Here is a 56,919-nt window from a genome sequence, read left to right as displayed (position 1 = left end):
TCGTACAACCTTGATCCTCGGAATCGTCGGTGCCGGCGGACTAGGTCAGATGCTGTATAATGACTTCAAGCAGTTTATGTATCAAAAGGTGACATTTGATGTACTGCTTATTATGGTTCTAGTCACGGCTGTGGATTACCTCGGCGCTTGGATCCGAAAGCGGGTGAAGTAAGATGCTGGAGCTCAAAGGGATTTGCAAAAAATATCCGGGGGAGAAATCACCGGCCTTGGATAGGGTGGATTTAAGCATTCGGCCTGGGGAATTCGTAGCTGTACTTGGCAGGAGCGGGGCAGGGAAATCGACATTGATCCGCTGTATCAATCGGCTTGTAGAGCCAGACTCCGGCGAGATTGTTTGGAACAACCGCCTGGTTACTCGAATGAATCCGCAACAGCTGCGCAGCATGCGCAGTGAAATGGGAATGGTTTTTCAACAATTTAATTTACTGCCAAGAATGACGGTGCTCACGAACGTTATCGCTGGACATTTTGCGGACATGCCGCTCTGGCGCAGTCTCATTGGCGCGTTTAGAAGGGAAGATCAAGCCCGGGCGCTCGCTGCGCTTCGAGAGGTAGGCATTGCGCATTTGGCGAAGCGGCGTGTGGAGGGTTTGAGCGGCGGGCAAAAGCAGCGTGTGGCCATCGCGCGCGTGCTGATGCAGCAGCCATCGCTTCTGTTGGGAGATGAGCCAATATCTAATCTGGACGCGGTGACTGCGGAACGGGTTATGATGTTTATCAGGAGCATGCATGTTGAAAGAGGGATAACCATCGTGCTAAATCTACATGATGTAGCTATAGCACGAGCGTATGCCACACGAATAATAGGTATAACGGATGGTCGCATTTCATTTGACGGAACTCCTGATCAGCTGGGAGATAAAGAACTGCGTACCATTTATCCGCTTGATGAAGAAAAGGACGGCGCTCACATTTTAACTTAGAGAGGAATGGTGTTCATGTCAGAATTAAATTCGATTAAATTAACAAGTCTTTCAAGCAAAGGGGGCTGCGGCTGCAAAATCGGCCCTGCCGATCTCTCAGAAGTGCTTCGGAACCTTCCGGTCGCGGAACCGAATCCTAATTTGCTGGTCGGGCTCGATACAAGCGATGACGCTGGTGTTTACAAGCTAAATGATGAGCTTGCGCTTGTACAGACCGTTGACTTTTTTACGCCTATTGTGGATGACCCGTACTCCTTCGGACAGGTGGCTGCGGCAAATGCGATTAGCGATATTTATGCGATGGGGGGCAAACCGCTTACTGTATTGAATATCGTTGCCTTTCCGATTAGTACGCTTCCGAAGCAGGTTCTCACCGATATTTTGCGAGGCGCTGCGGACAAGGTCAAGGAAGCGGGGGCAACGCTGGTTGGCGGGCATTCCATTGATGACAAAGAGCCCAAATTCGGGCTGGCGGTTACGGGGCTTATACATCCAGGCAAAGTACGGACAAACGCAGGAGCGAAGCCCGGCGATAAGCTGATTCTGACCAAGCCGATTGGTGTAGGCATTCTTACGACCTCTATCAAGAAAGATCAGTTAGCAGATGACGAGATTACACGGGTTATTCAGGTGATGGCGACGTTGAACAAAGCAGCGGCTGAGACGATGGAGCCTTATGACGTTCATTCTTGCACCGACGTTACCGGCTTTGGCCTTTTGGGCCACGCTTCGGAAATGGCTAAGGGCAGCGGCGTTGGTATCCGCATATTCAAAGCTGATGTGCCAGTCTTACCGCGAGTACGCGAATTGGCGGAAGCGGGCTTCGTACCCGGAGGCACAAAAAATAATTACGCACACCTTGAGGGCTCGGTTACGTTTTCCGAGGAGCTGGACCAAATTGACCAATGGATTCTTTGCGACGCGGTTACATCGGGAGGCTTGCTGATATCGATTGATTCGGAGCAGGCCGATGCGCTGCTGGGCAAGCTGCAAACCGCAGGTGTGGACGCGCATATGATCGGTGAGGTTACCGCCGAACAGCCCGGACATATTTTTGTAACTGCTTAGTGTCATATTAAAGGAGCTGTAAAACGATATGTTTCAGGATATCACGGTAGAGGAACTTCTCGAGCTGCACCGCCAAGGGAAAACGCAGTTGATTGACGTCCGCTCGCAATCTGAATTTGCAGAGTCTACGATCCCTGGCAGCGTGAACATACCGATCTTTGACGATACGGAGAGAGCGGAAATAGGTACGCTGTACAAGCAAGAAAGCGTGGAGGCGGCCAAAGATAGAGGACTGGAAATTGTATCAGGCAAGCTGCCGGGCTTTATTCGGGCAATCGGGGAAAGCGGTCCTCCGCACAAAATCGTGTTTTGCTGGCGGGGCGGCATGCGGAGCAGGACATCGGCCACATTAGCCTCGCTCATGGGTTTAAAGATGTTTCGCCTGAATGGAGGTTTTCGTGCTTACCGTAAATGGGTCGTAGAAACATTAGAAGGTTTTACTGAACTGCCCCCATGTTACGTCATTAACGGGAATACCGGGACAGGTAAAACAGAGCTGTTAAGCCGGTTACAGGAAATGGGTTACCCTGTTATCAATCTGGAATTAATGGCACAGCACCGAGGTTCGATTTTTGGCCATATCGGGAAAATGCCGAGCAATCAAAAGTCGTTTGATTCGCAGTTAGTCCATGAGCTTATTCGTTTGAGAAATGCGCCATATCTAATCATTGAGGCGGAAAGTAAACGAGTCGGCAAAGTAGTATTGCCTGAATTTCTTATTAAAGCCAAAGAAAAAGGTACAACGCTACACATTGAAATTCCGCTCGAAGAAAGAGTGGCTAACATCTTAAACGACTATAAGCCTGAGGAAAATAAAGAAGATTTTATACGCTCATTCGAAAAAATTGAGAAGCGGATTCATACGCCTATCGCCGCTGCAATACGTCAGTCGTTAAAGGATGACCAGTTTAACGAAGCGGCTAAGCTGCTGCTGCTGCACTATTATGACCCCCGCTATCAATATGCTGCAGAGCAATATGAGCAGCAAAAAATAGACATTGGCGCCTCCAATCTGGATCAAGCTTTGGAAGAAATCGTTCTTACGTTGCCGAAGCTGCCAGACCAGGAGGCAGGATAATTTTATATAAAGTAAGGAAAATAGAAATCGCATTGCCATCGTGAAGCTGTTGGACTTACAGCGGCTCAGGGCGGTCGTGCGGTTTTTTTGAGCTTTACCGCTAAAGACGGCGCGGGACTCAGGCAACAATCTCAGTAAATTGGACAAACGGCTTTTCTCATGATATACGTAAAGGAAACGAACAAATCGAGAGGTAGTGTAGAATGCGATTACAGCAAACGGGGACCGGAGCAACCGAAGAGCATGCAAGACTGCTGCTGTACAGCTACCGCAGATGGACGGGGAAAGAGTTGATTGAGCTTCAGGAAGACCAGAGTGCATGGGAGCAGCTGTTTCAAGCGTCTAAGGTCGTTCTGTCGCACGGAACGGAAGCTGATCCCGTGCTCCAGTTTGGGAACAGCCTCGGGCTTAAGCTATGGGAAATGGATTGGGAGAAGTTCACAAGCACCCCTTCGAGACTGACCGCTGAGCCGATGGAGCGCGCGGAGCGGGCACGCTTCTTCGAGGCGGTCACGGCAAATGGCTATGTCGATAACTACACGGGTATCCGTATTTCAAGCACTGGCATCCGTTTCTATATCGTGAATGCGACGGTATGGAATGTAGTAGACGAAGAAGGCGTGTATAGAGGGCAAGCTGCAGCCTTCACGGAGTATCGTTATTTGTAAGCCTATAAGGAGGGGTTAGCATGCCGATCCATATCGGGCTGGCCGGCTGGGGGGATTATGATCAGCTGTATACCCTGGGCTCGAAAGCAGGCAGCAAGCTGAGCCAATATGCGAAGCACTTCCCGCTGGTGGAGGTGGATAGTACTTTTTATGCGATACAATCCAAGGCCCGGTTTGCCAAATGGGTCGATGAAACGCCAAGCTCGCTTCATTTTGTAGTGAAGGCGTACCAAGGGATGACCGGGCATCAGCGGGGCGCGCCTGCGCAGCCAACCGAACTGGACGATATGTTCGCGGCGTTCCGTGAGATGCTTACGCCAGCAATTGAAGCTGGCAGGCTGAGGGCGGCGCTGTTCCAATATCCGCCGTGGTTCGATTGCACGCGTGAGAACGTACGGGTAATTCGGGAAGCGAAGGCAAGAATGGGTGGAATTCCTTGCGCATTGGAGTTCCGTCATCAGAGCTGGTTTACGCCCGAATTCCGCGTCAAGACGCTGTCATTTATGAAGCAGGAGCAGTGGATTCATAGCGTCTGCGATGAGCCGCAAGCGGGACTCGGATCGATTCCGACCGTGCTTGAGGCGACGGACAGCGAGATCACGATCGTCCGGTTCCATGGACGTAACGTCACGGGCTGGAATCAGGGCGGAGCGGCGAACTGGCGGGAGGTGCGGTATTTATACCGCTACAGCGAGGAAGAGCTGGGCGAGTGGGTAGACAGGCTGGAGAAGCTGCAGCAGGAGTGCGAGCATATTTGCGTCATCTTCAACAATAACTCCGGCGGCGATGCTGCGGATAATGCGAAGCAGATGATGGAGATGCTTGGCCTGCGAAGACCGGACGGCGGCAGACCTATTGAACCGCCGCCTCCTGTGATTGAGCAGCTGGATTTGTTTTAGGGAAACCTGGATTAGTCGGAATGCCGCATCGGTATAAAACAAAAGGTGCAGTCTCATTAGCAGATCACTCCGCATAGGGGCAGCACCTTTATTTGTGCCTGTTAAAGTCGTCTAGTACTTCAGCTTTACAAATTTCGCTCGCTAATAAACGTATTCATATTAAACAGCAGCTTCTCGGCTGCTTCCTTCACTGTATTGCCATCCTTGATAAAGCATCAACCATCTTTTTCGTCGAAAGTCCGCAGTCTAGCTGTTCGCTTTCGCGCTTGCATAAACCCGGTCCTCCGCACCGCCCGTCACGAGCTTGCAGTTGCCGGCTGTCGTAAGCCTGTCCAGGTATGCGGCAACGGCAATGTAGATTTCAGGCTTTCCTGTCGACATTCTTGCATCCTGCACGAGCTTCTGCTCGATCAGGAAGTCGGAGACGGCTCTTGTGCTGATACGTCCATTTTTCAAAGCGTCATCTACGATCCGCTGAGCGGAAGCAGGCAGGTAGAACGGTTTTGTGATTGTCGGCACGTAAAGGCTGCTTGTTAGACGATCAATGCCGCTGCGTCCGTCGGAAACTAGGCCGGCTTCTTCGAAGGAGAGGCCCGTAACATTTCTCAGCTCATTAGGAGGGAGCCTATCGTCCGCAGCATCTCTAAAGCCCAAGGCCGAAGTATGCTGACTCTCTTCCGCTTCATCAAATACGAAAGCGCCTTGGCCGCTTACTTTATCGCCGAAGTCGAAAGCCGCTTGTCCGTTATCGGCTTCGCCGAAGTCGAAGGCGCCTTGCCCGCTTGCCGAATCAACGAAATCAAAAGCCGCTTGCCCGCTCGCCGATTGGCTATTAGCAGGAAAGGCTTGTCCGCTAACTTCACCGCTGGGAAAGTAAGCCTCATGGCTTTTGTCTGCCCCAGTCAAGCTAAAACCGCCATTACCTTCGACATCCTCCGTTTGTAATTCATCCTCGGCATCATTGAAATAGGTTAGAGCGGAGGCAATACGCTTTTGTCTGCTGGCATGATCAAGCTCCCGCAGCAGGCTGCGCAGTCTTGCAACCTGTCTATCGAGCAGCGGCAGTTTGGCGTCTAGATGCGCACTAATATCATGTGGTACTTCAAGCTCACCGGGTAGTGGAAGAAATACATGATCTGCCAGCTGCCAGCCTTCACGATACTTGTAAAGCATCTCGTTCATCTCGCCATCGAGCACGTCAAAGCCTTTCAAAATCGCGGAAACCGCCTTAGCATCTATACCGGTATGCAGCTGCAAATGCTCGATACCGAAGTAGCGCATCGTATTCGTGGGAAGATGCAACACCTGGTGCTGGTAGCGCAACGACCGGCCGCATTCACATTTCGTATGTGGAGATACCTCGCCGCTGTCAGTGAATCCGATATAATCCCATTCCTCGATAAAAGCTTCGATATCCTCGAATGCAGCATCTTCCGGAATGAACTGGCATTTCTTGCGGGCAAGCTGACGCGCGAACAATGTTCGTCTGCCTCGGACGAGCTCATGATGCATGAAGTGCCGCTGCTCCGCGCTAAGCTGTCCCATTATGGCATCGCGCTGTTCCATTGTCGGCTCATACTTCATTGTGTACCTCCGTTCCTGCAAAAAAGGAGATTATCCTGTTCTACATACTTTTTCCATGTCTTCCGTCCTTATATGTGCTTCTATAATTTGTGATTACAAGGCTAGAAGGGTGATAACGTTATTTATCCTGAAAATGAGCCGCTATTTATCACATTATAGATGGTAATGAGCAAGAAGTCATTATCGGCATCGGGCAATACCCTTCATTGCCGATGATCTCACCGGACGCTGCCAGGCTTGCTTACGGTACTATTTCGTCCAATCGTGACTTACACGTGTATGATATAATAGAAAAGCTGCTTCAGCGTATTGTTCAAGCTCAGAATAATCAAAATATAAAAGAATCCACGTGTACGAATGCTGTGGTTGTACTGGAAATTGCGACATACGGCGATAATCAATTTGAAAATTATACAATGGAAAATGTTCCTTATGATAATAGAAGATTTCAATGAAAAGTAGTGGCAACTTCTTCACAAAGGCGGATGTTAAAGCATGACCAATAAAAAGGAAAAGCTAGAGGCTCCCAAAATCCCTTCCGATCTCAGGTCACTTTCTGTGTCTGATCATGAATGGACGGATGAACAGGAGATCAGTGACAGCATTATGCAAGATTGCGGCATTCATAATCAATCGGCCTATAAGCTCTATTTGGACCGCGTCGTTTTTAGGAATGTGGCATTTCGTGGAACGAGCCTGCGAAAAGCGGAAATGACTGATGTCCGTTTTGAAAATTGTGATTTATCCAATATGGATCTGAGCGAAGCGATTCTGCATAGAGTCTCTTTTCATAATTGCAAGCTGCTGGGCATGGATCTTACCGGCTCTACCTTGCGGAACGTGCTGCTAGAGCATTGCGTCGCGGATTATGCGGTCCTGCGTTTCGTGAATGCCAAGGGTTTCAAGCTTGAGAAAAGCTCGCTCGCCAAAGCGGATATGTCCAATATGACGCTGTCTCACGTTTACTTTTACGAAACGAATATCGATCAAGCGCAGCTATCGCAAACAAAGCTTGGCGGCATCGATATTAGCAGCTGTCAATTCAACAGCCTGAGCGCTTCTCTTGAGGATCTCAGACGCTGTATCATATCTCCTGAACAGTCGATGACGTTCGCGAGGATTTTCGGATTAGTCGTTAAAGGCGATGAGTGAATAAAAAATGGTATACGGTTAGGAAAAGATTCGATTATTATGGCAAACGATGATATGATTTAGTTAACCAATATGATGAATGTGTGCAGGTAGGAGGCTATTTACAGATGGAATACATCAGTACAAGAGGGAATGTAGGAAAAATAGGATTTATCGATGCATTTATGATGGGTCTTGGAGACGACGGAGGTTTGCTGGTTCCTAACGAAATTCCAGTTGTTTCCGCAGCAACGTTGAAGCAGTGGCAGGAGTTTAGCTATCAGGAGCTGGTGCTTGCTATTTTCTCGTTATATACGAATGGAGAAATTCCGGAGCAGGATTTGAAGGATCTCGTATACGCGAGCTATTCGACCTTCCGTGATCCGGAGGTAACGCCTGTCCGGAAGCTGAAGGACGATCTCTTTTTGCTTGAGCTGTTCCACGGTCCGACCTTTGCCTTCAAGGATATCGCGCTGCAATTTATGGGTCAGCTGTATACGTACGTTGCGACTAAACAGAATAAGAAGATTCATATTCTTGGCGCAACCTCAGGAGACACTGGCGCTTCGGCCATCGAAGGCGTTAAGGGCAAAGATGGCATTAAAATCTGCATTCTGCATCCGCATGGCAAAGTAAGCAAGGTGCAGGAGCTGCAAATGACGACGGTGCAGGACGATAACGTGCTGAACCTGTCGGTTGATGGCAACTTCGATGACTGCCAGCGTATGATTAAAGATTTGTTCGCGGATCTGGATTTCAAGGCGACGAATCATCTTGCGGCGATTAACTCGATCAACTTCGTACGCATTATGGCACAGACGGTGTATTACTTTTATGCTTACTTACAGATCACGAAGCAAACTGGCGCGAAGCAGGTGAATTTTAGCGTACCTACAGGGAATTTTGGCGATATATTTGCAGGTTATTTAGCGAAGCGGATGGGGCTTCCTGTCGGCAAGCTCATTCTAGCTACGAATGAAAATAATATTTTGGAGCGTTTTATCCTTGAGGGCGTGTATAAGCCGGGCGGCTTCCGCTCGACGTACAGCCCATCGATGGATATACAGGTGGCAAGCAACTTCGAACGCTACTTGTACTATGTGCTTGACGAGGATGCTGCACAAATCCGCAAGCTGATGGACCAGTTCAAAGCGGAAGGGCAAATCGTCATTTCCGGCGAAGCGCTCAGCAGGGTGCAAGCCGAATTCGGTGCGCATGGCGTTCAAGGGCAAGAGTGTCTAGATACAATCAAAAAATATAAAGCGGCAGGTTATCTGCTTGATCCGCATTCCGCCTGCGGCGTTGCTGCAGCGGATAAATACGAGAACGGGCAGGAAATCACGGTATCGCTCGCCACGGCTCATCCTGCGAAATTCAATGAAGCGATCGAGCTTTGCGGCATTGAGCAGCAGTTCCCGGAGCAAATCTCGGCATTGTTCGAGAAACCTCAGCGTCAGACACGCGTTGACGGATCGTTAGAGGCCGTTGTTCGTGAGCTTGTCGCGTTCTATAATACGAAGTAAGTAAATAGCTAGATGAAAAAGGCTGCGGCATGAAGGATAATACCTTCTGCCGCAGCCTATTTTATTTTCAAAGTTGATCAAATTACCGGATGCCAATCGTAGTCGGAAATAAACAGCAGCGGCGGTCTAGAACATTATTTTCAAGTTCCAGGCTGCCGCAGTGTTTTATTTTCTGATTATTGGTCTATCCCAATTTACGCATGAATCCCTTTAATGAAAATGTTTAAATATAATGTTAATATTACAATTTAAGTATAATATGGTATGGTATTTCGTTTGCGTGTCGACAATCCGTTATATGATGATGAAAAACACTTTCAAAATGAAGGTTTTAGCGAGTTTTCGTAGAATAAAATTCATGAAAGAAAAATTTGGAGACATATGTAATATGGAAACCAACTTATTATCGGGAAGAAGGCTGCCTTTTGGAGATTATTGAAGAACTTTCAGTTAATATGTTAATATTGTTTTTTCCTATCTTCATATATCATTTGTTTGAACCGAAGCTCCGGAACAAACAAAAGCTTTTTATTGGGGCAGCCTCAGGTTTAGCGATTATTCTCTGTATGTCTTTTCCTCTAGATACTCTAAGAAGTGGACATATATTTGATTTGAGACAGATTCCTTTAATCTTAAGCGGTCTGTATGGCGGGTTATATTCTTTGATCTCATCATTTCTAGTGCTGATCGGCTACCGGTTTTATTTGGGGGGTGAAGGGGCATTCGGAGCTTTTTGGGTCAATTCTATACTGACCTGTCTAATGGTGATCGTGCATGTATATCGTAAACATAAGTTTACGACTTCGCTTCAGAGAATAGTCCTTGGATCGATGGCTGCCTTAATTGGCAGCGCTATTACCTTTTCGATCTTTACTCTTTTTATTGATACGTATACTCCCCAAATTATTTTTAAAGTTCTGAAATCCCTTCTTGCTCTTACTCTTTTTCAATGTGTGGGAATCATCATGCTTCTTTTGGCTATCGAGCAGCTTCGTAAAAACCACATTATACGACAGCAATTAGCCCACCAAGAAAAAACGGAAATCGTAAGTCAATTAGCGGCGAGCATCTCTCATGAGGTTCGAAATCCATTAACAGCAGTCCGAGGCTTCATTCAGCTAATGCGAAATGATCACATAGATCCTATAAAGCGTAAAGAATATATCGCAATCACTCTAGAGGAGCTCGACAGAGCGGAATCCATTATTAGCGGATACCTCCAATTTGCAAAACAAAGACCGTCTGAGATCAAATTACTGCATTTATATGAGGAATTGGATTCGGTCGTCAAATTAATGGAGCCCTATGCTTTGAATAAAGGTGTAACTTTAATAGGTCCAACCATAACGTATGAACGTCATATGCTAGGCGATTCGGGTCTATTTCGACAGTGTATGCTTAATGTAGTGAAGAACGCGCTTGAGGCGACTCCTCCAAATGGTAAAGTAGAGATTGCCATCATTGGTACAATTGATAAAATTAGCATTGAAATTAAGGATACAGGCGTTGGCATGGACAAAGAACAAATTCGTCGATTAGGAGAACCCTATTTCTCAACGAAAACGCAAGGAACGGGATTAGGTATGATGGTCACCTATAGCGGTGTTCAACATATGGGCGGAGTCATTAATGTAGAAAGCAAGATTGGGCAGGGCACAAGGTTTATGATTACTTTTCCTAATGGAACATCGTAATATAAATGGAAATTAAAAAGAGAAAAATATATGTCGGGATATTAAAATGAGGATTAGGGTGAATTTGAAATAGCAGCACAGTGTGAGGAATAATGATAATAGCGCTATAAATCTATGCTTGATGTCGTACCGATAGGGTCATTTTAAAATGAAACATAATTCGGATAGATAAGAAACATACATACTTAAGGGAACGATAGCCAAAAAACAGGCGGCCAGTATAAATGCTGGCCGCCTGTTGCTGTGTTAACGGCTGATAGCCGCGATTTCCTCATAATGAATAACGGTTATTTCTGCGCCTAGAAGAGAATCAAGCTTCGCGCGAAATTCATTCATGTAAGGCGTTGAATCATGGTGGTCAAGTGCTGCTTGATCCTTGTATTTTTCATATACGGTAAATTGCTTTGGATCATCTTTTGCTCGAAGAAGGGTATAGATGACAGCGCCATCCTCTTCCTGTACCTTGGATACCATATGAACGAGAGCTTCTTCAAGCTCCTTTTCTTTACCTGACATAGCCGTTAAAGTAGCTGCGAATACGATCATATTTATTCCTCCACATACTGTTTTTTTCTAGTATAGTCTACCCATCCGAACGAGTATAGTATAACTATTTAGCTTGAAGGGTTAACTTTTTAGTCGGAATAGCCATGTAAGCGAAGCGTTTGCTCATTTTAGATCTATAGATAATGCTGTATGTAATCATTTGCTGAAGCGTAATCCCGTCAATCGCTCCGATTCCGATGACAGCCTTCCGGATTGCAGTCTGAATACGCTCCGTTCGTTAATTTGGTCTTGATTATGATATAATTAGTCCACTAAATAGGAAAAGGGAGAGTTGATTGGTATGCTGTACGAGCTCCGTATATACACGATGTTTCCAGAAAAATTAGACGCGATCCATGAGCGTTTTTCGAATCATACGCTTGGTATTTTTGAGCGCTTGGAAATGAAGGTAACCGATTTCTGGGTGGATACGACTGATGCTCCGAAGCTGTATTACATATTGGAATACGCAGATATGGACGAGAGGACGGATAAGTGGGATATCTTCAGAAATGATCCGGAATGGATCGAGGTAAAACGGAAGTCGGAAGAAAACGGACCCATTGTGCAAAATATTGAGGAAGTCTTTATGAAGCGAGCGGAGTTTTTTAAGGCTGGAAGACAGTTGCCTTTATAGAAGAGGGAGACTCCAAACGAGATGTTGCTTCGTTTCGAAAAGAAAAGGAAGAGCATCCATTGGTGTTGGAGTCTTCCTCAACCGAACAAATACCACACGCGGACAAAAGCGGATAAAGACAGCTCCCCGGGTTCAATTGGTGTGGCCGCGCTTTGCATATGCAGAGAGGCGCTGAAAGGCTGCGGTTCTGCGGTTCGAGAAAGCTCTTGAACCTGGCAGGGAATCGCGGCAAGCTTGACGCTGAGTGCAGCTGCGATCGTTTCGGCCTTCTGCCGTGCATTGTGTATGGCAAGCGATAATGCCTCATTCTCGTAAATGGCCGGCTGCGCAACCGTAAACTGAATGCTTGTCACGCTATTCGCGCCGTTTGATACGGCCGTATCAATCACGAGACCGGTGTCTTCTATATTGTCGATTGTCATTTGCAGAAGATGGGTTGCTTTATAGCCCCGAAAGACTTGCTGCCCTTCGATGTAATCGTACTGGGCCTCGATTCGAAAATCATAGGTTTGTATCTTTTCCTTCGGAATGCCTAGCTCCATAAGCGATTCAATCAAGCTTGTAACGATTTGCGCATTATCACTTTGTACCGTCTGCAGAACAGCACCTTCTGTTGCGGCTCCCAGCACGACCACCGCTCGGTCTGGCACAGCTGCGACCGTTCCCTCACCAAGAACTTCAATGGTAAATGGGCATTTTGAATAGCTGGAAGAAGGCGTGTTTTCAGATGAATGAATATACATCAGCAAACTCCTTTCTCAACAAGGATTGTCAAATTAATGTATGAGTCAATTGCGCCTGAAATTCGTATTTTCTTAAACGGAGAGGAGTCTCAGAAGAATGATTATTGATCTTACTCGTCTTATTGAGACGGGGATGCCTGTATACCCAGGCGATGAGGAGACGGAACTGGTGCAATCCAAACATTTTCACAAGGATTTCTACAACAATCATCAGCTATCGATTAATATGCATGCTGGCACGCACATAGATGGCCCTATGCATTTGCTCGATTGCAATCAATATTTAAATGAGTTCCTGATTGACACCTTTATTGGTGACGGCTGCTTGCTCGATGTATCCGGGGAGCCTTCGGTTGATTATAAGGAGCAATACGAGCAGCTGGTTCGAGAGGGTCAGATCGTCATTCTGTACACGGGCAGCGGTGAACGATACGGAAGGCCGGATTATTTTACCGATTACCCTGTGTTGACAGCGGCATTTGCCGATTTTTTGGTTAGAAAAAGAGTGAAAATGGTAGGGCTGGATACACCATCGCCGGATAAAGAGCCTTATGCTATCCATAAGCGATTGTTCCTGAATAAAATTCTAATTATTGAGAACCTAGCTAATGTAGCAGCACTGCTGCATGTCAAAACATTTGAAATTATTGCTCTTCCGTTGTATATCAAAGCAGATTCTGCCGTTGCTCGCGTTATTGCGCGGGTGAAGTCATAATGGCGTTTCCTCCTAAGTGCTAAAAAGTTCATCTCTCCATGTTAAATTATTCGACTATTTTAAGCTTTACTTATCTTCTATACTGCTATTAAAGACGCATCTAAGCTCAAACATACATTAACTAAGACCAGAACTTTTAACATTAAAAGTTTTATGTTAGTGTTGGCAGTTAAAAGTGGTTGAGTTATACCGTCGTTTTGAAAGCGCTTAATTGTCTGTGTCAAAGTTTAGTATTCCATCGTTGAATCAGATTAGCCTCAGGAGGTGAAACTGGAGAATACCGGGCAGGCTTAGTATGCAGCAAAAGGGGATTTTGTTGGAAAGGGGTTAAACCATGAAGTTAGGCTATCAGACAAACACATGGGGTGGAGTCGTTGGACATCCAGCCGGGGTTACTTCAGTTAAAGATCTGTATTATCTCGCGAATGGTTCCACGGAACAAGCGATTGTTGATATCGCTGCAGCGGGATATAAGGGGATTGAGCTGTTTGACGGTAACTTGATGCAATACGAGAATCGATTGGATGAGTTTCGCAAGCTGCTGGAGGACAATGGCTTGTCACTGATCGGTGTATATACCGGTGCAAACTTCATCTACGAGGACATTTTGGTGGAGGAGCTTGCCAAAATAGAGAAGGTGGCGAAGTTGTCGGCTGAAGCGGGAGCAGAGTATTTGGTGCTCGGAGGCGGAGCAATTCGCGCAAGCGGTATTCGTGAAACAGACTACGCAGCGCTAGCCAAAGGACTTGACCTTGCAGCTGAAGCGGCAGCACGTTATGGCCTAACTGCAACCTACCATCCTCATCTGGGTACGATTACACAGGGACCCGACCAGCTAGACCGTCTTATGGAGCTTACCTCCATCGGCTTGTGCCCGGATACAGCGCATATCGAAGCGGGTGGCGGCGATCCGGTTGCCATCATTAAAAAATATGCAGACCGTATTCCTTATGTGCACTTCAAGGATTACGCCTCTGGTGCTTTTTTGCCTCTAGGGGAAGGCCGACAGCGGTTTGGAGATATGCTGGAGGTGCTTCAGGCAAGTGGATATGCTGGCTGGATTACAGTAGAGCTGGATAGTTATGGAAACCCGCTTGAAGGTGCAAAGATTAGCAAGACGTATTTGAAAGACCAGCTTAATCTGATTTAATACATTATATATTGGGGGCATAACGACAATGAGAAAACTTTCTTTTGTTATGATTTCTTTACTGGTTGTTTTCAGCTTAGCGCTAGCGGCTTGCGGTACGAACAATACTGGCGGTAACGAAGCTCCGGCCGCATCGAATGAAGGGTCCGCAAATAACGGCACGACGAACGAAGAAACAGCAGCTCCGGCTGAAGCAAGCGAACCAATAACCATTAATCAAGCTTTGCCGGATAAAGAAATTTTGAGCAAAGGTCCGGACGGTGAAAGCGCGGTTTCCGCTAAGACGCTTCAGTTGACGGCAGAAGAGGTTGATAAGATTAAAGAAGGCAATTACACAGCGGCAATCTCCATGCATTACGCTGGTAATGACTGGTCCACAGCACAGCTTAAGGGTCTGAAAGATACTTTTGCTAAAATGAATATCGAAATCGTTGCAACAACCGACGCTAACTTTAAAGCAGAAACACAGGTTGCTAACATCGAGACGATTCTTGCGAAAAAACCTGACATACTAGTTAGTATCCCGGTCGATGCTGTATCGACAGCTAATATTTTTAAGAAGGCTGCTGATGCAGGCGTTAAAATTGTGTTCATGGACAATAAGGCTAACGGACTGGTAGCAGGTAAAGATTATGTCAGTGTCGTTTCAGCCGATAACTATGGCAACGGCGTAGAAGCTGCACATATTTTGGCGAAAGCAATCGGCGAAGAAGGCGAAGTAGGCGTGATTTATCATGATGCTGATTTCTTTGTAACAAAGCAAAGAACCGATGCCTTTGAAAAAACGATTAAAGAAGAGTATCCTAATATTAAGATTGTAGATCGCGGCGGAATCGCCGGCCCGAATGACGGTGAGAAGGTTGCTGCTGCACAGCTTACTAAAAATGCGAATTTGAAAGGTATGTTCGTGGTTTGGGACGTACCGGCTGAAGGCGCGCTTGCTGCTGCCCGTTCCGCTGGAAGAAATGATTTGGCTATTTCTACAATTGACTTAGGTACTAACGTTGCTCTTGATATCGCCAAAGGCGGTATGATTAAAGGCTTGGGCGCGCAGTTGCCTTACGACCAAGGCGTTGCGGAAGCGATTCTGGCTGCTTATTCCTTGCTCGGTAAAGAAGCGCCTCCATATGTAGCGGTTCCGGCTCTGCAAGTAAATCAAGAAAATATTTTGGAATCTTGGAAAACCGTATATCAAACTGATGCTCCTCAAGTTATTCTGGATGCAGCAAAATAAGGAAAGATAGAGAAGGAGAGAAAACGATGCGTACATTAAATGTAGGAATGATCGGTGGAGGGTTCATGGGGAAGGCACATTCCCTAGCTTATGCAGGCATGCCAATGTTCTTCTGGCCGGCGCCAGCCATTCCTTACCGTAAAGCTGTTGTAGACATTAATGATGATTTGGCTAAGGAAGCAGCAAGCCGTTATGGCTTTGAGACCTATTCCTCGGATTGGAGACGTATTGTCGAAGATCCAAGCATTGATATTATTGATATCGTTACACCGAATAACACACATGCGGAAATTGCGATTGCCGCTGCCAAAGCAGGCAAACATATTATTTCCGAGAAGCCACTGGCAAGAACGACGGAAGAAGCGAAGCAGATGCTGGATGCGGTAACCGCAGCTGGTGTGAAGCATATGGTCGCATTCAACTACCGCCGTACACCTGCCGTTACACTGGCGAAGAAATATATTGAAGAAGGCGCAATCGGCAACGTTCTGAACTTCCGTGGAACGTATTTGCAGGATTGGTCGGCAGACCCGAATTCGCCGTTGTCCTGGCGTTTCCGCAAGGATATTGCAGGCTCCGGAACGCTTGGTGATATTGGCACGCATGTTATCGATTTCGCCCGTTATTTGGTTGGTGAAATTACCGAGGTCATGGGAACAGCCAATACTTGGATTAAAGAGCGTCCAGTGTCTTCGGGTCCAGTAGATAAGCTGGGTACGGTTAAGTCTTCCGGCGATGTAAAGAAAGCGGCTGTTGACGTTGACGATGAGATCAGCACGCTGATCCGTTTTGAGAACGGAGCTGTGGGCAGCATTGAAGCGACACGCAACGCATGGGGCAGAAATAATTTTCTAACGTTTGAAATTCATGGCGACAAAGGCTCCATCTGCTTTAACTATGAACGCCGTGATGAGCTGCAAGTCTGCTTCTCGGATGATCCAGAGGACAGACGCGGCTTCCGTACGATTTATACAGGACCCGCTCATCCGAACGGTCCAGCATTATGGCCAATTCCAGCTTTAGGTATCGGCTATGGCGAGACAAAAATCATTGAAGCGCATGATTTTATTTCCGCAATCGTCAATGATACGGAAGTTTCGCCTAACTTCCACGATGGGTATCGCATACATGTTATTTCCGATGCGATCTTGGAATCCGCGAATAGCGGCAGATGGGTGAGTACGGTCGAATAACTATTAATTCAGGGAGTTGGGACGCACTGCCGTTCCCAACTCATCTACGCAATAATATTTGATCTACACGAAAAGTTGTCTTGTAGAGCTTTTAATATTGATGGTATAGTAGAAGTAATGGATAGTTTGCCTGAAGTTGTTATTTTTACCGACTGCAACGCTTGTTAATCACATACAAGCGTTTTTTTTTTACATTTGTCATCGTCTACTTCTGGCGAGCTTCCAGCATGACAAAACGAAAGTGGTGAAAGTACAAGTGCTCGCTATGACCGCACACGTTCTCCAAATCATTAGAAGAGCGAAGCATTCCATGACCAAGATGGAGATCGCCACGGAAGCGGGTCTTTCTTTGACGGCCGTTTCCGATCATATTGATCGATTGCAGAAAGAAAACTTAATTGAAGTCTCTACGATCGGAACCTCTAGCGGAGGCCGAAAGCCTAGGCTCTATGCTTTGAATAAAAATGCGGGACATGTCATTTCCTTCGAAGTCGGTTCGTCCAGTGTGCGCGTCGCAATCTGTGATTTTGATTGTAACATTTTACATACGGATCGAGATGATATTGATCTAAGCAAGCACCCTGCGGATACACTGACGCATATGTACAATATGGTGAGCCGTCTCATGAATCATACGGGTATAGGCAAAGAAACCATCATGGGGATCGGTATCGGAATTCCGAGTCCTGTGGAATTTTCATCGGGACGGCCAATTTCACCTCCAATTATGCCAGGCTGGGACCGTTATCCGATAAGAGATTTCTGGTCTCAGCACTTCGATTGCCCATGCTATGTCGATAATGACGTAAATATTATGGCGCTTGGCGAGTATGCCAAAGGGTTGAATTTTGAGGTAGAAAACCTGATTTATGTTAAGATTGGCACGGGCATCGGTGCAGGCATTATTCTTGATAGCAAGCTGTTTCGCGGCGCAAACGGCAGTGCCGGCGATATCGGGCATTTTGATGTGGGCGAGGATGTGCTTTGCTGGTGCGGCAATAAGGGCTGCCTCGAGGCGATATGCGGCGGTAAAGCGATTGCAGCCAGAGCTAAGGAGCTAGCTCTAACAGGCAGGAGCAATTATTTGCTTGGCGTTCTGGAAGAAAAGGGCGAGCTCACGCTGAGGGATATTGGTATCGGTATCAAACAGCTTGACCCTTTGTCGGTCGAGCTCATCCGCGAGAGCGGAGCAATGATTGGCCGCGTGATCGCTTCAATCGTCAATTTTGCCAATCCGTCATTAATTTCGATCGGCGGAAGAGTGGCTGAGTTCGGTGACGTACTGCTAGCCTCCATTCGTCAAGGAATTTATCAGCGCTCATTGCCGCTTGCAACGCGTAATTTGCAGATCAACAAAGATGCGCTCGGTAAAATGACAGGACTGATCGGCGGCGCCTTCATGACGATTGACGAACTTATTATTAACTATACAGATAATAATCCAGATACCTATTTGCAATCGAAAACGTTGAAGAGTTAATCGTTCGATGACAGCGCAAATGAAGTGAAAACAGACAATAGCTTCGCCTTATGGCAAAGCTATTGTCTGTTTTTTGTTTGTTTAAAATAACATGTTATATAATCTGACACAAATGTTATCTGGCAGGTCACTATTTTGTTAAAGTACATATAAGAAGTAAAGAACAGGACTACTTACATTGTTAATTGCAGTTGCAGTGAGGGGGAATGGATATGAGTTTTTTGGAGGTAAGGCAGGTGGTCAAGCGCTATGGAGCGACCTTGGCGCTCGATCATGTCTCTTTTGAAGTAGAGAAAGGAGCATTTCATGCCATTATCGGGGAGAATGGCGCCGGCAAATCAACCTTCATTAAAATTTTAAGCGGACTGGTTAGTCTTAACGAAGGCGAGATTGTTTTGAATGGACAGCAATATCAGCCGAAGAACATTATGGATGCCCGAAGCACAGGGATCTCAACCGCGTTCCAAGAGCTGAGTCTGCTTCCGAATTTAACGGTAGCTGAGAATCTGGTATTGCCTGATTTAAACAAAGGAAGCGGTCTGATATCCAAACGGAGAAATAATGACTATGCGGCGGAGCTGCTGGATGAATTCGGGCTAAGTCATATCGCTCCTACTCGCGAGGTGAGAACTCTATCACTTGCGGAGCGGCAAAAGCTGGAGATTACGAGAGCGATTAGTCATAAACCCAAGCTTCTTTTGCTGGATGAGCCTACGGCAGCGCTTCCGGATGCAGATTGGCTGTTCAGGATACTCGAGAGGATTGGAAATGGGGATCTAACGATCTTATACATTTCGCACCGATTGAATGAGATTAGGGAATATTGCAAAACGGGCACGGTGCTGCGGAATGGAAAATCGATTGATACCATTCGACTGGACAGCGTGACGGATTCGGATATTTTCCAAATGATGATCGGTGATTCTAAAGACAAGGCATCGGATTCAAAAACGAAAACTAGAGCTGCGAACAGAGATCCCGGCATAGAAGTTAAGCAATTAACCGGAAAGACCGTCCGCAATATAAGCTTTAATCTGCACAAGGGTGAGATTTTAGGCGTTGCTGGACTGGAAGGCCAAGGACAGCATGAGCTGTTCCAATTGCTGGCTGGCTTAATGCCGATGAAAGAGGGCAGCATCAAAATCGAGCAGCGCGAGGTGAAAATAAAAAGCCCGAAGAGCGCCTTGAGGAACGGAATGTTCTTTATTCCCGAAGAACGAAAAACGGAAGGCATTTTCCAAGGTCTAAGCACACTTTCCAATATCTCTATATCCTCCTTGAACAAAATCAATCGGTTAGGATTTATCGGGAGCAAGCGTGAGCTGGGGAACAGTAAGGTTTTAGCGGATAAAATGACGTTGGAGGAGCGATATTTGCAAATGCCAATCGAATCCTTGTCGGGCGGCAATCAACAAAAAGCGCTGATGTCTAGAGCTTTAATGACGGAATCCCAGTATCTCCTGCTATACGATCCTTCAAGGGGAGTGGACATCCCCACCAAAAATGCCTTCTATCATATGGCACAGGAATTTACCGCGGAAGGCGGGTCCGTATTATGGTACTCTACCGATTTGCCGGAGCTGATTGATTTGTGTGATCGCATACTTGTCTTTTATAAGGGGCAAATTGTCGCGGATGTGATGAGAGAGGCGTTTGATTCGGAAAATCTTCTATCCGCAGCCACAGGTCATTTCACTGCAAAGGAGGTAAGGGCATGAATACCGCTTTGGAAATAAAAACGCAGCCGGCCAAGCCAAAATCTACTCGTCTCATTACCTTATTCTCAAACGGAACGATCATCTCCGTGTTGATCTTCGCGCTCGTATTCGTGATTTATGCGGGGGCGGGCAATAATGTGCTCACTGCGTTCTCCCTTAACAATTTATTGAATAATACGGTTGCCCTGGCCATTGCGGCGACTGGACTGACGTTGATCATTTTGATTGGTAAATTCGATATGTCGGTTGGAGGAATGGTGATTCTCTCAAACGTCATTGTGTCCAGCGATTTGGGCGATGGCATCGGCGGCGTGCTGCTGCGATTGATCATGGTCATTTTGGCCGGCGCAATCCTCGGCGCGATTAACGGATTTTTTGTGGCCTATGGCGGCGTGCAGGCGATTGCAATTACGTTAGCGACGATGATTATGTGCCAAGGCGTTGCATTAGTGCTCAGGCCAGCGCCGGGAGGAATCGTTCCGATGGAAATTTCTTACGGCTTAACAAAGCTGATCGGCGGCGTGATTCCAGTGGCGGCAATCGTCATTCTCCTTTTTGCGGCTGCATGGATGTTTTTTAGAAAAACGCCGTTTGGTGTATACATTTACGGTATAGGCGCAGATGAGCGCGCATCGGTTCAAGCGGGTATTGATGTCAAAAAATATACGTTTCTAACCTTTGTTCTCGCAGGTGTTATTTATGGCTTAGCAGGATTTATGCTTAGCGCCCAGACGGCAAGCGGGGATGCAAGCGGCGGCACGCTTTTTCTGATGCTTGTATTTGCAGCTGTTGCTATTGGAGGGACGACATTTGGAGGTGGTAAGGGAAGTGTGATCGGAAGCATTGTCGGCGCCGGCATATTGACGGTCCTGCAAAAAATGCTATTCGTACTTGGGGTTTCTACCTTCTACACGAATATTTACCAAGGTTTAATTCTCATTGCCGCTGTTCTGATCGGCGGTCTAAGCGTCAAGCTTTCGAAGAGGGGAGAGACTTTATAGCGATGATGAACAACCTTTCGAAATTTACCGGAAAAGCAAGAATGAAGGGTGAAACCAGCTACATTCTGTTCCTATTCGCCATCAGTGTCGCGTTGATTATGGCATCGAGGCTGATCAGCCCTTCCTTTGGCTCTTTCCAGCAAGCCGAAGCGATTTTAATTTTATCCTCTTTGCTTGTTCTTGTCGGCCTGGGACAAGGCTTGGTCATTCTTTTAGGTGAATTGGATTTGTCCGTTGCTTCATTAATCACGTTATCCGGCGTTTTGACTACCGCTTGGTTAGGTACTGGCAATACAGCCTGGTGGTCCTTTCCGCTCATTCTTATTATTTTAGCGTTAATTGGTGTGGTGAACGGCTTGGGGGTGACGCTTCTTCGCATTCCGTCCTTTATTATGACACTTGCCACACAGATGGTTGTTACCGGCGCCATATTAGGCTTTACAAAAGGGACGACGGCCGGCATGCCGCCCGCTTTCCTGGAGAAGCTGATGACCTCGGATTTGGGAGGCATTCCGCTGCCGGTTTATGTACTGGTCCTGGTTGCGATTGTGGGAACGGCTGTTCAAAAGCTGTCAAAATTCGGACGTCAGCTATATGCAGTTGGAAGCAATCGGACAGCAGCTAAAATTGCAGGCCTGCCGGTGACCTCATTAATCGTTTGTACGTATGCCATTAGCGCTTTGTGCGCGGGATTAACCGGAATGATGCTCGTCGGATACGCGGGCGGTGCGAGCTTGAATATGGGCGAATCCTACCTGCTGCCTTCCATTGCGGCAGTGGTTATCGGCGGGACCTCGATTGCGGGAGGAAGCGGCAATTATATGGGTACCATAGGAGCGGCGATTCTGCTGACAACGGTTTCGACCATCATTCAAGCGCTCGGCATCAGTCAAGGCTGGCAAACCTTCATTTACGGATTTATGATTGCTTTCGTTTTAGGATTCTTGAGAAAGGATATATACGCATTTTTCTTTAAAGCCAAAGCAAAAGCGGTTAGACCTTTAAGCCAGTAAGCGATTAAAAATGGATATTAAAAAAATGGATATTAAAAAATGGAGGTTTTCATTTATGTCGACAAGAAAAATTACCCGTGGCAAATCATTCGTTTCAATTTGTATGATGTTGGTACTAATTGTGCTCGCGGCATGCGGCAATAATACAGGATCTACTTCTGGAGCATCTAACACGCAAAATGAAAGTGCGCCGGATAAGAAATACAAAATTTATTTGAATCTGAGCTATAGCGGAAATGCTTGGCAAAATGAAGCGGCGAATATTATTATGGCGCTTGCCCAGACGCCTCCTTACGACAAGATGGTAGAAATTAAAAAGGTCATTTCCGGTGCGGATGCACAAAAGCAAATTTCCGATTTGCAAAGCATGATTGCCGATGGGGCTGACGGCATTATCGCGATGCCGATCTCGCCGACGGCGCTTAACGCGGTTGTTCAGCAAGGGTGCGACCAGGGCGTGAAAATGTTTTTCTATGATGGCACGGTAACGAATAATTGCGGCTACAACGTAACTTACGTTACAGCCGGGCATGGGCAAAACACGGCCCAGTACTTAGTGAACCTGTTAGGCGGGGAAGGAAAAATATTTATGAGCCGCGGCGTTGCGGGCAATGGCGTCGACCTGATGCTCTATGAAGGGGCGATGTCCGTTTTCAACAAATATCCTGGCATTGAAATCGTGTCGGAGTACTATAGCAACTGGGATGATGTTCAAACGAAAACGAATACGATGAAGGCTTTGGCTGCGTATCCGGATGTAGACGGCATATGGGCGGAAGCGGGCGAATTTGGGGCCGTACAAGCGCTGAAAGAAGCCAATAAGAAGGTGCCTGTAGTCGGTGAAAACTCCAACGGCTTCCGCTTGGCGCTGGCAAATAAAGAAATAGAAGGCGTTTCTGCTGGAGCGGGACCTGCATACGGAGGTTATTCCTTCAAATTAATGATGGAGCTGCTAACTGGAGCGATTTCAGAGGAGGAGCTGCCACATAACGTGGAATATCCGCTTCCTTGGGTGCCTAGCGATCAGGTAAAGGTGTGCGAAGGCGATGAATTCGTTGACGGCTGTAATGCTTTTCCGGATTCGAAGGTTCCTACTTCGTTTGTAACAGAGGTGTTTAATCCAATTCTGGTGCCGGAAATTTCACTGGACTCCGCGTTGAACGGCAATCCTACGCCTGGAGCGACAATCCAGCCAATTCCTAAGGATGCGATCAAAGAAGCGCCTAACGCTCCTGGCATCAACTGCGATAAGTGTGAGGCGCCTGCCGATCTGTACAAAGTGAATGAAGAGCTTGTGAAGCCGCTGGAGGTTCCGGTAGCGACGAAAGAATAATTGTCTCTTAGTGAGAAAGGCTGCCGAGCTGTCGGCAGCCTTTCCTGTTTTTAATCATCAAACCAAAATTTTTCAGCGTTCAAAGCTTTTTTTCAAAGCGTCGACATAGCTTTTGCTTGCCAATTGGCTGATCTCAGCCTGCGGGAAAAGCGCTTCAAAGCCGTGGACACAGCCAGGATACAAATGAAACTCGACATCTACGCCGGCTTGAGCCAGTCGCGTGACATATTCCATGGTTTCATCTCGGAAGGGATCTAATTGTCCGACACAGGTGTAAGTGGGTGGCAGTCCGGCATAGCTTTCCGCACGGGCTGGAGCAGCATAGGGGGAAATCTCGCCGGCGGCATGTTCGCCCAAATACATGCTCCACCCTGCAATATTGCGGTCACGATTCCATATCGCGTTGCTTGCTGTAATTTCATGGCTGGATGGCGTTACATTGCGATGGTCAATCATCGGATACAATGGCATTTGAAAAGAAACAGCAGGACCGCCTTTATCACGGGCGACTAAAGAAAGTGCTGCCGTTAATCCGCCTCCTGCACTAGCTCCAGCGATGGCGATTCTGTTCAAATCTATGTTTAATTCACCTGCAGAGTCAGCCGTCCACTTCAATGCCGCATAACAATCATCGATCGCCGCAGGATAAGGATGCTCAGGAGCGAGACGATAATCGACAGAAACGACCATACAACCGGCCTCCATCACAAAACGTTCGCACAATGCATCATCGGAGTCTGGATGACCGAGAACATAACCCCCGCCATGAATCCATAATAGAGCAGGCAGGCTCGTGCCTGGCCTGTCAGCAGGTTCATAGATCTTTACCATTAGCTCCCCGGCCGGGCCTGGAATGATTCTGCTGTTTGTTATAACATGAGGTGATTTCTCCATTTCAGGTTTAGGGAAGCTGCGGATTAGCTGCAAGTCATCGGGCAAGTTCATTTGAGGAAAAAGCGCTAACAGTGGTCTTAACTCCGGTAATACTCTGCTCTCGAAATCCATACTACTCCTCCTTATGAATGCGCTTCCAATTTAATTGTGAATAATGTATTCACAATTAAATTATGTTCCAAACTTATGTGGTTGTCAATTGCTTTTTAGTGATATAGTGGGTATTAATAAATAGGCAATATCTTAGCAGGAGGTGGGACAAGTTGCAGTTTTTGATTCATTCTGGGGATCTGGGTCCGAGCTGGTTTCATGTTTCTATTCGTGCTCTTGTCCTTCTTTCTAAATCAGACACTTTATTAAAAAGTCATGTCATAGCGAAAACATTGGAGGTAGAACCGACTTATATTCGGAAAATATTGGCTTCGTTAACAAAAGCCGAGCTAGTGACTGCTTATAGCGGACGCTACGGCGGATACACCTTATCCAAAAAAGCATCCGAAATTACCATTGGCGATGTGTATCGCGCCCCTGGCGCAGGTCAGAGTACACCTTATTGGTCCGTACCCAATACCGGTACCGAGAAAATAATTTCATTAGTTCTTTCGAAGGCTGAAGAGCAATTTCAGTCTGTTCTATCAGCGTATTCCATCGAGGATATTGTGAGGCAAGGGATCGCTTTCGATCCCCTACCCAAATGAAAGCAGCCTTTCCCGCTCGCATGCAAACGGGAAAGGCTATAAAAACATACGTCCAGCCTATTGATTAAAAAGTGACCATGACCTTGATCACGCCATCCTTCTGATGCTCAAACGTGTCGTAAGCTTCGAGAATATCATCGATATGATAGCGGTGAGTCACCATCGAAGAAAGAGACATCCGATGCGTTTTAACTAATTTGATGAGCTGCAACATCCGCTCTCTTCCGCCTGGGCAGAGTGTGGTCACAATGCTGTGATCGCCCATGCCTCCGGCAAAGGTCTCGAACGGAATGCAGAGGTGGCCGGAATAGATGCCGACACTGGATACGACGCCGCCTCTTCGAATCGACCGCAAGCAGTTTTCGAACGTTTCTTGTCTGCCAAGCGCCTCGATGGCGACATCGGCGCCGCGTCCGTTTGTCAATTTCATAATTTCGGCAACGACATCCGTTTGCTGATAATCAAGCACGATGTCTGCTCCCATTTGCTTGGCGATTTCCATCCTTGCAGGATTCGTGTCCACGCCAATGATTAAGCTTGCTCCTTTTAGCCGCGCGCCTGCGATGGCGCATAAGCCTACAGGACCGCAAGCATATACGACAACGACGTCGCCAAGCTGAATTTCGGCTTTTTCCGCCGCTGCGATGCCGGTGGAGCCAATGTCGGAAATCATCAACACTTCCTCCGCTGTCACATCATCCGGCACTTTTGTTAAATTATATCGGGGATAGGGCATTTTAAAGTATTCGGCATGCGTTCCTTCGATGGTGTTGCCGAGTATCCAGCCGCCGGGCGTTTCATTGCCGCCGTCTGGTCCGACGCATTGCGCGGGGATGCCCTTTTGACAATAAAAGCAGGTGCCGCATGGTGTATTGGAGCTGCACATGACCGTGTCGCCCACTGAAATGCCTTCGATGCCTGCGCCAACCTCATGCACGATCCCGACATGCTCATGCCCCAAAATCCGGCCATCCTCGACCCAATGCTCGCCGTGCAAAATATGAATATCGGTGCCGCAAACGGTCGTTGCGGTCGTGCGAATGACGACCTCGCCCATTCCGGCTTTCGGAATCGGTCGATATTCCAGCGCAAGGTTGCCTTTCCCCCGGTAAACGACTGCTTTCATCATGCCTTCCGGCGCAGGCTCGCCTTTCTTTACTTCTGATCTATATATTGTCGGTACTGTCATATGAATAACCTCCCTGATCGAATGATAGATTTTTATTACAGCATGACATCTCCGCTGTTAGGTCCAAGCGTTTGACCGGTATAAATATTGCCGTCCGGATCGGAGGCTAGAAAAACAGCCGTTGGCGCGATTTCGTCCACTTTGCCAATGCGGGGAATGACCAGCTCTTGTCTCTTTTGCTCCTGAAACTCTTTGCTGAGTCCAAGGAAAAGCTCGGTTTCGACCGGTCCGGGCGCGATGCAATTGGCCGTAATGCCGTATTGCCCAAGCTCGAGCGCGATCGATTTCGTAAAACCGATAACCCCTGCCTTGGCGGCGGCATAGTGACTGAGCTTGATCCCGCCCTTTTGGCCTAGCTGGGAAGCGATATTAATGATTCTTCCCGAGCGCTGCCCGATCATATAGGGCACGATATGCTTCGTTGTCAAAAACACGCTTTTCAAATCGATTTCGAGCATTCTGTCCCACATATCGGTAGGCATTTCATGGACCAGGCTTTCAGTAATAATTCCGGCATTATTGACTAATATATCAATGACTCCAAAGGTTTCAATCGTTGCCTCGACGAGTTGCTTCACTGTTGCTTCCGACGTAATATCACCTTCGGTTACAATGACATCGACAGGATACGCTTTAAGCGCCGTCACGATCGAAGCGCATTCCTCCGGTGTTTTGCCATACAGATTGAGTGAAAGATTCGCTCCTTCCTTGGCATAGGCTGCGGCAATAGCTAAGCCTATGCCTTGACCTGCTCCTGTAATGACAGCCGTTTTTCCTTTTAATTTCATGAGCGGGCTTCCTTTCGTTATAGGTTAAAAACGGTCAGACGATGAGAGTATGGGCATCCGGTCTGCCCACGGGTAAGCATCCTCGAAGCGGGCTGCCGCTTTGAACAGATCGGTCTCGCGATTGAATCCAGCTACCATTTGAAGACCTACAGGCATGCCTTCGCTGTCAAATCCGCAAGGAATCGAAGCGGCAGGATTACCTGTCAGATTGAAAGGGTAGGTGTAGTAAGACCAAGACACAATATTGCGATCCGGCAGCTCCTGAGGGACGTTTATGCCTTCATCGATTGAGCTTACCGGAAGAGTGGGCGTAAGAAGCAGATCATAGTTTTGAAAAAAACGCCGAACTTGATCCCGCAGCCGGTATCTTTGGAACACCTTGGCATAGTAGGATTCAACAGTTTCGTTAAAACCGTTCAACAGTAATGCCGCCAAGTCGGGATCGAGAAGCTCGCGTTTATGTTGGAATTCTTCCCATAGCGTGACGCCGATGCCTGTGTAAAACTCTGCTGTCCACAAATCTACCGGATCATCAAATAAATGGGGAACCAATTCGACGGTGCAGCCCAGCTCTTCAAAGCGCCGCGCCGCTCGTTCGGTAATTTGCAGCACCTCCGCAGTCGGCTTGGCATAGCCTAGTGTAGGACTCCAAGCGATGCGCATTCCTTTGCAAGGCATGTCGCAAGCCGCCATAAAATCAGGAACCGCTTCAGATACGCTGGCGGGATCGCGCGGATCGTAGCCCGAAATCGTCTGAGCAAGCAAAGAGGCATCCCGCACGGATCTCGATAGTACGCCTACGTGAGCGAGCGTCGGCGTTGCGCTAGTTGGATAAACGGGCACTCTGCCGAATTGCGCCTTTATGCCGAATAGCCCGCAAAGTGAAGCCGGAATTCGAATCGATCCTCCTCCATCGGTACCTAGAGCGAATGGGGTTATGCCGGCTGCCACGGAAGCGGCTGCACCCGCGCTTGAACCACCTGGGCTTTTTTGAAGATTCCACGGATTATGGGTGACGCCCGTAAGCGGGCTCTCAGCGCCTGCTGCCTTGCTGCCGAATTCCGTTGTCGTCGTTTTGCCGATGATGCCTGCTCCCGCGGCGCGAACGCGCTCGACGGAAGGGGCATCCGCTTCGGCGATATTATTAGCTCTTGTGCGAGAGCCGAATGCCGTTCGGACGCCGCCGACATGAATCAAATCCTTTACCGAAATCGGGATACCCTGCAGCGGCCCCAGCACCTGGCCGTGACTAACCGCTTGATCCGCCGCCCTGGCGGCATCCATCGCAAGCGCTGGGGTAGCCGTTGCAAAAGCGTTCAATGCCGGCTCCAGGGCATCCATTCGCGCAAGGGTATCGGACATCACTTCAACGGCAGATATCGTTTTGCTGCTGATGGCCGTTCGAATATCGAGCGCGGTCATTTTAGCGATATTCATAGCAAAGCCCTCCTTACTGCCAGCTAGTGAAAAGAGAGCCGATTGATCGGCTCCTTCTGTCTATTCGTTAATGATCGCATAGGCTCGGACAGGTGATCCGCTGCCGCCTTTAAATTTGAGCGGGAGACCATAAAACATAAATTCACCTTTACCGACAAGCTCTTCTAAATTAACGAGCCACTCGTAATGGGAAATTCCGCGATCGCGGCATACCCGGTGGCTTGGGAAGAGGTCATTGCTGGGAACGTCGGTAGACGGTCCTTCGACGCCATGCAGCTTGGAGCCGCGATCCGCGAGCCAGTGTGTCGCTTCTGCAGTTAATCCCGGATTGGTCCAGCAAACTTTGCGATCAGGATAATGGCGTTTATGAAGACCGGTATTTAATAACACGATATGGCCATCAACGGTAACGCCCGCTTTTTTCTCCGCTGCTTCGAGCTCGGCAACATCGATTTCACCGAGGTCTGGAATATGGGTCATGTCAAAGCAGACGGCTTTCCCGAAAAACATTTCGAGCGGCATGTTATCGATCGTTTCACCATTGGGCTTAACATGCGCAAAGGCATCCACATGAGTGCCGATATGGTCGAGAGTGGCGATATAGTTCGTGGCAAAGGTCATCGGGTCGCCGGGAACGCCAAGTCCCAAATCCAATGTTTTGTCATGTGTCATGTGAGGGACCAATACCGGACTTTGAAACAATTTATGAGACGGAATATTGTCTTCAATTAACAGCGTAAGATCAACAATGCGTTCTGCCATGTAAATACCTCCTGAAATTTTGTTTGGGATAAGATTGTCCTTGTATAATCTTAATACTAGGATAGGTTCACTGTTTTGTGTACTAAATTGTCAGGTTATCTAACATGAAAAAAGATTGCAACCTACGGGTGAAAATCAATATGAAATACAAAAAAGCCGCTGAAATCGATTCAGCGGCTTTTCCCTCTAGTTTAACTCCTTGCTCCATTTTTCTTGGCGATGTCGACAAAGGCTTTCACCAAAGGCGATTGGTCCTTTGAACGCCAAGTAACGCCCATGGAGGCGACAGGCAATAGACCTTTTAACTCCAGGTAAACGACCTCCTGGGTATGTAAATTCATGGCGGAGCGGGGAACGACGGCAATGCCGAGGCCGGCGGCAACAAGGCCAATTACCGTTTGGAACTCGAACGCCTCTTGTTGAATGATTGGATTGCACAGTCCGACAATTTCATCATACAGGCCTGCCCATGTTTTGCGGGACAACATGATGTAAGGGTGCGGTGAAAGATCCGTCAGCGTCAGGTTTTTGTTCTCTAATAAAGGATGCTGCTTCGGAACGGCCAAGACGCAGGGAACGGTCGACACGATTTCAGTTTGCAGGCTGCTTTCAGGTACGGGAGGCCGTAAGACGCCAATATCGATTTCTCCCTTTCGCAAGGCTTCGACTTGTAGGGGCGTCGATAATTCGACAAGATGCACCTGCACCTCGGGATACAGGCTGCGAAACTCCCGAAGTACCGAAGGGAGAATATCGTAGGTAGCCGATCCTACAAAGCCAACCGACAAGCTTCCGATTTCGCCGTAGTGGGCGCGTTTTGTATTCTCGACCGTACGGTGAAGCTGATCCAGCAGCTTGCGAACCTCCTCGGAGAAGAAGGCTCCGGCATCCGTTAATTTCACATGTCGGTTATTTCGCAGAAACAGCGGAATTCCTAATTCCTTTTCTAAATTTTGAATTTGCAAGCTTAAAGGAGGCTGGGTAATCCGTAGACGCTCCGCAGCTCGAGTGAAATTTAACTCTTCGGCTAAGGTCACAAAATATTGCAATTGTCGAAGCTCCATTTGTAAGTCACCTGCCTTTTAATTATACGAAAAATATATTATTGTAATACAAATTATATATTTTACAAATATGGTAGGTCAATATAGGATGGAATTCATAAACGACAGGAGGTTTTACGATGACTGCTTCTGAACAGAAAATACAATTAAGCCCAACAGAGAACGGAAAATGGAGTGAAAATGCCTTATTTTATGAATATACATCCGCCGCGGATTCGATCGGCAGCGGGATCATTAGTCCTATTCCCGTCAAAGAATTTCAGCCCGAGCTCTACCATTCGGGAGAAACCCGTTTCGTAGCCTTAAATTTATCGGACGAACTGAACACAAGCTATCCGGCCACCAGTCCGTCTCTTCTCGCCCAGTTCATCAGAATCAACACGGCGGATTCGATTACAACGGAACCGAATGCAACCAGCGAGCTATATTACATCATATCAGGGGCGGGGAGCACGGAGCTGAATGGCGAAACGATCACCTGGAAGAAGGGCGATTTCCTGACGCTTCCTGCAGGATCGAAGAGCCTCCATTCCGCAACAGAGGAAACGGCAATTTACTATATTACGGATTCGCCGCTGCTTCAGTATTTAGGTGTTCAGGCGACGGAAGCACGGTTTTCGCCAACGCTTTATACGGCTGAGGAAGCCAAAGCCAAATTGGAGGAAGTGTCGAACGCGCCGGATGCTCATTTAAAGAATCGAATTTCCATTTTGCTGAACAACGCTAACTTTAACCAAACCTTAACGATAACGCATGTGTTATGGGCGATGTTCGGCATTGTTCCGGTAGGCTCGAATCAAGCTCCGCACAGTCACAAGTCAGTCGCCCTTGATTTTGTCGCTTATGCTGCGCCAGGCACTTATACGCTGGTCGGTGATAAGCTGGATCCGGTTACGAAGCAAATTATTGATCCCATCCGGGTCGATTGGGTAACGGGCAAAGCATTTGTCACGCCTCCAGGTTTATGGCATTCCCACCATAATGAATCGGGAGAGCCTGCGCTCATTATTCCGATACAGGATGCGGGAATTCAAACCTATCTTCGTACATTGGATATTCAGTTCATGCATTATGACGAATAAATCGGAGCGGTAAGATGAAAACGGCTAAGTTTTGCGAACGAAATCTTAAGCTGCTGCCGGCCTTGGAGGCTGTCGATATTCTTCGGCGGGAACATAAGGATTTGGTGGAAATCCGCATCGTGGATTGTTTTAGACGATGCTTGGCCTGCAGGTCAGCGCCGTTCTGCCGAGTTCAATTAACGACGATCGAAGCACTGGATGCGGTGAGCTTAGTTGGTAAAATCATTCAGCATCCGTATTAAAAAAGGATATACAATGAATCGAATGGCTGTAATGCCAAGCATTACGGCCATTCGACAGTATGATGTTAATTTATATAACATTATATCTATACATGAACAGCTTTGTATGTATAATAAAGACATAGGATTGAACAAGCGCCATTCCCGTTCGCAAACATTCATGTTTTTAAATTGCTAATCGCCAAATTTTTTTTGAATGCACCTCCTCATCATTGATGAGCATACTTATTTTTTTTTGAGCATACCTCCTCATCATTGATGAGGAGACCAGAGGTGAAGGATGTGATAAGCGTGATGGAGAAAACACAACCATATGAAGAGATTGCGACTTATAAAGATAAAAAGGTGATAACCATCGGCGTAGTCAGCGAGTTAACAGGATTATCCGAAAGACAAATCAGGTATTACGAAGAACGAAAGCTTATTTTTCCCGAGAGAACAGCGGGTGGAACGCGCAAGTATTCCTTTCATGATGTTGATCGTTTGGTCGATATCGCAAACAAGATGGAGGATGGATTGCAAACCTTTGAAATTCGTGTCATGGAGAAAAAACAATCGAAAGAAAAAATACGTAAGCAGCTTATACAAGGACAAATTAACTCAGCATTTTATAAAAATTATAATGTGAAGTAAATTTAAGGTTGGCTGCTATAAGTTAATAATGTGAAAAACATGTTAGTTTATCTAACGTTAATGGTGTACAATCTTCTCTTTTAATGTATAATGAGACGCAAGATATGGGAATGATTGTAATCTCACAAGCTGCAGGGAGTGTCGGGTATTGATTCATGAAAATGATATTGATGATACCAGATTGGATGAAGTAGATCTTTTTTCGTCCAAAGCTGAAATCGTAAATTATTTGATTTTAAAATATTTGCTTAATAAAAGCGATCCAGTCGGCTCGTGGGTGCTTAAAGTCATGCTTGAGTTAAAAAATGTCATTGTCAGCACCGCGACAATCGGACGTTTGCTTAAAAATCTGGACGCTAAAGGATATACGAAGCTTGTCGAAGCACAGGGGCGGGTCATTACGTCGAAAGGGGCCGCCTACATTACTAAGCTTTCGGAAAAGGTGCAGCGCGAACAGCTGCAGAAGCAAGTGATGAATGCCGCTCAACCGCAAAATTATTCAGAATTGCTGGATTTAATGCGGACCAGAAAGGTGCTGGAATGCGAAACTGCGCGATTGGCTGCGCTGCGGGCGAATTCAGCCAATATTACAGTATTGGAACGCACGATTACAAGGCATGAAATGTGCTTGGATAATTGCAGCGATCCGTCTGCGCCGGCTTTGGACTTTCATGGCAAGGTGGCTGAGGCTTCCAACCTCAGGTTTCTTATCGCTTCTCTTAATATTCTGGTTTATGAAGAGTTGAATCTTGGAACACAGCTTGTCCAGATTACAAGGGAACGGAGCGCGGAGTATGTGCAGCAGCACAAGCGGATAGCAGATGCGATAAAAAAAGGAGACCCGGGTGAAGCCGAGCATCAAATGCGGCTGCATATGGACGAGATGATTAAAGATGTAGAGGATCAAATCAAAAAATTAAAGCTCATGTAATGTTGGTCTCGAACAGTAGCTTGATTCTGTAAGAGACAGGAAACAAAAAGAGCTGTCCCGAAGTATATTCGATGTTCGATATACGTACCGGGACAGCTCTTATTCATTTTTATGCCTTAACGACTGTCGCTTCAACCATCCAATCAAACGGGTCTGCAACCTTGCCCATTTGAATGCCGGTCAATGTATCATAGAGCTTGCTCGAAAGCTCGCCGGTAACCCCTTCATTAATAACGAGCACATGGTCCTGCCAATTCAGCTCGCCGATTGGAGATATGACAGCAGCGGTGCCTGTGCCGAACGCTTCTTCAAGCGATCCGTTTCGGCCAGCTTCATATAGCTCTTCAATGGTAATGGGGCGCTCCTCGACGGGAATATTCCAATGCTTCAACAGCTGAATAATGGATTTGCGGGTTACGCCGTCCAAAATACTGCCATTCAACGCAGGCGTATGAACCGTTCCGTTGATTTTGAAGAAGACGTTCATGCTGCCGACCTCTTCAATATATTTGCGATGAACGCCGTCCAGCCACAGCACTTGGGAGTAGCCTTTTTCTTTGGCGATTTCCTGTGCCTTGAGACCGGCTGCGTAGTTGCCGGCAGTCTTCGCCTCGCCTACGCCGCCCTTTACAGAACGGACATAATCCGACTCAACGAAAATTTTAACCGGATTTATGCCTTCCGAATAATAAGCGCCAACCGGCGACATGATGATCATGAAATAGTAATGTGTCGATGGAGCCACGCCAAGCTGCGGCTGCGTTGCAATAATGAATGGACGGATGTACAGCGAGGTGCCGGGTGCCGTTGGAATCCAGTCCTGATCAACTGCGATCAGCTGTTTTAACGCATCGATCGTGTTATCGATATCCACATGCGGTACGCTGAGACGCTCGTTGGAGCGGTTCATGCGTTCAAAGTTTTTTTGCGGTCTGAAGAGCAGCACGCGTCCATCGTCGGTTTTATACGCTTTCAAACCTTCAAAGATCGTCTGTCCATAATGAAATACTTTAGCGGCTGGGTCCAGCACGATCGGTTGATAAGGTATAATGCGAGGGCTATGCCAGCCTTTTCCATCTTCATAATCCATAATGAACATATGATCGGTATAATGATTGCCGAATCCCAGCTGATCTGCTGCCGGCTTTTGTTTCTTCGTTTTGGTTAGCTCGATTTCCAATGATTGAAGCAATAGGCCCAACTCCCTTTACTGATCGTTAATTGAATACTAACACTACATCGGATATATTTAAAATATCTATTTTATTGAGTTGTCATACTTTTTGAGTATGTTGTGAAGGGGAGAGCCAAATGGACATGCGACAGCTAAAATATTTCCTGACCGTAGCTAAGGAAGGACAGGTTACCCGTGCAGCCAAGCTGCTTAATATGGAACAGCCGCCGCTAAGCAGACAGTTGAAGCTGATGGAGGAGGAGCTTGGCGTGAAGCTGTTCGACCGAGGCAACAAGGGCCTTAAACTGACCGCCTCGGGAGAGCTTCTCAAGCAAAAGGCCGAATCGCTGCTGCTTCAGTTCGACGAATCGATTCGCGAAGTGAAGGGAACAGAGGAGGGAGTGCGCGGCGTCCTGTCGATCGGCTCAGTTGTATCCTGCATTTCCCTGCTTCCGAAGCGAATTGAGCTGTTTAGGGAAAAGTATCCGCAAGTCACGTACAAAATATTAGAGGGAGACCATTTTTATTTGGGCGAGCAGCTCGAGAAGCGGGCCATCGATTTAATCGTAGCTAGACTTCCGTTCGAAGCGCAGACCCATCCGCAGCAATATTCGATTTTGCCGCTGCCCTCCGATCCATTCGTAGCCGTCATTCCAAGCTCCTGGACGGCATACTCCAGCAAGGAGACGATCGGAATGAAGGAGCTGGCCAACTTCCCTTTCTTAACGTTGAAGACGGACAAAACTACACGGATGCATGAGCAGGTAGTGAACGAATGCAAGCGCCATGGCTTTGAGCCGAACATCATATGCGAATGTTCCAGCGTCGCGATCATCATGTCGCTAATCGCCGGGGGGATCGGAGCGACTGTGTTCCCGAAATCGGTAATGTCCTCTTTTCCTACAACAGTAGTTAAAATGCTCGATATTAAGGACGCCGATTTTCAGTCTGACGTCGGTATTTTGTGGCTTAAGGATCATTATTTATCAAAGCGCGCTCAGCAGTTTATCGAGAGCTTCAGGACAGAGGTGTGAAGCTGGCTCGATGCTGGAAAGATAGAAGTATTGGTATAAAAGCGTTCGCAAAGAACCTTCAACGTATCCTTCTCATACAATAAAAAAGCATATGGGCTGCAGGTCATTGCTTACGATGTAAGTTTTGCTGCGCAAAACTTTTGGGGAGGATACAATAACGATGAAAATAACGGTACGCCGCGGCGATACAATATGGACATACAGTCAGCTGTTTCAAATCCCGGTTCAGCTTATTGCGGATTCTAATCCTAACCTTGATCCTCAAGCATTAATGCTGGGACAAACGGTAGAGATACCGGGCTATACCGTAACCGAACACAGAGTCGCACCTGGGGAAACGCTTTGGCAGATTGCTGTCGCGAGAGGCGTTCCTGTCGATTCACTCCTGCTGCTTAATCCAATGGTTCAGCCAAATGCTTTGCGATTCGGTCAATTGATCCGGATACCAATACGTGTGACAGGCCTGGTCGTCCAAACTGCGAGGCCATATGATTATGCCGATTTGCAGGAGGATCTTAACCGTTTAGCGGTAATTTATCCTTTTATTAGGCGGCAATCCATTGGCGCCTCTGTCATGGAAAAGAAAATTCCAGAAATTCGCGTCGGAAAAGGTGCGAAGCAGGTTCATGCTAATGCTTCTTTTCATGGCAACGAGTGGATTACGACTCCGGTTATGATCCGGTTTCTTAATGAGTATTTGCTCGCCTTAACGAATAACGGCAGCATACGCGGGCTAGTCATGAATCCATTTTATGAGACAACGACGTTATCGCTTGTGCCTATGGTTAACCCTGATGGTGTGGATTTAGTCGTCAATGGTCTGCCGAGTCAGGAGCCTTACCGCAGCGAGGCGCTTGCCATTAATGGCGGAAGCGAGGATTTCAGCGGCTGGAAGGCGAATATTCGTGGCGTTGACTTAAATAATCAATTTCCTGCGTTATGGGAGCGAGAAGCGGCGAGAGGTCCGCGAGCGCCTGCTCCGCGAGATTACGCAGGAACGGGACCGCTTACGGAACCGGAATCGCAAGCGATCGCTAATCTGACAAGAAACAGTAGCTTCAATCGGGTATTGGCGTTCCATACGCAAGGAAGGGTCATCTTCTGGGGATTTGAGGGGCTTGAGCCCCCTGAATCGATACCCATCGTCAATGAGTTTGCGAGAGTGAGCGGGTATCAGCCGATTGAATATGCGGACAGCTCTGCAGGCTATAAAGACTGGTTCATACAGGACTGGAGAAGACCGGGCTTTACCATTGAGCTTGGCCGGGGCACGAATCCCTTGCCGTTATCGCAGCTTGAACAAATTTATCAGGAGAGCTTGGGCATTATGCTCGCCTCTCTATATATGTAATTGCCGGAGGCTAACCTTAGCGTGGATGCGCAAGAGTCGGCCTCCTTTTAGTTGTTCTCAGCGAGAAAATAAGGGTGGACACTTTTGTATACCATCCCTTAAAATGGGAATTGTTAGTGGAGTTGAAAATATATCCAATTGGCATTATTGATAGGCATGTACAGAAGGAGACAACAGCGATGAGTTATTCTGATAAGCCTGGTTTTTTTGAGTTTTTGAGCGAGGTGCCGTTGTTTTTTAAAATTTTTGGCGGAATTCTGATTACCCTAGTCGTTGGTGTGTTTGTGTATGTGATCATAAAAGGCTTGACGAGCTGGATGTCAAATAATGCCGCAGAGCTCGTTACGCAAAGCTGTAAAGTGATGGACAAGAGAACCGAAGTATGGGGCGGGTCAGGCGACTCTAGCGCCAATACAGATTATTATATTACCTTTGAATTTGCAGATCACTCCCGCAGGGAAATTCCTGTGAACCCGAATCAGTATGGCCTGATCATCGTAGGAGACCAAGGTGAGTTGACGTATCAGGGGACAAGATTTAAGGAATTCAAGCGAATTGTTTATTGATAAAAATACTGCTTAACCGTTCCTTTCCCGTTCATGACTTCAACCTCGGCATAAGCGCCGTTAATGAATGTCATTTGCGGGGGGACATGCCCACAGTCAATTTCATAAATGATCGGTATTTGAAGCTCTTCTGCAAGCTCAGAATACCACAATACAGAATCGCCCTTGATCAAAATCGATCTGCTCGAGTATTTCAATTAACAATTCTCCGCCCCAAGGCGGAATAATATCGATATAATCCTCGCACATCATCCGATTGCACTCATTTGCACGAATTGGGGCAGGTGAAGACTTGGCTTTTTTTGGTCCACACGGTTTTCCCGCAAACAACGCTATATCCATCACTATTTTAATAGGAGTGTGAATGCTGTTGAGTTCAAAGATGATTATGAAGGAATTCTCATTATTTTTTAATAATTGGGTGCAAACGCCCAATCTTGCTAGTTTTTCTCTCTCAGAGGAATAATTTAGGTAAGCTCATAGCTGATATATTTGTTACAACCAAACAATATTGGAGGTAACAAATCTATGAAGCTCAACCAACTCAGCAAGAAGGTCTTCATCCTAGGATTGAGTGCTACAATTGGTTTTACAGCATTAGGCCTCGGAGCAATCCCTTTCACGTCTACCGTTTCAGCAGCGACAGCCTATGAAACAAAAGTCGTCAGCGGCGTTAATCTTAGATCGCAGCCAAGTACAGGCGCAAGCGAGCTTCTTTTCCTATCCAAAGGTGAGAGCGTTCACGTCATCTCGAAGGTCAATAGCTATTGGCTGAAGGTTGAAACGAAAACAGGTCAAACTGGATACATATCTGCAAATAAAAAGTATACGAATTATACAGGCAGCGGCAATCAGGTCAGTACAGGATCTGGCGGCAGTCAGCCTGGCGGTACTCAACCCGGCACAGGGACTGAGGTAAGCACGAGCTCTAATGCGGATAAAGTAATTAGTCTGGCTCAAAGCTATAGCGGCCGCATAAGCTACGGCTTCGGCAAAAGAGATACCAATCGTCTGATTTTCGATTGCTCATCCTTTACGCAATTCATTTTCCGTCAAGTAGGCGTTGAGCTGAAATGGGGAACCAAGGATCAGAAATCACAAGGCTCGGCGGTAAGCAAAAACAATCTTCGCAAAGGCGACCTTATTTTCTTTGATACGATTGGCAGCAACAATGGCGTTATTAATCATGTCGGTATCTATATGGGCGGCGATAAATTCATTCATAACACACCGTCTAGCAATGGAATCTCGATTAATAGCTTGAGCACTGGATGGTGGGCTACGAAGTACGTTAGCTCCCGCAGAGTTTTATAAGATTGGCTAGTTTCGACGAACATCTTTTTCTTCCTGAACGCTAATGGAGCGGTAATGTGTATTGCAGTCACCTCGCAACTTATGACTTGCATTTTTGTCAAATGTCATAGGAGAGGAGAGTGAGAGCATTGAGACATTACTTGGCAAGATGTAGAAGGGAAGACGATGGATACCCTTAGAAATAATAATGTTGAATTGGTTAATTACATTGTTGAAGATTCCCAAGTCTACAATGAACTTAAAGTAGGTGATGCAGTGAACGTAACACCAAAGACAAATGACAATGGTGAGTATGTTTTAATGCAATCAAATCCCGTTCAAATTGTAGCTGACAAGATAGAAAAAGAACGGGAGTAAATACGAGAGATAAACTATTCATTTGGTCAATAATCAACTTTAAGATTTAACACAGCCATAAGATTAGACTCTATTAAATGAATCTTACGCAAAGCGTTACAATTTATTTATTTTTCTCGGCGCAAAAAGATTGACAGCGATTTCATGCTTTGTATATGATCTTGTCGTCCGGATTGAGTATTTACAAAAACAATGATGAATGATGCTGGCAAATCTTATTTTTCACTTATCTCCAAGCTCGCCGAAAAAACAAATAAAGGAGGGTAAATGAATGGATACATTACAAGAACCTCTTAAGATGGAGGAGTGCGGCGTGATCAGCTTCCTTGAAACGGTGGATACAAATACCGGAGCACGCAGCGTTCTTGCTGAGTTCGACGGTTTGATCGAGGCGCCGAACTGGACCAAAGACGGCAAACGTCTCATTTATAACAGCGGGGGACTTCTCTACTCCTTTGACCTCGCATCCCGGGAAAGCATCGTGATCAACTCGGGGTATGCAAACCGATGCAACAATGACCATGTGCTGTCTCCTGACAATACACATATCGCGGTCAGCCATCATACGCAGGAGGATGGTCAGTCACGCATTTATGTATTCCCGCTTGCAGGAGGGGGTCAACCGACCTTGATTACGGCGATGGCGCCCAGCTATCTTCATGGATGGTCTCCGGATAGCGGTACATTGTCCTATTGTGCTGAGCGGAACGGACAATATAACATTTACACCATACCAGCTAACGGCGGGATCGAGAAGCAGTTAACCGATTCGCCGGGACTGGACGACGGGTCGGAATACTCGCCGGACGGCCGGCATATTTGGTTCAACTCGACGAGAACGGGTATGATGCAGGTATGGCGGATGAACGCTGATGGCAGTGAGCAGACACAAATGACATTCGAAGAGAGCAATAGCTGGTTTCCGCATGTGTCTCCGGATGGTGAATCTGTTGCTTTTCTCGCCTATCAGAAGGGGGATGTCGCTCCAGACGACCATCCTGCGAACAAGAATGTTGAAATTCGTTTGATGGCAAGCAAAGGCGGCGAATATCGAACCTTGGTTGAGTTGTTCGGGGGCCAAGGCACGATCAACGTCAATTCCTGGTCGCCCGACAGCCGTCAGTTGGCTTTTGTAAGCTATCAGTTGAAGAACTAGAACGGAAAAACAGAATAAGTTGGCTTTGAGGGGGTGGCTTGCAGCGATTAGACGAACAGCATTTCGATTTTTATAGGCTCTGGCGATTATTAGCGAGAACTATAAAAATAGAATGTGAGGAAACAACATGATATATGAATTGCTATCGACCGAAGGTTATACCACGGAGGACTTCCGGAAGGATTCGATTGTGATCGCTAAGAAGGTCGGCTTCAAGCAGCTTCCCAATTATCCGGTATATCATCTTGCTTTTAACGATCTGATATAAAAATGAAAGACCAGCATTTATCGACGGATAAGTGACTGGTCTTTTTTCTGTACGATAAATAGGATAATGGTTCGTTTATGCAGACTGAATGATTATATGGAATAGTCTTTTTTTGATCCTTGCTAGCTCCCCCGCAGCGCCGAAGGCGACATTCTTTTGTGCTTCTTGAATGTCCGGCTGAAGTAATAGATGTCATTGAAGCCCGTCGCTGCAGCGATCTCAGAGACGGTCAGCGGACTATGGCGCAGCAAGTAGTCGGCTTTGTTCAAGCGAGTCATCGTGATGTATTCGGTGACGGTGTGTCCGCTGAGCTCCTTAAACAAGCGACTAAAGTGGAATCGGCTTAAGCCCGCCAAGCCTGCAAGCAGGTCGACCGACAATTCCTCCTTGTAGCCTTTCTCGATGTATTGAAAGACGGGCGCGAAGCGCTCGATATTTTTCATGCGTTCCGCGTATTCGTCCTGGGTCAGGACCATGTTCACGTGTCCGCGAAGCAGCAGCGTCAGCAGTCGATAAAGCTCGGACTTAATGGCAAGCTCATAACCAAACTCCCTAAGCTCCAGCTCCTTCACGATGGCAAGCATGCAGGCTTCGGCCTCACGATCTCCGCTAATATAGTTGCGAAGCAGGAGTCGGTTCTGCGTAATGGGCGTAATGAACTTCGTTTCCGCCGCGTCCACGGAATGGCTGTGCAGCAGCGAAATATCAGCAATAAGCGCATAGTAGAACAAATGCTCAGACCGGCTGATACCGTAATGAAGCTCATTGCTGTTTACGACGATAAGATCGCCTGCTGAAGCCGTAATCGTGGTGGAGCTGCATTCAATGGAAGCCTCTCCAGATACGATATACAAAAACTCAAGATGCTCATGCCAGTGGTGGGGGAAGATGACGACGCCCTGTTGATTGAAGTTTATGCGATGCAGCTTGATCGGAAAATGAGGATCGGGCATGTCCATCGGTTCGCGCAGCGATTCGAATTTTTCCATCCGGTTTGATACTCTCCTTCAGATAGCACAAATGTACAAACAAACCGCACACCTTTGCATGGAGTTGCGCTTTGAAACCATTATAATACGAAAGTATAGGCATGCAAAACCTTACCTGAATAAAGGAGAGATTAGCATAATGAAACCGGTACAAATTGCGGTTATTGGAACAGGCTCTATCTCGTCATATCATTTAGATTCTTATAAGAAAAATCCAAATGCAAACGTTTACGCGGTGTGCGATTTGAACGAAGAGCGCGCCAAGAAGGCAGCCGAGAAATACGGCGCGACCAAAGTATATACGGACTACCGCGAGCTTCTCGCCGATCCGGTCATTGAAGCGGTTAGTATTTGTACCTGGAATAACACGCATGCGGAAATCAGCATTGCAGCGCTTGAAGCAGGCAAGCATGTGCTGGTCGAGAAGCCGCTTTGCCGCACGGTAGAGGATGCTCTTCTCGTCCAAGAGGCAGTCCAAAAATCGGGCAAGCTGCTGCAGGTCGGCTTCGTACGCCGCTATGATACAAATGCGCAGCTGCTTCGTTCGATGGCAGACAGAGGGGAGTTCGGCGAGATCTATTATGCGAAAGCATCAACGATAAGACGTCTCGGCAATCCAGGCGGATGGTTCTCGGACATCGAACGCTCCGGCGGCGGACCGCTTATCGATATCGGCGTTCATGTCATCGACCTGTGCTGGTACATGATGGGACGTCCGAAGCCGATTTCCGTTAGCGCAAATACGTATCGCAAGCTTGGCAACCGTTCGAATGTTCAAAATCTGTCCTTCTATAAAGCAGCCGACTACGATGCGAGCAAAAATACAGTCGAGGATATGGCCAACGCGCTTATCCGCTTCGAGAACGGCGCTTCGCTGCTCGTAGATGTCAGCTTTACGCTGCATGCGAAATCGGATGAGGGGACGGTTAAGCTGTTCGGCGAGAAGGGCGGCTTTGAAATCGATCCGGAGACGGTGATTGTGATGGAGCAGAACGATACGATCCTTAACGTGTATCCGCAAACCGATCATAAAGGCTTCGATTTCATCGGCGCATTCCAAAATGAAATCAATCATTTTATCGACTGCGTATCCAGCGGCAAGCAACCGCTCAGCCCTGTCGAGGACGGTGTGGAAATAATGAAAATATTAGTCGGCATCTATGAGTCGGCGGCAAAAGGAGCTGAAGTTCGTCTATGAAGCTCGGAATAAGTTCATACAGCTTGTACAAAGCGCTACATGCCGGAGAAATGACGATTCAGGAAGTAATTATCTACATCGGATCCATCGGCGGTGAGCATGTGGAAATCGTGCCGCTCGGCTTTAATCTTACAGATAATCCTGAGCTAATTGAGAGCATCAAGAAGCAGGCGCAGGAGAGCGGGGTAGAGCTGTCCAATTATGCGGTTGGCGGGAACTTCTCTGACCTGAACGACGAGCAATTCGAGCATGAAATCGAGCGGTTGAAGGGCGAGGTGGATATTGCGGCTGCGCTTGGCGTGAAGAAGATGCGCCATGACGTCGCGTCCTCGAAGGACTTGTCGATTACGCATTTCCTCTCCGAGCTGCCAAGATTGGCGAAGGCTTGCCAGATTATCGCAGACTACGCGGCGCAATTTGATATAACGACCAGCGTAGAAAATCACGGCTACTATATCCAGCACAGCGACCGGGTTAAGGCGCTTGTCAGCACAGTAGACCGACCAAACTTCAGAACGACGCTCGACGTCGGAAACTTCCTGTGCGCAGACGAGAATCCGGTCGTTGCCGTGGCAAATAATATCAGCATGGCCTCCATGGTGCATGTGAAGGATTTCTATTATCGGCCTGCGACGAATTATCCTGGCGAGGGATGGTTTGGGTCTGCAGGCGGCAACTGGCTGCGCGGTTCCATCGTCGGTCACGGCGACATCGCGATGCGTGAGGTGCTGCGCAAGGTGAAGGAAAGCGGTTATGATGACTATATTTCCATTGAATTCGAAGGCATGGAAGAATGCCGGAAGGGTACAAAGCTTGGCTTTGATTATGTGAAGCGGGTATGGAACGAACAATAACCGAAGGAGTGTGGAGAATATGACAAGGCCAATAATTACGAATAAAATCGGCGTTATCGTGGACAGCTTTCAAGTGGGAATCAAGGAGGGTTTACTGAAAGCGAAGCAGATCGGCGCAGACGGCGTGCAAATGTATGCGGTGCAAGGCGAGCTTGATCCTGCAAATCTATCGACAGCCGCCCGTAAGGAATGGAAAGCGTACATCGAGTCGCTGGGTCTCGACATCTCCGCTCTTGTAGGTGATTTGGGCGGTCATGGCTTCCAGGATCCCTCGGAAATCCGTGCGAAGATCGACAAGTCGAAGCGAATTATGGAGCTTGGCATGGAGCTTGGAACGAATATCATTACGACGCATATCGGCATCGTACCTAACGATAGAAACAGCCGCGTATACGAGACGATGCATACGGCATGCGTGGAGCTGGCTCGTTTTGCGAACGAGATGAATGCCTACTTCGCGATTGAGACTGGTCCTGAAACTTCTGCGGATCTGAAATCTTTTCTTGACGAGCTTGGCACGAAGGGCGTCGCGGTTAATTTCGATCCAGCCAATATGGTTATGGTAACGGGCGACGATCCGGTTCAAGGCGTATATACGTTGAAGGACTATATCGTTCATACGCATGCGAAGGACGGCGTGAAGCTGGGTCACATCGATCCGCGGGACGTGTACGGGGATTTCGGCTACGAGGTATCGCTTGATCACGAGAATATCGCGGTTATGGCAGAGTCCGGCTCCGCATTTCGTGAGGTTCCGCTCGGCGAAGGCGGCGTCGATTGGCCGGCTTACCTGCGTGCTCTTCAGGAAATCGGGTATAATGGCTACTTGACGATCGAACGCGAGGTTGGCACAGATCCAGAAGGAGACATTAGCAAAGCCGTACAGTTTTTAAAGAGTTATCGAGCGTAGTCCCAATAATAGAGCTTACAAAAAGAAGACGAGGGAGTGTCTCATTCCCTTTGTCTTTTTTTGCATTTCCATCGCTCAGCGGGAGATTGAAGAGAGGGCTGACAGAGAGTCCCTTTGCTAATTAATCGCAAGGATATTCATTCATGGCGAGCTGCGACCGATAAATATATTGCGTAAATATCGTGAAATCATGCAAAATATTCAAAGGAAAAGTTTGGTTACATCGAAAGGGGTCATTGGGTTGAATCGTTTATTAACGAGAATGGTTTTGTTTTTCTCAATTCTTATTTTGCTCGCCGGGGCGGTTCTTGGCATTACGATTTACCGGTCGTCTATGGCGCTGGTTGAATCCTCCTTAGGGGCACAGGCCCAGCTTGTGGCAGAAAACGCCTTGAGGCTGATTGACATGGAAGCGTATTCGGAGCTTAACGTGGAAGCAGGAGAGAGCGAGTACTACCACAAGCTGCGCGCGGAGCTTAACGAGCTTCGGGAGATGAATGGATTAAAATATTTATACACGCTTGCTAAAACGAACAAGGATGGAAAAGATGTATACTACTATGTCGTCGATGGCGCGCCGCAGGATGCTGCTGCGGATGACTTTTCCGCATTAGGCGATCCCGAAGAGAATGCATATCCGGGCATGATTCAAGCTTTTGCCGACGGCCAGACGCATATCGGGGAATTATCGAATGATCCCGAGTATGGTGCAATGATCACAGCCTACGTCCCGCTCATTAACAAGGATGGACAGCTGCTTGGCATTATGGGCGCAGATTTTGATGCCACGAGTATTTATAATCTGATGGAGGATAACCGAAATGCAGCCATCTATGTTGCGATAGGAATCATCGCGGTAGGCATTGTTCTCGTATTTTTGCTTGCAAGCTATTTAACCAGGCCGCTTAAGCAGTTGACCATGCAGGTAGCCAAGGTGAGAGAGGGGGATATGACCGTAATGATTTCGATAAACCGAAAGGACGAGATCGGGCAATTGGCTAATACGTTTCAACAATTAGTTTCCAATAACCGCACGTTTATCAAAAGCATGATAAACAGCTCGGAGAGATTGCTCCATGCGTCGGAGGGGATGTCGAGCCATGCGCGCAGTACAACTGAAGCAAGCCGCCTGATCGCAGCAAGCATTCAGGATGCCTCGGGCGGTGCGCATACTCAGGTGCTGCGCGCCGCTGATATGACGAAGGCGGTTGAGGGAATGACGCAAAGCATGCTGCGTATTACGGAGTCGGCGTCGATCGTGGCTGACGTCGCTCAGTATACGATGGAGCAAACGGAGCGCGGCAACACATTGATCGTCCAAGCGATGAACGAGATGGAGACGGTCCATGATACCGCCGCGCAAATGCTGCAGTCGACGAAGCATTTGGAGAGCCGCTCCGGTGAGATCGGCGAAATTACGAATGTAATGGCCGGTATTGCGCAGCAAACGAATTTGCTGGCGCTCAACGCGGCCATTGAAGCCTCGCATGCAGGCGAGCATGGCAGAGGCTTTGCTATCGTAGCGGAAGAGGTCCGAAAGCTGGCAACGCAATCGCAGGCGTCCGCCACCCTCATCGCTGAATTAATAGAAGCCATTCTAGAGCAAACCTCGCAGTTGTCGGTCGGCATGGAAGCAAATACGGAGAAGGTTCAGTCGGGGCTGCATCTCGTGAAGGATGCGGGGGCCTCATTCCATTCCATACTAACGGGACTTGAGAAGGTTAACGTCCAGCTTCATGAGGTATACGCTGCATCGGAGCAGGTATCCGCCGAATCCGAGGAGGTGGGTGCATCGGTCGAAGAGATGGAACAAATCTCCCGCCAGGCCGCGCAGCATTTTAAAGAAATCGCAATGAACGCTGAAGCGCAAATCGAATCGATGGACGAGGTCAGCGCCTCTGCGGAATCCATGCGGACAATGTCTGACGAGTTAACGGCGCTGAATAAACGATTCGTCGTTTAGCAAAGCAAAATTCACAAATTTTATACGGTAATTCGGTGTAAAGGTATAGGAATAAGGTGGACTTAAAGTTATAATGATTTTTAGGTATAATGACAATAGAGGATGGGGCGAGAAATTAGTTCTCTATCTATCCAAAAAAACGATTAAGGAGTACTCGAAATGACTAAAACGCTTATTTTCGGGCACAAAAACCCGGATACTGACACAATCACATCGGCTATCGCATACGCAGAGCTAAAAACAAAGCTGGGCGCAGATGTAGAAGCGATTCGCCTTGGCGATATTAACGGCGAAACGCAATATGCGCTGGACTATTTCGGCGTGGCTGCGCCGCGTCTTATCGAGAATGTGGCTGACGAGACAGATACAGTGATTCTGGTTGATCACAACGAGCGTCAGCAAAGCGCGAACGACATCGATCGCGTGCGCGTGCTTGAGGTTATTGACCACCACCGTATCGCTAACTTCGAGACAAGCCAGCCGCTATACTTCCGCGCTGAGCCTGTTGGCTGCACTGCAACGATTTTGAATAAATTGTACAAAGAGAACGGCGTAGAAATCCGCAAGGAAATCGCAGGCCTTATGCTGTCCGCGATTATTTCCGACTCCCTGCTGTTCAAATCGCCAACTTGCACGGAGCAGGACGTAGCTGCAGCTCGCGAGCTTGCTGCTATCGCAGGCGTAGACGCTGACAGCTATGGATTGGACATGCTGAAGGCTGGCGCTGATCTTAGCGACAAAACGATCGCGCAATTGATCTCCCTTGACGCGAAGGAATTCGCAATGGGCAGCTACAAAGTAGAAATCGCGCAAGTAAACGCGGTTGACGTAAACGATGTGCTTTCCCGTCAAGCGGAGCTGGAAACGGCTCTTAACGACATCATCGCGACAAAAGGTCTTGACCTGTTCGTGCTTGTCGTGACGGATATCCTGAACAATGATTCCGTTGCGCTTGCGCTGGGCGCTCAAGCTCAAGCGGTTGAGAAGGCCTACAACGTAACCCTGGTCGATAACAAAGCGGTATTAAAGGGCGTAGTATCCCGCAAATCGCAAATCGTACCTGTACTAACTGAAACGCTGAGCAAGTAGGACGGACACGTTCATAAGCAGCAGTCTGAAGCTTGATCCTCGAGCTTCAGACTGCTTTTGTTTTGTAAAATTTAATATGAGGAGGCGGATGACATGTTTACGATTACAGCATACAGCGTGGAGCTCATGAAGGACCCGTTTAACATTTTGACGGGTACGAGGTATGAATATATTCTCGATCTAGAGGTGCCGGAGGATGACGAGCTGTACCACGAGGATGGCGTATCGCTTCGCGTGGTCTATGTCATCGAAGAAGAAAACGAACGTATCGCCAAGTATGAGTTTTTAACGACCACATCGAACAAGTACCTTGATTTTGTGCTGGAAGAGGAAGAGGAAAAGCTGGTGCTGGCGTTCTGCAAGGAGCATATTCAGGAGTCGGGCACGGCCAATTAATAAGTTGTTTAACAGTCTATTCAAGGGGCTGTTCCGAAGGTAGGAAACGACCTAAGGGACGGCCCTTTAGCGTTTGTAAACGACGTGTTAGTCCCCATTCTCGCACATTCCCCAAATTTGAGCCAATCCTCCCACTCATCGCCATGCCAGGCTTGCTCCAATCTGATAAGCCCCGCGCCTTCCTGTTATTTACAAACCTTCGACCGCATAACATACATTAACGGCTATTTTTTGCAAAGCGTTCAGAAAGGAGCAGGTGATGAACAGGGCACAGAAGGATATAGAGCTAGCGGAGCGGTACGGCGCCCATAATTATCATCCCCTGCCGATTGTGATCAGCGCTGCAGAGGGCGTGTGGGTGCAGGACTCGGAAGGCAAACGCTACATGGATATGCTGAGCGCGTATTCGGCGTTAAATCATGGGCATCGTCATCCACGGATTATTGAAGCATTGAAGAAGCAAGCAGATAGGGTAACGATTACTTCAAGAGCCTTTCATAATGAGGTGCTGGGCGCCTTCTGCGAGAAGCTTGCCGTCTATACGGGCAAAGAACGGATTCTTCCAATGAATACGGGGGCGGAGGCCGTCGAGACGGCGATCAAGGCGGTGCGTCGCTGGGGCTATAAGGTTAAGCATATTCCTGATGAGCAGGCAGAAATCATCGTCTTCGAGGGCAACTTTCACGGTCGAACGCTGACAGTAACCTCGTTATCGTCGACAGAGAGCTATCGACAAGGCTTCGGGCCGTTCACGCCGGGCTTTCGCATCATTCCTTATGGTGATCTTGAGGCGCTGCAAGCAGCCATTAACCCGAATACAGCCGCTGTGCTGATCGAGCCGATTCAAGGTGAAGCGGGTATACGCATTCCGCCGGCAGGCTTCCTCGCCGCAGCCGCCAAGCTGTGCGCGGAGCAGCAGGTGCTGCTCATCGCCGATGAGATTCAGACGGGCTTCGGACGAACGGGACGCAGGTTCGCGTGCGATTGGGAGCAAGTCATTCCCGATGTGTATATTATGGGCAAAGCGCTTGGCGGCGGCGTCATGCCGATATCGGCTATTGCCGCCGATTCGTCGATCATGGACGTATTCGTTCCCGGTTCCCACGGCTCTACTTTCGGAGGTAATCCGTTAAGCTGCGCGGCAGCGATTGCGGCGCTTGAGGTGACCGAGCAGGAGCAGCTTGCTGAGCGTTCAAGCCGGCTTGGAGATTATTTCAGGAATAAGCTTGCAGCGCTTAGTCATCCGCATATTATTGAAATCAGAGGACGAGGATTATTTATTGCGATAGAGCTTTCTGTGCGTGCTCGGCCTTATTGCGAGAGGCTGATGGACCAAGGCTTATTGTGCAAGGAGACGCATGAATATGTGATTCGCTTAGCGCCTCCGCTAATCATTACGGAAGCTGAGCTGGACTTCGCTTTCGATCGCATACAAGCCGTTTTCTCGAGCAGCGCCGAGACAGGAGGCTGACTGAAATGATCAAACAGAGCGTTGCGATTGTTTGCGTGCCATTCGGCCTGGGAGCGGGGAATACTGGCGCGGAGCAAGGTCCGGAGCATATTATCCAAGCCGGGAAGCTTGTTCATAAGCTGAAGGAGCTGAATATATCCTATCGCTTTGCGCAGGAGGTAACCCCTTCTCAGCAGACCGCGCCTATTCAAACCACGAGTGTCAAGCACCTGGCAGAGGTGCAAGCGGTATGCGGGCAGCTTGCGGAGCGTGTATCGGGCGTCGTTGCGTGCAACGAATTCCCGCTTGTGCTCGGCGGCGATCACAGTATCGCTATTGGAACGATTGCAGGCCTGTCGGAGCATTTCAGCAGACTAGGCGTCATTTGGTTCGATGCGCACTCGGATCTTAACACAGAGACGACGAGCCCTTCGGGCAATATTCACGGGATGTCGTTAGGCATTAGTCTTGGGCGGGGAATTCCGCTTTTAACGAAGCTAAGGGGCATGTCTCCGAAAATAAAGCCAGAGCATGTTGTGATCATCGGAGCCAGGTCGCTCGATCCCGGCGAGAAGGCCTATATCCGTTCGCTTGGCATAGCCTGCTATACGATGCATGATATCGATAGGCTCGGTATTGCAAAGGTTATGGATAAAGTCATTCAGCAGTTGCGGCAGACGACTGACGGCGTACATGTCAGCTTTGATATTGACAGCGTTGACCCGCTGGAAGCGCCGGGCACGGGAACGCCAGTTAGAGGCGGCCTGAGCTTTAGGGAAGCAAGCCTTGCAATTGAAATGCTTTATCAATCGGGGATTGTCACCTCGGCGGAGCTTGTTGAAGTGAATCCAAGCCTTGACAGCAACGACCTGACGGCTAAGCTCGCTGTCGAGCTGATCGGCTCGCTGCTTGGCGAGCAGATTCTTTGAACACCAGCAGGCTGAATATGAATGTGCAGGAGGGATACGCCGATGCGGGAACCATTTCAAAACGAGCCATTCACCGATTTTTCGTTAACGGATCATATGAACGATTTTCAAGAGGCGCTCCAAAAGGTGGAGACGGAGCTGGGCCGCGAATATATGCTGAAAATTGGTCCAAATCGGATCGAAACGATAACGAAGCGCAAGTCGATTAATCCTTCTGACGTGAAGCAGCTGGTTGGCATTGTCTCACAGGCGGATACCGCGCTGGCGCATGAAGCCATTCTCGCAGCGGCAGCCGCCTTCGAGAACTGGAAGCGGGTGACGCCCTTCGCGCGAGCGAAGGTGCTCTACAAAGCTGCGGCGCTGCTGCGGCGGCGCAAGCATGAGTTCTCCGCATGGCTCGTCTATGAAGCGGGCAAAAGCTGGACCGAGGCAGATGGAGATACCGCCGAGGCGATCGATTTTCTCGAGTATTATGGACGGGAAATGGAAAGGCTGGCAGAGCGCCAGCCTCTCGTCGCCATGAACGGGGAGGACAATGAGCTTGTCTATATCCCCCTTGGCGTAGGTGTTGTTATTCCTCCTTGGAACTTTCCGCTTGCGATAATGGCGGGTATGACGATGGCGGCGATCGTAGCTGGCAATACGGTTGTTCTGAAGCCAGCCAGCGCGACGGCTGTCATCGCCGCCAAGTTTATCGAGCTGCTGGAGGATGCAGGTCTTCCTGATGGCGTCGTGAATTATTTGCCCGGAGCGGGCAGCGAGGTGGGAGATTTTCTCGTTGAGCATCCGATTACTCGGTTCGTCTGCTTTACCGGCTCGCGAGAGATAGGCTTGCGTATTATGGAGAAGGCGTCAATTACGCAGCAGGATCAGAAATGGATCAAACGGGTCATCGCCGAAATGGGCGGAAAGGATACGATTATCGTTGATGAAGATGCGGATCTTGATCTGGCGGCTGAGGCAATCACCGCTTCTGCCTTTGGCTACGCGGGTCAGAAATGCTCTGCCTGCTCGCGGGCAGTCGTTCATGAGCTTGTCTATGAAGAGGTGCTGGAGAAGGTCGTGAAGAGGACCCAGAGGCTAAAGCTCGGGAAGGCGCAGGAGCTAATGACCCATGTGGGTCCTGTTATTGACGAGAGGGCATATGTAAGTATTTTGAAATATATCGAGGTCGGGCGTACGGAGGGGATTATTGTCCATGGCGGTAAGACGGGGGGCAGCGGTGGTTATTTCATTGAACCGACAATTATTAAGGACGTGGCGCCTTCCGCGCGAATCGCACAGGAGGAAATATTCGGACCGGTGTTAGCCTTCATCAAGGCGGCTAACTTCGATGCGGCGCTGGATATTGCAAACAATACTGACTATGGCTTAACAGGCGCCGTCATCTCGCGCAACCGCAGCAGGCTGGAGCAGGCGCGCGAGCAATTCCACGTCGGCAACCTGTACTTCAACCGCAAGTGTACAGGCGCTTTAGTCGGTGTGCATCCGTTCGGAGGCTTCAATATGTCGGGAACGGATTCCAAGGCTGGAGGGAGGGACTATCTCCTGCTGTTCACGCAGGCGAAGGTGGTTTCTGAACGGTTCTGACAAAGAGCGGCGTGAAACCATCATTCCTGCTTTCGCACACGAATATTCCCCATTCTTCTCCACTCAAACCAATTAATCTGGAGGTGAGCTGAAATGAGCGCCTCCGTGATTGCTGCTTTGCTGGGGATTGGTTATACAAGCGGCAGATATCCATATTATTCCGCTGGACATCCATTTCTACGTTTAAGCCGTCCCGAGTAGGGGCGGCTTTTGCTTGTTTCATTCGATTTGAAAAATTTAATTATATGTTGATATCTATTAAATATTTCATGATCATAGTACAATTTAAATAATTAACTATTGGGCGTTGTAATAGATAAAAGTTGAAGGTTTACGTTATACAAATGGACGGTAGGGTGGCGGCGTTTGAGCATAATCAAAGACTTCTTGCTGCAGTTATCATTAGTCATTGTGCCTATTGGCATTTATCAAGCTTATTTGTTAGGCCATATTCGAATCAAAAAAAATGTCAATTTCTTTCTGGCCATACTTTGGGGAAGTGCAGTTTTACTATGTATGTCATTTCCAATTAGTTACGGAAACGGAATGCATCATGACTTCAGAATCGTTCCCTTGCTAATCGGTACTTTATATTGTGGTCAAAGAATGGGCATATTCTTATCCGTATTGATCATTCTATATCGTTTATATTTAGGCATGGATACAGGCTTTTATAGCACACTGCTCGTTATCCTCTGTGGTTTTTCTGTTATCCTTTATTTTCAGAAGACGTTCGTAAACGCGTCAAAGGATAAACGAATTAAAATTGCAGTGATGCTATCGGCATATTATTGTTTCGTGGGCGCTTCTTTAGTTGGGGTGTTAAGGGGGGTTACAACCGAGAGCTTAACCATTCAGTTTTTCCACTTCGGTTGTGCCGCGGGTCTGGCCTGGCTGATGACTGCTTTAAATGAGAACATGGCAGAGATCCATACGATGCGTAAAGAACTTCAAAATGCTGAAAGGCTACGACTGATTGGAGACTTAACAGGCGTGTTTGCCCATGAAATCCGTAATCCGATGCAGGTAGCGCGGGGCTTTCTACAACTGCTCGATACGCCCGATCTGTCTGATAAGAAGAAGCAGTACATTAAGCTGTCTATTGAAGAATTGGATCAAGCGAACGATATCATTCACAATTTCTTGTCTTTGGGAAAGCCACCCTCGGATATTAGTGAAGACTTGGACGTTGGCAATCAACTAAAACGAGCTGTGACTCTCATACAAAACTATGCTCTAAGCAAAAATGTCTCCATTCAAGCCAACATCGGAAGTGACTGTTTGATTTACGGGAATCCCCAAAGAATGAACCAGTTCATGATTAATATCATGAAGAACGCAATTGAATCCATGCCTGTTGGCGGGACGATTTGGGCCTCATGTATAGTCGCGGATGATTCACATGTGGAAATTCGAATGAAAGATGAGGGAATTGGGATGTCGAAAGAGGAGGTGGAGCGACTAGGCTCTCCCTATTATTCCTTGAAGGAAAGCGGCACTGGATTAGGCATGATGGTTTGCTTCCAAATTATCAGATCATTCGGAGGAAAACTGGATGTGATCAGTGAACAAAATGTTGGAACAGAGATCATAGCGAGGATTCCAAAAGCATAATGTTACTTCTTACCCGTACTCCGAATATCAGAGCCAAAAAAGAGGCTGCCCCTCAAGTCGATTTATCTCTCAGGACACCCCTTTGGCTTGCGTATTGGCGTGATTAGCTTCGTCTTTTTCTAGCAAAAGACTGTACGACGTTCATTAATTTCTGACGCGCCGACTTGTTTTTCATCAAATAAGTGACACCCATTCCTAGGGCAGAAAACAGCATTTTCTTCGAATTTCTCATGTTAATTTCCTCCTCTGTAATTAAAATGTCATACTATAGCATACCCAGATTGAGCAGGAATGAAGCAGAAATTGCTCTAAAAAGCGAGCTATTCTTTTGACTTATCCAGATCAATCCGATAGGCGAAATAGGCAGATGCCTCAGACGATGATCGCAGCGAAAAAAAACGAGCAGGCGCTTCACTCCTGCTCGTTTTTGACGAGAATCTCTTTCTGCTGAACTATAAACGTATTTTAAAAGACTTCTTCACGAATGGATACAGCCACTTCACGCCGCTTGGGGTGAGCGTATCCGCAACAAGGTGTGACAGATAGCCCAGCATGGCAACGATGGTGATGCCTTCGATTTGAAGCTGCTGCTCCAGTCCCCACGCAATAGCCCCCCAGATCGGGATAGCCCAGAGCGTATGGGTCATTCCGCGATGATTCAGCCAGGGCACCCATGCGACAAATAGACCGAAGCCGATGAGCCAGTTCATTTGATAAGTATAGCCAACATACATGAAGGCAACCCCGACGATACTGACGAGTGCATTGCGAATGACGCCTTGCTTCATGACGAGACCGAGCAGGAGGGCTGCCGCGCCTGACCCAACGAGTATAGGGGACATCGATTGTCCGCTGAAAAAGTAATAAGCGATGACGCCCAAAAATAAGACGCTGACCCAAAGCGCGAGCTCTCGGATAAGCTTGGATAGCTTGCTCAGCTTGCTGCTCAGCATGCTTGTTCCGTCAAGATCGGCGCTAAGTGCAGAGAAGGCGGCAATTCCAATGTACAGCGCAGCATGCTCTAGCTCGAACGAATAATACATAGCAGAGGCTGCGCCAACTGCCGCCCCGATAGTTAAATGGGTCTTTCCTGTCATAAATCCTCCTGTGTCTGACCAAGTATGCGAATGAAGAGGAGCAGCCTGTTAGAGATGCTCTTGATTAACCTGTTCATTGCGAACCATCTGCTCCAGCTTCTTGACAAGACGGTCATGCGACGGGTCTTTTTTGCGAAAGCTGAATAGTCGTTTTTGATTTTGTTCCTTGAGTAATTGAAGCAGGTAGATCTTTTCTTTGAGCGTAAACATAATGGCTTTTAACCTCCCGAAAAAATGATGCCATTCTATTTTTATAATTATAGAGGAAAGTGCTTGGGCAAGGAAGGCGAACACTCCAATTGAACTTTGTTTCGCAGCACGAGCTTAGAGGCAGATACGTTCAAGTTCACCTCTTTAGCTAAAACATGCTATAATTTTGTTATTAAAAACGAAGTTGGTGGGATGACGTTGGATAATTCGGTGACTGCCGGCTGCGACGATACATGCGCGGGCTCGGAAGAAAATATAGATCATGTAAAAAGTAAGCTGATGAACGAGACAACCGCGTCGGAGCTGGCTGATTTGTTCAAGGCGCTCGGCGATCCTACGCGAGTGAAGATTATTCATGCGCTGGCGCAATCGGAGCTTTGTGTCCATGATTTAACGCAGGTGCTCGCGATGGGGCAGTCCGCCATATCCCATCAGCTGCGGACACTTCGGAATATGCGGATCGTCAAGCGCCGCAAGGTCGGAAAGACGGTGTTTTACTCGCTTGATGACGATCACGTAGAGCAGATTTTTATGCTGACGCTCCAGCATTTGAAGCATGAATAATGGAATGCAAAAGTGAAGGCTATCCGAAGCGGTCGATGACCGTAGGATAGCCTTTTTGATTTCAGCTCTTCGTCTTTCATTGATTCGAAATCACTCTCCCATCACATTCACAAAAAAACGCTTAGTAAAATTTATCTTGATTTTTAGTAAAATTTAAGTATAATTTTGCTTAGTAAGCGAAACCGCTTACATATATGCTTATTCTGAACAAACAAATCGAAAAAAGTTAGTAAACTTTTACTAAAGTCTCTTCGCATTTGCTTGCTTCAGACGGACTGTATTCCACAATTATAAAGGGGGAACTAGGAAATGTTGAAAGGTTCTAAACTGCTTAGCCTGCTGCTAATTATTTCAGTTGTGCTAGCTGCATGCGGCGGCAATAACACGAACGAAGGAACGACGAATAATGGAGGCTCCACTGACGAGAAGGTTCAGCTTACCGCATGGGCTTGGAACGTTAACGTCGGCGCGCTGAACAGTGCAATGGAATTGTACAAAAAAGATCATCCGAATGTAGAGCTTAAAGTAGAAGATATCGGACGTTTAGACGTTTATGACAAGCTTTCCACAGGACTTGCCGCTGGCGGCATAGGTCTTCCGGACATCGTGCTCGTAGAGGACGACCGTATCCAAGGCTACCTGGAAGCATTCCCGAAAGGCTTCATAAACCTGACAGAGAAAGGCTTCGACAGCAAAGCTGACGCATTCCCTGCGTTCAAGAAGGAGCTTGCTTCGAAGGACGGCCAATTTTATGCTTTCCCGTTTGATGCGGGCCCAACCGGCATGTTCTACCGCACCGATATTTTTGAGCAGGCTGGCGTGAACCCGGAGTCTATTACGACTTGGGATGAATTCATTGAAGCAGGCAAAACCATTAAGGAAAAAACAGGCGCGCAAGCATTGCCGATCGATAAATTCAAGGACGATGCTTTGTTCCGCATGATGCTTAACCAACAGGGCGTTTACTACTTCGATAAAGACGGCAACATCGACTTCAACAATCCGGCTGCTGTCAAAGCGATGGAAACGCTTAAAGCGATGGGCGATGCCGACCTCGTGAAGGACGTAAACGGCTGGGACGGCACCGTATCGGCGACAATTGATGGTTCAGTAGCAACGGTTCCTTTCGGAGCATGGTACTACGGCACCATTATTGACCAAGCGAAGGATACAAGCGGCAAATGGGGCGTGTTCCAGCTGCCGGCATTCGAGAAGGACGGCAACCGCGCAGCGAACCTTGGCGGCAGCAGCTGGATGATTCCATCCGCAACGGAAAACGTGGACGCTGCCTACGCGTTCGCAGAGTATTTCGCAACGTCGAATGAAGTACAGGAAATTGCGATGGATCAGCATGGCTTGTTCCCTTCACTGCAAACGGTATATGATTCCGAGCTGTTCCAAAGCGAGGTAGAGTTCTTCAACGGTCAGAAAATTTGGAAGCTGTTCAGTGAAGAGATGGCGAGCATCCCTACACCTTATTACACAAAGGATTATGCGTTGGCGTTGGATGAGGCGGTTAAAGCGCAAGCCAAAACGTTCATTGACGGTAATCCTGCCGATGCGCTTAAGGAATCGGCACAGCGACTTGCCGATCGTACGAAGCGTACAGTAAACAACGGTTAGATTTTAATGGATGAAACGTCGGGCGGGAGGTTTAGGCGATTCATGGCCTAAAGCTCCCTCGCGTTTTTCAAGCATATGGAATTGAAGGAGGGGCTTGCAGATGAGGACGAAGGCTTACGTCCCTTATTTATTTTTGGCACCCGCGCTCGGC

General features: G+C 47.8%; 58 protein-coding genes and 1 pseudogene (2 of these 59 running past the window's edge). 44 read left to right on the top strand and 15 right to left on the bottom strand.

What is annotated here, in order from left to right:
- The 6 genes from phnE to ACO9K6_RS10830 all read left to right on the top strand — a co-directional run.
- Positions 1-172: the 3' portion of a phosphonate ABC transporter, permease protein PhnE gene (phnE, locus tag ACO9K6_RS10855; protein WP_424767579.1), read on the top strand. Its footprint begins 575 nt before the window's first position; the window shows 172 of its 747 coding nt (coding positions 576-747); the start codon falls outside the window, past its left edge; it ends in the stop codon at positions 170-172.
- 1 nt (position 173) lies between these two features.
- On the top strand, positions 174-944 hold the full coding sequence (phnC, locus tag ACO9K6_RS10850; RefSeq protein WP_424767578.1) for a phosphonate ABC transporter ATP-binding protein: 771 nt from the start codon (positions 174-176) through the stop codon (positions 942-944).
- Between the two features lie 15 nt (positions 945-959).
- A complete protein-coding gene (gene selD / locus ACO9K6_RS10845) occupies positions 960-2,012 on the top strand; it encodes a selenide, water dikinase SelD (protein WP_424767577.1) in 1,053 nt (350 codons plus the stop codon).
- A 28-nt stretch (positions 2,013-2,040) separates the two neighbouring features.
- Positions 2,041-3,090 carry a tRNA 2-selenouridine(34) synthase MnmH gene (gene mnmH / locus ACO9K6_RS10840; RefSeq protein ID WP_424767576.1) on the top strand — a complete coding sequence of 350 codons (1,050 nt, stop codon included), beginning with the start codon at positions 2,041-2,043 and terminating at the stop codon, positions 3,088-3,090.
- Positions 3,091-3,293: 203 nt separating this feature from the next.
- The gene (locus ACO9K6_RS10835) at positions 3,294-3,758 is read left to right on the top strand and encodes an MEKHLA domain-containing protein (protein WP_424767575.1); all 465 of its coding nucleotides are present in this window, start codon (positions 3,294-3,296) and stop codon (positions 3,756-3,758) included.
- A 20-nt stretch (positions 3,759-3,778) separates the two neighbouring features.
- Positions 3,779-4,657, top strand: coding sequence for a DUF72 domain-containing protein (locus ACO9K6_RS10830; RefSeq protein ID WP_424767574.1), 879 nt, complete (start codon positions 3,779-3,781; stop codon positions 4,655-4,657).
- Positions 4,658-4,903: 246 nt separating this feature from the next.
- Here the strand turns inward: ACO9K6_RS10830 and ACO9K6_RS10825 are convergent, their stop codons facing one another.
- A complete protein-coding gene (locus ACO9K6_RS10825; RefSeq protein ID WP_424767573.1) occupies positions 4,904-6,241 on the bottom strand; it encodes a DUF3895 domain-containing protein in 1,338 nt (445 codons plus the stop codon).
- A 495-nt stretch (positions 6,242-6,736) separates the two neighbouring features.
- Between ACO9K6_RS10825 and ACO9K6_RS10820 the strand changes: the two genes are divergently transcribed.
- The 3 genes from ACO9K6_RS10820 (at position 6,737) to ACO9K6_RS10810 (ending at position 10,589) form a co-directional block, all read left to right on the top strand.
- Positions 6,737-7,393 (top strand): pentapeptide repeat-containing protein, encoded by a 657-nt coding sequence (locus ACO9K6_RS10820; protein WP_424767572.1) that lies wholly within the window; start codon positions 6,737-6,739, stop codon positions 7,391-7,393.
- A gap of 107 nt (positions 7,394-7,500) precedes the next feature.
- A complete protein-coding gene (thrC, locus tag ACO9K6_RS10815) occupies positions 7,501-8,895 on the top strand; it encodes a threonine synthase (RefSeq protein ID WP_424767571.1) in 1,395 nt (464 codons plus the stop codon).
- Between the two features lie 425 nt (positions 8,896-9,320).
- Positions 9,321-10,589 (top strand): ATP-binding protein, encoded by a 1,269-nt coding sequence (locus tag ACO9K6_RS10810; RefSeq protein WP_424767570.1) that lies wholly within the window; start codon positions 9,321-9,323, stop codon positions 10,587-10,589.
- Between the two features lie 246 nt (positions 10,590-10,835).
- On the opposite strand, the gene ACO9K6_RS10805 is transcribed toward ACO9K6_RS10810, so the two are convergent.
- Positions 10,836-11,135, bottom strand: coding sequence for a putative quinol monooxygenase (locus tag ACO9K6_RS10805; RefSeq protein WP_424767569.1), 300 nt, complete (start codon positions 11,133-11,135; stop codon positions 10,836-10,838).
- A 301-nt stretch (positions 11,136-11,436) separates the two neighbouring features.
- Between ACO9K6_RS10805 and ACO9K6_RS10800 the strand changes: the two genes are divergently transcribed.
- Positions 11,437-11,772, top strand: coding sequence for an NIPSNAP family protein (locus ACO9K6_RS10800; protein ID WP_424767568.1), 336 nt, complete (start codon positions 11,437-11,439; stop codon positions 11,770-11,772).
- 77 nt (positions 11,773-11,849) lie between these two features.
- Here the strand turns inward: ACO9K6_RS10800 and ACO9K6_RS10795 are convergent, their stop codons facing one another.
- Complete coding sequence (locus ACO9K6_RS10795) at positions 11,850-12,515, bottom strand: SIMPL domain-containing protein (RefSeq protein ID WP_424767567.1); 666 nt, start codon at positions 12,513-12,515, stop codon at positions 11,850-11,852.
- Between the two features lie 97 nt (positions 12,516-12,612).
- Here ACO9K6_RS10795 and ACO9K6_RS10790 point away from each other — a divergent pair, with 97 nt between their 5' ends.
- The 9 genes from ACO9K6_RS10790 (at position 12,613) to ACO9K6_RS10750 (ending at position 23,352) form a co-directional block, all read left to right on the top strand.
- Positions 12,613-13,230 carry a cyclase family protein gene (locus ACO9K6_RS10790; RefSeq protein WP_424767566.1) on the top strand — a complete coding sequence of 206 codons (618 nt, stop codon included), beginning with the start codon at positions 12,613-12,615 and terminating at the stop codon, positions 13,228-13,230.
- A gap of 334 nt (positions 13,231-13,564) precedes the next feature.
- Positions 13,565-14,380: a sugar phosphate isomerase/epimerase family protein gene (locus tag ACO9K6_RS10785; protein ID WP_424767565.1), complete on the top strand. Its 816-nt coding sequence runs from the start codon at positions 13,565-13,567 to the stop codon at positions 14,378-14,380.
- Between the two features lie 28 nt (positions 14,381-14,408).
- Positions 14,409-15,614, top strand: a complete 1,206-nt coding sequence (locus tag ACO9K6_RS10780; RefSeq protein ID WP_424767564.1) for a substrate-binding domain-containing protein — start codon at positions 14,409-14,411, stop codon at positions 15,612-15,614.
- 26 nt (positions 15,615-15,640) lie between these two features.
- Entirely contained in the window at positions 15,641-16,807 is a 1,167-nt protein-coding gene (locus tag ACO9K6_RS10775; RefSeq protein ID WP_424767563.1) for a levoglucosan dehydrogenase, read from the top strand.
- A gap of 265 nt (positions 16,808-17,072) precedes the next feature.
- A complete protein-coding gene (locus ACO9K6_RS10770; protein WP_424767641.1) occupies positions 17,073-18,287 on the top strand; it encodes an ROK family transcriptional regulator in 1,215 nt (404 codons plus the stop codon).
- Between the two features lie 212 nt (positions 18,288-18,499).
- Positions 18,500-20,005 (top strand): sugar ABC transporter ATP-binding protein, encoded by a 1,506-nt coding sequence (locus ACO9K6_RS10765; protein ID WP_424767562.1) that lies wholly within the window; start codon positions 18,500-18,502, stop codon positions 20,003-20,005.
- Positions 20,002-21,006: an ABC transporter permease gene (locus tag ACO9K6_RS10760; protein WP_424767561.1), complete on the top strand. Its 1,005-nt coding sequence runs from the start codon at positions 20,002-20,004 to the stop codon at positions 21,004-21,006. Before ACO9K6_RS10765 ends, ACO9K6_RS10760 begins: the two co-directional genes overlap by 4 nt.
- A gap of 2 nt (positions 21,007-21,008) precedes the next feature.
- A complete protein-coding gene (locus tag ACO9K6_RS10755) occupies positions 21,009-22,019 on the top strand; it encodes an ABC transporter permease (RefSeq protein ID WP_424767560.1) in 1,011 nt (336 codons plus the stop codon).
- Between the two features lie 55 nt (positions 22,020-22,074).
- Positions 22,075-23,352 (top strand): sugar ABC transporter substrate-binding protein, encoded by a 1,278-nt coding sequence (locus tag ACO9K6_RS10750; protein WP_424767559.1) that lies wholly within the window; start codon positions 22,075-22,077, stop codon positions 23,350-23,352.
- Positions 23,353-23,424: 72 nt separating this feature from the next.
- On the opposite strand, the gene ACO9K6_RS10745 is transcribed toward ACO9K6_RS10750, so the two are convergent.
- Positions 23,425-24,357, bottom strand: a complete 933-nt coding sequence (locus ACO9K6_RS10745) for an alpha/beta hydrolase (RefSeq protein WP_424767558.1) — start codon at positions 24,355-24,357, stop codon at positions 23,425-23,427.
- A 152-nt stretch (positions 24,358-24,509) separates the two neighbouring features.
- On the opposite strand from ACO9K6_RS10745, the gene ACO9K6_RS10740 reads away from it, so the two are divergent.
- Positions 24,510-24,944, top strand: coding sequence for an Rrf2 family transcriptional regulator (locus ACO9K6_RS10740; RefSeq protein WP_424767557.1), 435 nt, complete (start codon positions 24,510-24,512; stop codon positions 24,942-24,944).
- A gap of 64 nt (positions 24,945-25,008) precedes the next feature.
- Here ACO9K6_RS10740 and ACO9K6_RS10735 read toward each other — a convergent pair whose 3' ends face one another.
- The 5 genes from ACO9K6_RS10735 to ACO9K6_RS10715 form a co-directional block, all read right to left on the bottom strand.
- Complete coding sequence (locus tag ACO9K6_RS10735; protein WP_424767556.1) at positions 25,009-26,133, bottom strand: zinc-binding dehydrogenase; 1,125 nt, start codon at positions 26,131-26,133, stop codon at positions 25,009-25,011.
- Positions 26,134-26,168: 35 nt separating this feature from the next.
- Positions 26,169-26,921: a 3-oxoacyl-ACP reductase family protein gene (locus ACO9K6_RS10730; RefSeq protein ID WP_424767555.1), complete on the bottom strand. Its 753-nt coding sequence runs from the start codon at positions 26,919-26,921 to the stop codon at positions 26,169-26,171.
- Positions 26,922-26,945: 24 nt separating this feature from the next.
- Complete coding sequence (locus ACO9K6_RS10725; RefSeq protein ID WP_424767554.1) at positions 26,946-28,358, bottom strand: amidase; 1,413 nt, start codon at positions 28,356-28,358, stop codon at positions 26,946-26,948.
- A 60-nt stretch (positions 28,359-28,418) separates the two neighbouring features.
- Positions 28,419-29,120 carry a cyclase family protein gene (locus tag ACO9K6_RS10720; RefSeq protein WP_424767553.1) on the bottom strand — a complete coding sequence of 234 codons (702 nt, stop codon included), beginning with the start codon at positions 29,118-29,120 and terminating at the stop codon, positions 28,419-28,421.
- A gap of 191 nt (positions 29,121-29,311) precedes the next feature.
- The gene (locus ACO9K6_RS10715; protein ID WP_424767552.1) at positions 29,312-30,184 is read right to left on the bottom strand and encodes a LysR family transcriptional regulator; all 873 of its coding nucleotides are present in this window, start codon (positions 30,182-30,184) and stop codon (positions 29,312-29,314) included.
- A 119-nt stretch (positions 30,185-30,303) separates the two neighbouring features.
- Here ACO9K6_RS10715 and ACO9K6_RS10710 point away from each other — a divergent pair, with 119 nt between their 5' ends.
- The 4 genes from ACO9K6_RS10710 (at position 30,304) to ACO9K6_RS10695 (ending at position 33,072) form a co-directional block, all read left to right on the top strand.
- On the top strand, positions 30,304-31,266 hold the full coding sequence (locus tag ACO9K6_RS10710) for a cupin domain-containing protein (protein ID WP_424767551.1): 963 nt from the start codon (positions 30,304-30,306) through the stop codon (positions 31,264-31,266).
- A 14-nt stretch (positions 31,267-31,280) separates the two neighbouring features.
- A complete protein-coding gene (locus ACO9K6_RS10705) occupies positions 31,281-31,508 on the top strand; it encodes a hypothetical protein (RefSeq protein ID WP_424767550.1) in 228 nt (75 codons plus the stop codon).
- 294 nt (positions 31,509-31,802) lie between these two features.
- Positions 31,803-32,141, top strand: a complete 339-nt coding sequence (locus ACO9K6_RS10700) for a MerR family transcriptional regulator (RefSeq protein WP_424767640.1) — start codon at positions 31,803-31,805, stop codon at positions 32,139-32,141.
- A 148-nt stretch (positions 32,142-32,289) separates the two neighbouring features.
- Entirely contained in the window at positions 32,290-33,072 is a 783-nt protein-coding gene (locus tag ACO9K6_RS10695) for a FadR/GntR family transcriptional regulator (RefSeq protein WP_424767549.1), read from the top strand.
- Positions 33,073-33,181: 109 nt separating this feature from the next.
- Here the strand turns inward: ACO9K6_RS10695 and ACO9K6_RS10690 are convergent, their stop codons facing one another.
- Positions 33,182-34,264, bottom strand: a complete 1,083-nt coding sequence (locus ACO9K6_RS10690) for a branched-chain amino acid aminotransferase (protein WP_424767548.1) — start codon at positions 34,262-34,264, stop codon at positions 33,182-33,184.
- Positions 34,265-34,383: 119 nt separating this feature from the next.
- Between ACO9K6_RS10690 and ACO9K6_RS10685 the strand changes: the two genes are divergently transcribed.
- From ACO9K6_RS10685 to ACO9K6_RS10675, 3 genes are all read left to right on the top strand, one after another.
- Positions 34,384-35,280: a LysR family transcriptional regulator gene (locus ACO9K6_RS10685; RefSeq protein ID WP_424767547.1), complete on the top strand. Its 897-nt coding sequence runs from the start codon at positions 34,384-34,386 to the stop codon at positions 35,278-35,280.
- Positions 35,281-35,440: 160 nt separating this feature from the next.
- A complete protein-coding gene (locus tag ACO9K6_RS10680; RefSeq protein WP_424767546.1) occupies positions 35,441-36,631 on the top strand; it encodes a M14 family metallopeptidase in 1,191 nt (396 codons plus the stop codon).
- A 179-nt stretch (positions 36,632-36,810) separates the two neighbouring features.
- Positions 36,811-37,197 carry a DUF2500 domain-containing protein gene (locus tag ACO9K6_RS10675; protein ID WP_424767545.1) on the top strand — a complete coding sequence of 129 codons (387 nt, stop codon included), beginning with the start codon at positions 36,811-36,813 and terminating at the stop codon, positions 37,195-37,197.
- Here the strand turns inward: ACO9K6_RS10675 and ACO9K6_RS10670 are convergent.
- Positions 37,191-37,343: pseudogene (locus ACO9K6_RS10670) on the bottom strand (LD-carboxypeptidase); the annotation flags it as partial. The gene ACO9K6_RS10675 and the pseudogene ACO9K6_RS10670 sit on opposite strands and share 7 nt — an antisense overlap.
- A 382-nt stretch (positions 37,344-37,725) precedes the next feature.
- Between ACO9K6_RS10670 and ACO9K6_RS10665 the strand changes: the two are divergent.
- The 4 genes from ACO9K6_RS10665 to ACO9K6_RS10650 all read left to right on the top strand — a co-directional run bounded on the left by ACO9K6_RS10665 (position 37,726) and on the right by ACO9K6_RS10650 (position 40,292).
- A complete protein-coding gene (locus ACO9K6_RS10665; protein ID WP_424767544.1) occupies positions 37,726-38,511 on the top strand; it encodes a C40 family peptidase in 786 nt (261 codons plus the stop codon).
- 165 nt (positions 38,512-38,676) lie between these two features.
- On the top strand, positions 38,677-38,868 hold the full coding sequence (locus ACO9K6_RS10660; RefSeq protein ID WP_424767543.1) for a hypothetical protein: 192 nt from the start codon (positions 38,677-38,679) through the stop codon (positions 38,866-38,868).
- 271 nt (positions 38,869-39,139) lie between these two features.
- A complete protein-coding gene (locus tag ACO9K6_RS10655) occupies positions 39,140-40,024 on the top strand; it encodes a TolB family protein (protein WP_424767542.1) in 885 nt (294 codons plus the stop codon).
- A 127-nt stretch (positions 40,025-40,151) separates the two neighbouring features.
- Positions 40,152-40,292 (top strand): hypothetical protein, encoded by a 141-nt coding sequence (locus tag ACO9K6_RS10650; protein WP_424767541.1) that lies wholly within the window; start codon positions 40,152-40,154, stop codon positions 40,290-40,292.
- Between the two features lie 122 nt (positions 40,293-40,414).
- Here the strand turns inward: ACO9K6_RS10650 and ACO9K6_RS10645 are convergent, their stop codons facing one another.
- Positions 40,415-41,281, bottom strand: coding sequence for a helix-turn-helix transcriptional regulator (locus ACO9K6_RS10645; protein ID WP_424767540.1), 867 nt, complete (start codon positions 41,279-41,281; stop codon positions 40,415-40,417).
- Positions 41,282-41,420: 139 nt separating this feature from the next.
- Between ACO9K6_RS10645 and ACO9K6_RS10640 the strand changes: the two genes are divergently transcribed.
- From ACO9K6_RS10640 to ACO9K6_RS10595, 10 genes are all read left to right on the top strand, one after another.
- A complete protein-coding gene (locus tag ACO9K6_RS10640; protein WP_424767539.1) occupies positions 41,421-42,479 on the top strand; it encodes a Gfo/Idh/MocA family protein in 1,059 nt (352 codons plus the stop codon).
- The gene (locus ACO9K6_RS10635; protein ID WP_424767538.1) at positions 42,476-43,333 is read left to right on the top strand and encodes a sugar phosphate isomerase/epimerase family protein; all 858 of its coding nucleotides are present in this window, start codon (positions 42,476-42,478) and stop codon (positions 43,331-43,333) included. The genes ACO9K6_RS10640 and ACO9K6_RS10635 overlap by 4 nt, the downstream gene beginning before the upstream one ends.
- Positions 43,334-43,352: 19 nt before the next feature.
- Positions 43,353-44,243, top strand: a complete 891-nt coding sequence (locus tag ACO9K6_RS10630; protein ID WP_424767537.1) for a sugar phosphate isomerase/epimerase family protein — start codon at positions 43,353-43,355, stop codon at positions 44,241-44,243.
- Positions 44,244-44,484: 241 nt separating this feature from the next.
- Complete coding sequence (locus ACO9K6_RS10625) at positions 44,485-46,206, top strand: methyl-accepting chemotaxis protein (protein WP_424767536.1); 1,722 nt, start codon at positions 44,485-44,487, stop codon at positions 46,204-46,206.
- Positions 46,207-46,365: 159 nt separating this feature from the next.
- Positions 46,366-47,295 carry a manganese-dependent inorganic pyrophosphatase gene (locus ACO9K6_RS10620; RefSeq protein ID WP_424767535.1) on the top strand — a complete coding sequence of 310 codons (930 nt, stop codon included), beginning with the start codon at positions 46,366-46,368 and terminating at the stop codon, positions 47,293-47,295.
- A gap of 93 nt (positions 47,296-47,388) precedes the next feature.
- Positions 47,389-47,691 carry a DUF6509 family protein gene (locus ACO9K6_RS10615; protein WP_424767534.1) on the top strand — a complete coding sequence of 101 codons (303 nt, stop codon included), beginning with the start codon at positions 47,389-47,391 and terminating at the stop codon, positions 47,689-47,691.
- A 259-nt stretch (positions 47,692-47,950) separates the two neighbouring features.
- Positions 47,951-49,162: an ornithine--oxo-acid transaminase gene (locus ACO9K6_RS10610; protein ID WP_424767533.1), complete on the top strand. Its 1,212-nt coding sequence runs from the start codon at positions 47,951-47,953 to the stop codon at positions 49,160-49,162.
- Positions 49,163-49,167: 5 nt separating this feature from the next.
- The gene (rocF, locus tag ACO9K6_RS10605) at positions 49,168-50,070 is read left to right on the top strand and encodes an arginase (RefSeq protein WP_424767532.1); all 903 of its coding nucleotides are present in this window, start codon (positions 49,168-49,170) and stop codon (positions 50,068-50,070) included.
- Between the two features lie 42 nt (positions 50,071-50,112).
- Positions 50,113-51,660 (top strand): L-glutamate gamma-semialdehyde dehydrogenase, encoded by a 1,548-nt coding sequence (pruA, locus tag ACO9K6_RS10600; protein ID WP_424767531.1) that lies wholly within the window; start codon positions 50,113-50,115, stop codon positions 51,658-51,660.
- Between the two features lie 366 nt (positions 51,661-52,026).
- Complete coding sequence (locus ACO9K6_RS10595) at positions 52,027-53,274, top strand: ATP-binding protein (RefSeq protein WP_424767530.1); 1,248 nt, start codon at positions 52,027-52,029, stop codon at positions 53,272-53,274.
- Positions 53,275-53,377: 103 nt separating this feature from the next.
- Here the strand turns inward: ACO9K6_RS10595 and ACO9K6_RS10590 are convergent, their stop codons facing one another.
- The 3 genes from ACO9K6_RS10590 to ACO9K6_RS10580 all read right to left on the bottom strand — a co-directional run bounded on the left by ACO9K6_RS10590 (position 53,378) and on the right by ACO9K6_RS10580 (position 54,581).
- Positions 53,378-53,506 carry a hypothetical protein gene (locus tag ACO9K6_RS10590; RefSeq protein WP_424767529.1) on the bottom strand — a complete coding sequence of 43 codons (129 nt, stop codon included), beginning with the start codon at positions 53,504-53,506 and terminating at the stop codon, positions 53,378-53,380.
- Between the two features lie 220 nt (positions 53,507-53,726).
- Positions 53,727-54,371, bottom strand: a complete 645-nt coding sequence (locus ACO9K6_RS10585; RefSeq protein ID WP_424767528.1) for a metal-dependent hydrolase — start codon at positions 54,369-54,371, stop codon at positions 53,727-53,729.
- A 48-nt stretch (positions 54,372-54,419) separates the two neighbouring features.
- Positions 54,420-54,581, bottom strand: coding sequence for a hypothetical protein (locus ACO9K6_RS10580; protein ID WP_424767527.1), 162 nt, complete (start codon positions 54,579-54,581; stop codon positions 54,420-54,422).
- 192 nt (positions 54,582-54,773) lie between these two features.
- On the opposite strand from ACO9K6_RS10580, the gene ACO9K6_RS10575 reads away from it, so the two are divergent.
- The 3 genes from ACO9K6_RS10575 to ACO9K6_RS10565 all read left to right on the top strand — a co-directional run.
- Positions 54,774-55,145, top strand: a complete 372-nt coding sequence (locus ACO9K6_RS10575; RefSeq protein WP_424767526.1) for an ArsR/SmtB family transcription factor — start codon at positions 54,774-54,776, stop codon at positions 55,143-55,145.
- A 309-nt stretch (positions 55,146-55,454) separates the two neighbouring features.
- A complete protein-coding gene (locus ACO9K6_RS10570) occupies positions 55,455-56,768 on the top strand; it encodes an ABC transporter substrate-binding protein (RefSeq protein WP_424767525.1) in 1,314 nt (437 codons plus the stop codon).
- Positions 56,769-56,868: 100 nt separating this feature from the next.
- Positions 56,869-56,919, top strand: partial view of a carbohydrate ABC transporter permease gene (locus tag ACO9K6_RS10565; RefSeq protein ID WP_424767524.1) — the start only. It continues 798 nt past the right edge of the window; only the first 51 of its 849 coding nucleotides appear in the window; it begins with the start codon at positions 56,869-56,871; its stop codon lies off the right edge, out of view.

The sequence above is a fragment of the Paenibacillus praedii genome (genome assembly GCF_049725345.1).
GTDB lineage: Bacteria > Bacillota > Bacilli > Paenibacillales > Paenibacillaceae > Pristimantibacillus.
Note: the sequence above shows the minus strand (reverse complement) of the source record. Positions and strands in the feature narration are given on the sequence as shown.

Bases quoted from the DNA above. Each gene is read 5' to 3' on its own strand.
- phnC (WP_424767578.1), top strand. From the start codon at position 174: ATGCTGGAGCTCAAAGGGATTTGCAAAAAATATCCGGGGGAGAAATCA.
- selD (WP_424767577.1), top strand. From the start codon at position 960: ATGTCAGAATTAAATTCGATTAAATTAACAAGTCTTTCAAGCAAAGGG.
- mnmH (WP_424767576.1), top strand. From the start codon at position 2,041: ATGTTTCAGGATATCACGGTAGAGGAACTTCTCGAGCTGCACCGCCAA.
- ACO9K6_RS10835 (WP_424767575.1), top strand. From the start codon at position 3,294: ATGCGATTACAGCAAACGGGGACCGGAGCAACCGAAGAGCATGCAAGA.
- ACO9K6_RS10830 (WP_424767574.1), top strand. From the start codon at position 3,779: ATGCCGATCCATATCGGGCTGGCCGGCTGGGGGGATTATGATCAGCTG.
- ACO9K6_RS10825 (WP_424767573.1), bottom strand. From the start codon at position 6,241: ATGAAGTATGAGCCGACAATGGAACAGCGCGATGCCATAATGGGACAG.
- ACO9K6_RS10820 (WP_424767572.1), top strand. From the start codon at position 6,737: ATGACCAATAAAAAGGAAAAGCTAGAGGCTCCCAAAATCCCTTCCGAT.
- thrC (WP_424767571.1), top strand. From the start codon at position 7,501: ATGGAATACATCAGTACAAGAGGGAATGTAGGAAAAATAGGATTTATC.
- ACO9K6_RS10805 (WP_424767569.1), bottom strand. From the start codon at position 11,135: ATGATCGTATTCGCAGCTACTTTAACGGCTATGTCAGGTAAAGAAAAG.
- ACO9K6_RS10800 (WP_424767568.1), top strand. From the start codon at position 11,437: ATGCTGTACGAGCTCCGTATATACACGATGTTTCCAGAAAAATTAGAC.
- ACO9K6_RS10795 (WP_424767567.1), bottom strand. From the start codon at position 12,515: ATGTATATTCATTCATCTGAAAACACGCCTTCTTCCAGCTATTCAAAA.
- ACO9K6_RS10790 (WP_424767566.1), top strand. From the start codon at position 12,613: ATGATTATTGATCTTACTCGTCTTATTGAGACGGGGATGCCTGTATAC.
- ACO9K6_RS10785 (WP_424767565.1), top strand. From the start codon at position 13,565: ATGAAGTTAGGCTATCAGACAAACACATGGGGTGGAGTCGTTGGACAT.
- ACO9K6_RS10780 (WP_424767564.1), top strand. From the start codon at position 14,409: ATGAGAAAACTTTCTTTTGTTATGATTTCTTTACTGGTTGTTTTCAGC.
- ACO9K6_RS10775 (WP_424767563.1), top strand. From the start codon at position 15,641: ATGCGTACATTAAATGTAGGAATGATCGGTGGAGGGTTCATGGGGAAG.
- ACO9K6_RS10770 (WP_424767641.1), top strand. From the start codon at position 17,073: ATGACCGCACACGTTCTCCAAATCATTAGAAGAGCGAAGCATTCCATG.
- ACO9K6_RS10765 (WP_424767562.1), top strand. From the start codon at position 18,500: ATGAGTTTTTTGGAGGTAAGGCAGGTGGTCAAGCGCTATGGAGCGACC.
- ACO9K6_RS10760 (WP_424767561.1), top strand. From the start codon at position 20,002: ATGAATACCGCTTTGGAAATAAAAACGCAGCCGGCCAAGCCAAAATCT.
- ACO9K6_RS10755 (WP_424767560.1), top strand. From the start codon at position 21,009: ATGATGAACAACCTTTCGAAATTTACCGGAAAAGCAAGAATGAAGGGT.
- ACO9K6_RS10750 (WP_424767559.1), top strand. From the start codon at position 22,075: ATGTCGACAAGAAAAATTACCCGTGGCAAATCATTCGTTTCAATTTGT.
- ACO9K6_RS10745 (WP_424767558.1), bottom strand. From the start codon at position 24,357: ATGGATTTCGAGAGCAGAGTATTACCGGAGTTAAGACCACTGTTAGCG.
- ACO9K6_RS10735 (WP_424767556.1), bottom strand. From the start codon at position 26,133: ATGACAGTACCGACAATATATAGATCAGAAGTAAAGAAAGGCGAGCCT.
- ACO9K6_RS10730 (WP_424767555.1), bottom strand. From the start codon at position 26,921: ATGAAATTAAAAGGAAAAACGGCTGTCATTACAGGAGCAGGTCAAGGC.
- ACO9K6_RS10725 (WP_424767554.1), bottom strand. From the start codon at position 28,358: ATGAATATCGCTAAAATGACCGCGCTCGATATTCGAACGGCCATCAGC.
- ACO9K6_RS10720 (WP_424767553.1), bottom strand. From the start codon at position 29,120: ATGGCAGAACGCATTGTTGATCTTACGCTGTTAATTGAAGACAATATT.
- ACO9K6_RS10715 (WP_424767552.1), bottom strand. From the start codon at position 30,184: ATGGAGCTTCGACAATTGCAATATTTTGTGACCTTAGCCGAAGAGTTA.
- ACO9K6_RS10710 (WP_424767551.1), top strand. From the start codon at position 30,304: ATGACTGCTTCTGAACAGAAAATACAATTAAGCCCAACAGAGAACGGA.
- ACO9K6_RS10705 (WP_424767550.1), top strand. From the start codon at position 31,281: ATGAAAACGGCTAAGTTTTGCGAACGAAATCTTAAGCTGCTGCCGGCC.
- ACO9K6_RS10700 (WP_424767640.1), top strand. From the start codon at position 31,803: ATGGAGAAAACACAACCATATGAAGAGATTGCGACTTATAAAGATAAA.
- ACO9K6_RS10685 (WP_424767547.1), top strand. From the start codon at position 34,384: ATGGACATGCGACAGCTAAAATATTTCCTGACCGTAGCTAAGGAAGGA.
- ACO9K6_RS10680 (WP_424767546.1), top strand. From the start codon at position 35,441: ATGAAAATAACGGTACGCCGCGGCGATACAATATGGACATACAGTCAG.
- ACO9K6_RS10675 (WP_424767545.1), top strand. From the start codon at position 36,811: ATGAGTTATTCTGATAAGCCTGGTTTTTTTGAGTTTTTGAGCGAGGTG.
- ACO9K6_RS10665 (WP_424767544.1), top strand. From the start codon at position 37,726: ATGAAGCTCAACCAACTCAGCAAGAAGGTCTTCATCCTAGGATTGAGT.
- ACO9K6_RS10660 (WP_424767543.1), top strand. From the start codon at position 38,677: ATGGATACCCTTAGAAATAATAATGTTGAATTGGTTAATTACATTGTT.
- ACO9K6_RS10655 (WP_424767542.1), top strand. From the start codon at position 39,140: ATGGATACATTACAAGAACCTCTTAAGATGGAGGAGTGCGGCGTGATC.
- ACO9K6_RS10650 (WP_424767541.1), top strand. From the start codon at position 40,152: ATGATATATGAATTGCTATCGACCGAAGGTTATACCACGGAGGACTTC.
- ACO9K6_RS10645 (WP_424767540.1), bottom strand. From the start codon at position 41,281: ATGGAAAAATTCGAATCGCTGCGCGAACCGATGGACATGCCCGATCCT.
- ACO9K6_RS10640 (WP_424767539.1), top strand. From the start codon at position 41,421: ATGAAACCGGTACAAATTGCGGTTATTGGAACAGGCTCTATCTCGTCA.
- ACO9K6_RS10635 (WP_424767538.1), top strand. From the start codon at position 42,476: ATGAAGCTCGGAATAAGTTCATACAGCTTGTACAAAGCGCTACATGCC.
- ACO9K6_RS10630 (WP_424767537.1), top strand. From the start codon at position 43,353: ATGACAAGGCCAATAATTACGAATAAAATCGGCGTTATCGTGGACAGC.
- ACO9K6_RS10620 (WP_424767535.1), top strand. From the start codon at position 46,366: ATGACTAAAACGCTTATTTTCGGGCACAAAAACCCGGATACTGACACA.
- ACO9K6_RS10615 (WP_424767534.1), top strand. From the start codon at position 47,389: ATGTTTACGATTACAGCATACAGCGTGGAGCTCATGAAGGACCCGTTT.
- ACO9K6_RS10610 (WP_424767533.1), top strand. From the start codon at position 47,951: ATGAACAGGGCACAGAAGGATATAGAGCTAGCGGAGCGGTACGGCGCC.
- rocF (WP_424767532.1), top strand. From the start codon at position 49,168: ATGATCAAACAGAGCGTTGCGATTGTTTGCGTGCCATTCGGCCTGGGA.
- pruA (WP_424767531.1), top strand. From the start codon at position 50,113: ATGCGGGAACCATTTCAAAACGAGCCATTCACCGATTTTTCGTTAACG.
- ACO9K6_RS10590 (WP_424767529.1), bottom strand. From the start codon at position 53,506: ATGAGAAATTCGAAGAAAATGCTGTTTTCTGCCCTAGGAATGGGTGTC.
- ACO9K6_RS10585 (WP_424767528.1), bottom strand. From the start codon at position 54,371: ATGACAGGAAAGACCCATTTAACTATCGGGGCGGCAGTTGGCGCAGCC.
- ACO9K6_RS10580 (WP_424767527.1), bottom strand. From the start codon at position 54,581: ATGTTTACGCTCAAAGAAAAGATCTACCTGCTTCAATTACTCAAGGAA.
- ACO9K6_RS10575 (WP_424767526.1), top strand. From the start codon at position 54,774: ATGACGTTGGATAATTCGGTGACTGCCGGCTGCGACGATACATGCGCG.
- ACO9K6_RS10570 (WP_424767525.1), top strand. From the start codon at position 55,455: ATGTTGAAAGGTTCTAAACTGCTTAGCCTGCTGCTAATTATTTCAGTT.